At 72.8% G+C, this 55,370-nt stretch carries 53 protein-coding genes and 1 pseudogene (1 of these 54 cut by a window edge); 27 read left to right on the forward strand and 27 right to left on the reverse strand.

Features of this window, described 5'->3' with window-relative positions:
• The 3 genes from hutI to IEY71_RS00385 form a co-directional block, all read right to left on the reverse strand.
• Positions 1-1,195: imidazolonepropionase (gene hutI / locus IEY71_RS00375; protein ID WP_189083343.1), on the reverse strand; the 1,195-nt coding region annotated here is incomplete at its 3' end.
• Between the two features lie 14 nt (positions 1,196-1,209).
• The gene (gene hutU / locus IEY71_RS00380) at positions 1,210-2,916 is read right to left on the reverse strand and encodes a urocanate hydratase (RefSeq protein ID WP_189083344.1); all 1,707 of its coding nucleotides are present in this window, start codon (positions 2,914-2,916) and stop codon (positions 1,210-1,212) included.
• Between the two features lie 195 nt (positions 2,917-3,111).
• Positions 3,112-3,594 carry a cupin domain-containing protein gene (locus IEY71_RS00385; RefSeq protein ID WP_189083345.1) on the reverse strand — a complete coding sequence of 161 codons (483 nt, stop codon included), beginning with the start codon at positions 3,592-3,594 and terminating at the stop codon, positions 3,112-3,114.
• A gap of 289 nt (positions 3,595-3,883) precedes the next feature.
• On the opposite strand from IEY71_RS00385, the gene IEY71_RS00390 reads away from it, so the two are divergent.
• The 4 genes from IEY71_RS00390 to IEY71_RS00405 all read left to right on the forward strand — a co-directional run bounded on the left by IEY71_RS00390 (position 3,884) and on the right by IEY71_RS00405 (position 7,528).
• A complete protein-coding gene (locus IEY71_RS00390) occupies positions 3,884-4,807 on the forward strand; it encodes an amino acid ABC transporter permease (protein ID WP_189083346.1) in 924 nt (307 codons plus the stop codon).
• Positions 4,804-5,670 carry an amino acid ABC transporter ATP-binding protein gene (locus tag IEY71_RS00395; RefSeq protein WP_189083347.1) on the forward strand — a complete coding sequence of 289 codons (867 nt, stop codon included), beginning with the start codon at positions 4,804-4,806 and terminating at the stop codon, positions 5,668-5,670. Before IEY71_RS00390 ends, IEY71_RS00395 begins: the two co-directional genes overlap by 4 nt.
• Positions 5,667-6,521: a helix-turn-helix domain-containing protein gene (locus IEY71_RS00400; protein WP_189083348.1), complete on the forward strand. Its 855-nt coding sequence runs from the start codon at positions 5,667-5,669 to the stop codon at positions 6,519-6,521. Before IEY71_RS00395 ends, IEY71_RS00400 begins: the two co-directional genes overlap by 4 nt.
• A gap of 134 nt (positions 6,522-6,655) precedes the next feature.
• Positions 6,656-7,528, forward strand: a complete 873-nt coding sequence (locus tag IEY71_RS00405; protein WP_189083349.1) for a transporter substrate-binding domain-containing protein — start codon at positions 6,656-6,658, stop codon at positions 7,526-7,528.
• Between the two features lie 63 nt (positions 7,529-7,591).
• Here IEY71_RS00405 and IEY71_RS00410 read toward each other — a convergent pair whose 3' ends face one another.
• Together IEY71_RS00410 and hutH are read right to left on the reverse strand one after the other, a co-directional pair.
• Positions 7,592-9,055, reverse strand: coding sequence for a peptidoglycan DD-metalloendopeptidase family protein (locus IEY71_RS00410; RefSeq protein ID WP_189083350.1), 1,464 nt, complete (start codon positions 9,053-9,055; stop codon positions 7,592-7,594).
• A gap of 233 nt (positions 9,056-9,288) precedes the next feature.
• On the reverse strand, positions 9,289-10,851 hold the full coding sequence (hutH, locus tag IEY71_RS00415) for a histidine ammonia-lyase (RefSeq protein WP_189083351.1): 1,563 nt from the start codon (positions 10,849-10,851) through the stop codon (positions 9,289-9,291).
• A gap of 160 nt (positions 10,852-11,011) precedes the next feature.
• Here hutH and IEY71_RS00420 point away from each other — a divergent pair, with 160 nt between their 5' ends.
• From IEY71_RS00420 to IEY71_RS18245, 3 genes are all read left to right on the forward strand, one after another.
• Entirely contained in the window at positions 11,012-11,794 is a 783-nt protein-coding gene (locus IEY71_RS00420) for an IclR family transcriptional regulator (protein ID WP_189083352.1), read from the forward strand.
• Between the two features lie 91 nt (positions 11,795-11,885).
• Positions 11,886-12,545 carry a DedA family protein gene (locus IEY71_RS00425; protein WP_189083353.1) on the forward strand — a complete coding sequence of 220 codons (660 nt, stop codon included), beginning with the start codon at positions 11,886-11,888 and terminating at the stop codon, positions 12,543-12,545.
• Between the two features lie 295 nt (positions 12,546-12,840).
• Positions 12,841-14,739, forward strand: coding sequence for a hypothetical protein (locus IEY71_RS18245; protein ID WP_229781468.1), 1,899 nt, complete (start codon positions 12,841-12,843; stop codon positions 14,737-14,739).
• Positions 14,740-14,811: 72 nt separating this feature from the next.
• Here the strand turns inward: IEY71_RS18245 and IEY71_RS00435 are convergent, their stop codons facing one another.
• Positions 14,812-15,390: an antibiotic biosynthesis monooxygenase gene (locus tag IEY71_RS00435; protein WP_189083354.1), complete on the reverse strand. Its 579-nt coding sequence runs from the start codon at positions 15,388-15,390 to the stop codon at positions 14,812-14,814.
• A 540-nt stretch (positions 15,391-15,930) separates the two neighbouring features.
• Between IEY71_RS00435 and IEY71_RS00440 the strand changes: the two genes are divergently transcribed.
• From IEY71_RS00440 to IEY71_RS00450, 3 genes are all read left to right on the forward strand, one after another.
• On the forward strand, positions 15,931-17,064 hold the full coding sequence (locus tag IEY71_RS00440; protein ID WP_189083355.1) for a hypothetical protein: 1,134 nt from the start codon (positions 15,931-15,933) through the stop codon (positions 17,062-17,064).
• 100 nt (positions 17,065-17,164) lie between these two features.
• Entirely contained in the window at positions 17,165-18,550 is a 1,386-nt protein-coding gene (locus tag IEY71_RS00445) for a hypothetical protein (protein ID WP_189083356.1), read from the forward strand.
• Between the two features lie 667 nt (positions 18,551-19,217).
• Positions 19,218-19,415, forward strand: coding sequence for a hypothetical protein (locus IEY71_RS00450; RefSeq protein ID WP_189083357.1), 198 nt, complete (start codon positions 19,218-19,220; stop codon positions 19,413-19,415).
• A gap of 20 nt (positions 19,416-19,435) precedes the next feature.
• Here IEY71_RS00450 and IEY71_RS00455 read toward each other — a convergent pair whose 3' ends face one another.
• The 6 genes from IEY71_RS00455 to IEY71_RS00480 are packed head-to-tail and all read right to left on the reverse strand — an operon-like array spanning position 19,436 to position 23,277.
• On the reverse strand, positions 19,436-19,672 hold the full coding sequence (locus IEY71_RS00455) for a helix-turn-helix domain-containing protein (protein WP_189083358.1): 237 nt from the start codon (positions 19,670-19,672) through the stop codon (positions 19,436-19,438).
• Positions 19,672-20,301 carry a hypothetical protein gene (locus tag IEY71_RS00460; protein WP_189083359.1) on the reverse strand — a complete coding sequence of 210 codons (630 nt, stop codon included), beginning with the start codon at positions 20,299-20,301 and terminating at the stop codon, positions 19,672-19,674. The genes IEY71_RS00455 and IEY71_RS00460 overlap by 1 nt, the downstream gene beginning before the upstream one ends.
• 49 nt (positions 20,302-20,350) lie before the next feature.
• Positions 20,351-21,253 carry an arginase family protein gene (locus IEY71_RS00465; protein WP_189083360.1) on the reverse strand — a complete coding sequence of 301 codons (903 nt, stop codon included), beginning with the start codon at positions 21,251-21,253 and terminating at the stop codon, positions 20,351-20,353.
• A gap of 34 nt (positions 21,254-21,287) precedes the next feature.
• Complete coding sequence (locus tag IEY71_RS00470; RefSeq protein WP_189083361.1) at positions 21,288-21,431, reverse strand: hypothetical protein; 144 nt, start codon at positions 21,429-21,431, stop codon at positions 21,288-21,290.
• A gap of 48 nt (positions 21,432-21,479) precedes the next feature.
• On the reverse strand, positions 21,480-22,574 hold the full coding sequence (locus tag IEY71_RS00475; protein ID WP_189083362.1) for a sensor histidine kinase: 1,095 nt from the start codon (positions 22,572-22,574) through the stop codon (positions 21,480-21,482).
• Positions 22,567-23,277 carry a response regulator transcription factor gene (locus IEY71_RS00480; protein WP_189083363.1) on the reverse strand — a complete coding sequence of 237 codons (711 nt, stop codon included), beginning with the start codon at positions 23,275-23,277 and terminating at the stop codon, positions 22,567-22,569. Before IEY71_RS00480 ends, IEY71_RS00475 begins: the two co-directional genes overlap by 8 nt.
• Positions 23,278-23,364: 87 nt before the next feature.
• Between IEY71_RS00480 and IEY71_RS00485 the strand changes: the two genes are divergently transcribed.
• Genes IEY71_RS00485 through IEY71_RS00495 form a run of 3 tightly spaced genes read left to right on the forward strand, consistent with a single transcriptional unit; the run spans position 23,365 to position 24,678 of the window.
• Positions 23,365-23,823, forward strand: a complete 459-nt coding sequence (locus tag IEY71_RS00485) for a VanZ family protein (RefSeq protein ID WP_189083364.1) — start codon at positions 23,365-23,367, stop codon at positions 23,821-23,823.
• Between the two features lie 31 nt (positions 23,824-23,854).
• Entirely contained in the window at positions 23,855-24,205 is a 351-nt protein-coding gene (locus IEY71_RS00490) for a hypothetical protein (RefSeq protein ID WP_189083365.1), read from the forward strand.
• 2 nt (positions 24,206-24,207) lie between these two features.
• Positions 24,208-24,678: a hypothetical protein gene (locus IEY71_RS00495; protein ID WP_189083366.1), complete on the forward strand. Its 471-nt coding sequence runs from the start codon at positions 24,208-24,210 to the stop codon at positions 24,676-24,678.
• A gap of 28 nt (positions 24,679-24,706) precedes the next feature.
• Here the strand turns inward: IEY71_RS00495 and IEY71_RS00500 are convergent, their stop codons facing one another.
• A complete protein-coding gene (locus IEY71_RS00500; RefSeq protein ID WP_189083367.1) occupies positions 24,707-25,300 on the reverse strand; it encodes a TetR/AcrR family transcriptional regulator in 594 nt (197 codons plus the stop codon).
• Positions 25,300-25,794 (reverse strand): hypothetical protein, encoded by a 495-nt coding sequence (locus tag IEY71_RS00505; RefSeq protein ID WP_229781469.1) that lies wholly within the window; start codon positions 25,792-25,794, stop codon positions 25,300-25,302. The genes IEY71_RS00500 and IEY71_RS00505 overlap by 1 nt, the downstream gene beginning before the upstream one ends.
• Positions 25,795-25,901: 107 nt before the next feature.
• On the opposite strand from IEY71_RS00505, the gene IEY71_RS00510 reads away from it, so the two are divergent.
• Entirely contained in the window at positions 25,902-26,339 is a 438-nt protein-coding gene (locus IEY71_RS00510; RefSeq protein WP_189083368.1) for an iron chaperone, read from the forward strand.
• Between the two features lie 174 nt (positions 26,340-26,513).
• Here the strand turns inward: IEY71_RS00510 and IEY71_RS00515 are convergent, their stop codons facing one another.
• Positions 26,514-28,106, reverse strand: a complete 1,593-nt coding sequence (locus tag IEY71_RS00515; RefSeq protein WP_189083369.1) for a purine-cytosine permease family protein — start codon at positions 28,104-28,106, stop codon at positions 26,514-26,516.
• 135 nt (positions 28,107-28,241) lie between these two features.
• Here IEY71_RS00515 and IEY71_RS00520 point away from each other — a divergent pair, with 135 nt between their 5' ends.
• The 4 genes from IEY71_RS00520 to IEY71_RS00535 all read left to right on the forward strand — a co-directional run bounded on the left by IEY71_RS00520 (position 28,242) and on the right by IEY71_RS00535 (position 30,593).
• A complete protein-coding gene (locus IEY71_RS00520) occupies positions 28,242-28,766 on the forward strand; it encodes a RidA family protein (protein ID WP_189083370.1) in 525 nt (174 codons plus the stop codon).
• A gap of 32 nt (positions 28,767-28,798) precedes the next feature.
• Positions 28,799-29,527, forward strand: a complete 729-nt coding sequence (locus tag IEY71_RS00525; RefSeq protein WP_189083371.1) for a FadR/GntR family transcriptional regulator — start codon at positions 28,799-28,801, stop codon at positions 29,525-29,527.
• 93 nt (positions 29,528-29,620) lie between these two features.
• Positions 29,621-30,028 carry a DUF4383 domain-containing protein gene (locus tag IEY71_RS00530; protein WP_189083372.1) on the forward strand — a complete coding sequence of 136 codons (408 nt, stop codon included), beginning with the start codon at positions 29,621-29,623 and terminating at the stop codon, positions 30,026-30,028.
• A 7-nt stretch (positions 30,029-30,035) separates the two neighbouring features.
• Positions 30,036-30,593, forward strand: coding sequence for a hypothetical protein (locus IEY71_RS00535; protein ID WP_189083373.1), 558 nt, complete (start codon positions 30,036-30,038; stop codon positions 30,591-30,593).
• Between the two features lie 15 nt (positions 30,594-30,608).
• Here the strand turns inward: IEY71_RS00535 and IEY71_RS00540 are convergent, their stop codons facing one another.
• Positions 30,609-32,237 (reverse strand): MFS transporter, encoded by a 1,629-nt coding sequence (locus IEY71_RS00540; protein WP_189083374.1) that lies wholly within the window; start codon positions 32,235-32,237, stop codon positions 30,609-30,611.
• Complete coding sequence (gene glsA / locus IEY71_RS00545) at positions 32,234-33,298, reverse strand: glutaminase A (RefSeq protein WP_189083375.1); 1,065 nt, start codon at positions 33,296-33,298, stop codon at positions 32,234-32,236. Before glsA ends, IEY71_RS00540 begins: the two co-directional genes overlap by 4 nt.
• A gap of 141 nt (positions 33,299-33,439) precedes the next feature.
• Between glsA and IEY71_RS00550 the strand changes: the two genes are divergently transcribed.
• The gene (locus IEY71_RS00550; RefSeq protein ID WP_189083376.1) at positions 33,440-34,573 is read left to right on the forward strand and encodes a hypothetical protein; all 1,134 of its coding nucleotides are present in this window, start codon (positions 33,440-33,442) and stop codon (positions 34,571-34,573) included.
• Between the two features lie 345 nt (positions 34,574-34,918).
• Here IEY71_RS00550 and IEY71_RS00555 read toward each other — a convergent pair whose 3' ends face one another.
• Genes IEY71_RS00555 through IEY71_RS00585 form a run of 7 tightly spaced genes read right to left on the reverse strand, consistent with a single transcriptional unit; the run spans position 34,919 to position 42,502 of the window.
• Entirely contained in the window at positions 34,919-35,956 is a 1,038-nt protein-coding gene (locus IEY71_RS00555) for a LacI family DNA-binding transcriptional regulator (RefSeq protein ID WP_189083377.1), read from the reverse strand.
• A gap of 42 nt (positions 35,957-35,998) precedes the next feature.
• Positions 35,999-37,276, reverse strand: a complete 1,278-nt coding sequence (locus IEY71_RS00560) for an amidohydrolase family protein (RefSeq protein WP_189083378.1) — start codon at positions 37,274-37,276, stop codon at positions 35,999-36,001.
• Positions 37,266-38,021 (reverse strand): (S)-ureidoglycine aminohydrolase, encoded by a 756-nt coding sequence (allE, locus tag IEY71_RS00565; RefSeq protein WP_189083379.1) that lies wholly within the window; start codon positions 38,019-38,021, stop codon positions 37,266-37,268. The genes IEY71_RS00560 and allE overlap by 11 nt, the downstream gene beginning before the upstream one ends.
• The gene (locus IEY71_RS00570; protein ID WP_189083380.1) at positions 38,018-39,103 is read right to left on the reverse strand and encodes an aminopeptidase; all 1,086 of its coding nucleotides are present in this window, start codon (positions 39,101-39,103) and stop codon (positions 38,018-38,020) included. Before IEY71_RS00570 ends, allE begins: the two co-directional genes overlap by 4 nt.
• On the reverse strand, positions 39,100-40,491 hold the full coding sequence (locus IEY71_RS00575; RefSeq protein ID WP_189083381.1) for a dihydroorotase: 1,392 nt from the start codon (positions 40,489-40,491) through the stop codon (positions 39,100-39,102). Before IEY71_RS00575 ends, IEY71_RS00570 begins: the two co-directional genes overlap by 4 nt.
• On the reverse strand, positions 40,488-41,816 hold the full coding sequence (locus IEY71_RS00580) for an amidohydrolase family protein (protein ID WP_189083382.1): 1,329 nt from the start codon (positions 41,814-41,816) through the stop codon (positions 40,488-40,490). Before IEY71_RS00580 ends, IEY71_RS00575 begins: the two co-directional genes overlap by 4 nt.
• Positions 41,813-42,502: a pyroglutamyl-peptidase I gene (locus IEY71_RS00585; RefSeq protein WP_189083383.1), complete on the reverse strand. Its 690-nt coding sequence runs from the start codon at positions 42,500-42,502 to the stop codon at positions 41,813-41,815. The genes IEY71_RS00580 and IEY71_RS00585 overlap by 4 nt, the downstream gene beginning before the upstream one ends.
• Before the next feature lie 260 nt (positions 42,503-42,762).
• Here IEY71_RS00585 and IEY71_RS00590 point away from each other — a divergent pair, with 260 nt between their 5' ends.
• Genes IEY71_RS00590 through IEY71_RS00615 form a run of 6 tightly spaced genes read left to right on the forward strand, consistent with a single transcriptional unit; the run spans position 42,763 to position 49,555 of the window.
• Positions 42,763-44,400: an ABC transporter substrate-binding protein gene (locus tag IEY71_RS00590; protein WP_189083384.1), complete on the forward strand. Its 1,638-nt coding sequence runs from the start codon at positions 42,763-42,765 to the stop codon at positions 44,398-44,400.
• Complete coding sequence (locus IEY71_RS00595) at positions 44,397-45,353, forward strand: ABC transporter permease (protein WP_189083385.1); 957 nt, start codon at positions 44,397-44,399, stop codon at positions 45,351-45,353. The genes IEY71_RS00590 and IEY71_RS00595 overlap by 4 nt, the downstream gene beginning before the upstream one ends.
• A complete protein-coding gene (locus IEY71_RS00600) occupies positions 45,350-46,228 on the forward strand; it encodes an ABC transporter permease (RefSeq protein WP_189083386.1) in 879 nt (292 codons plus the stop codon). The genes IEY71_RS00595 and IEY71_RS00600 overlap by 4 nt, the downstream gene beginning before the upstream one ends.
• A complete protein-coding gene (locus IEY71_RS00605; RefSeq protein WP_189083387.1) occupies positions 46,225-47,070 on the forward strand; it encodes an ABC transporter ATP-binding protein in 846 nt (281 codons plus the stop codon). Before IEY71_RS00600 ends, IEY71_RS00605 begins: the two co-directional genes overlap by 4 nt.
• Entirely contained in the window at positions 47,067-47,882 is an 816-nt protein-coding gene (locus IEY71_RS00610; RefSeq protein ID WP_189083388.1) for an ABC transporter ATP-binding protein, read from the forward strand. Before IEY71_RS00605 ends, IEY71_RS00610 begins: the two co-directional genes overlap by 4 nt.
• Before the next feature lie 38 nt (positions 47,883-47,920).
• A complete protein-coding gene (locus IEY71_RS00615) occupies positions 47,921-49,555 on the forward strand; it encodes an ABC transporter substrate-binding protein (protein ID WP_189083389.1) in 1,635 nt (544 codons plus the stop codon).
• A 325-nt stretch (positions 49,556-49,880) separates the two neighbouring features.
• On the opposite strand, the gene IEY71_RS00620 is transcribed toward IEY71_RS00615, so the two are convergent.
• Positions 49,881-50,924 (reverse strand): alpha/beta hydrolase, encoded by a 1,044-nt coding sequence (locus IEY71_RS00620; RefSeq protein WP_189083390.1) that lies wholly within the window; start codon positions 50,922-50,924, stop codon positions 49,881-49,883.
• Positions 50,925-50,937: 13 nt separating this feature from the next.
• A complete protein-coding gene (locus tag IEY71_RS00625) occupies positions 50,938-51,477 on the reverse strand; it encodes a GNAT family N-acetyltransferase (RefSeq protein ID WP_189083391.1) in 540 nt (179 codons plus the stop codon).
• A gap of 279 nt (positions 51,478-51,756) precedes the next feature.
• Between IEY71_RS00625 and IEY71_RS18645 the strand changes: the two are divergent.
• Positions 51,757-53,967, forward strand: a pseudogene (locus tag IEY71_RS18645) (DEAD/DEAH box helicase); the annotation flags it as partial.
• Positions 53,968-54,200: 233 nt separating this feature from the next.
• Entirely contained in the window at positions 54,201-55,307 is a 1,107-nt protein-coding gene (locus IEY71_RS00635) for a hypothetical protein (protein ID WP_189083393.1), read from the forward strand.
• A gap of 57 nt (positions 55,308-55,364) precedes the next feature.
• Here IEY71_RS00635 and IEY71_RS00640 read toward each other — a convergent pair whose 3' ends face one another.
• A protein-coding gene (locus IEY71_RS00640; RefSeq protein ID WP_189083394.1) for a RecQ family ATP-dependent DNA helicase crosses the window boundary here: on the reverse strand, positions 55,365-55,370 show its final stretch. 2,127 nt of this gene lie beyond the right edge of the window; 6 of the gene's 2,133 nt are visible here — the last part of the coding sequence; its start codon lies beyond the right edge, outside the window; it ends in the stop codon at positions 55,365-55,367.

Raw genomic sequence — 55,370 nt, forward strand, 5'->3', positions numbered from 1 at the left:
CGCGGTACACCCGGCGCACGAGCGGCACGCCCGGCCGGTAGGCGAGGTGCACGTGGCTCGGCGCGTCGAGCTCGACGAGGTCGGCCGACATCCCCGGGCGCAGCGCGCCGACGTCCTCGCGGCGCAGCGCCCGAGCACCGCCCGCGGTCGCCGCCCAGACGGCTTCGGCCGGCGTCATCCGCATGTCGCGCACCGCGACGGCGATGCAGAACGGCATCGAGCTCGTGAAGCTCGAGCCCGGGTTGCAGTCGCTCGCGATCGCGACGGTGGCGCCCGCGTCGAGCAGCCGCCGGGCGTCGGGGTACGGCTGGCGGGTCGAGAACTCGACCCCCGGCAGCAGGGTCGCGACCGTGTCCGAGGCGGCGAGCGCCGCGACGTCCTCGTCGCTCAGGTAGGTGCAGTGGTCGACGGATGCCGAGCCGAGCTCCACCGCGAGCCGCACCCCCTCGCCCGGCCCGAGCTGGTTGCCGTGCACGCGCACGCCGAGGCCGGCGGCCCGGCCGGCCTCGAGCACCCGCCGGGACTGCTCCGCCGTGAACGCCCCGCGCTCGCAGAACGCGTCGACCCACTTCGCGTGCGGTGCGCACGCGGCGAGCATCTCGCCCGTGACGAGTTCGACGTACGCGTCGGCGCCGGGGCCGTCGGGCTCGCGGTACTCGAACGGCACGACGTGCGCGCCGAGGAAGGTGACCTCGTCGGTGACCTCGCGCGCGAGGCGCACCAGGCGCTCCTCGGCCTCGACGGAGAGCCCGTAGCCCGACTTGATCTCGAACGTCGTCGTGCCCTGCCGGTGCAGCTCCTCGACGAAGGCGGCGAGGCGGGCGCGCAGCTCCTCGTCGCTCGCCGCGCGGGTCGCCTGCACGGTGGAGCGGATGCCTCCCGCCTCGTACGGCCGACCGGCCATGCGGGCGGCGAACTCCTCGGCCCGGTCGCCGCCGAACACGAGGTGCGAGTGCGAGTCGACGAAGCCCGGGATGACGGCGCGGCCGCCGAGATCGACGTGCTCGTCGGGCTCGAGCGCCGCGGCCGGGGCAGCGGAGGCCACGGCCGCGGCGGGCCCGACCCAGGCGACCCGTCCGTCGACGGTGAGCAGCGCGGCATCGCGGACGATCCCGAGCGGGCCGTCCGCGCGATCGGGCGCCGGGTCGTTCGTGGTCAGCTCGCCGATGTTCGTGAAGAGGGTCGTCCGAGGCATCCGCCGTCCTCCGTTCAGGCCATCGGCACGTCGAGGCCGCGCTCGCGCGCCACCTCGATCGCCCGCTCGTAGCCCGCGTCGACGTGCCGCATGACGCCCGTGCCGGGGTCGTTGACGAGCACGCGGGCGATCTTCTCCGCGGCGAGCTCGGTGCCGTCGGCGACGACGACCTGCCCCGCGTGGATCGAGCGGCCGATGCCGACGCCGCCGCCGTGGTGGATCGACACCCAGCTCGCGCCGGACGCGGTGTTGAGCAGGGCGTTCAGCAGCGGCCAGTCGGCGATCGCGTCGGAGCCGTCGGCCATCGACTCGGTCTCGCGGTAGGGGCTCGCGACGCTGCCCGAGTCGAGGTGGTCGCGGCCGATGACGACGGGCGCGCTGAGCTCGCCGGAGGCGACCATCTCGTTGAACTTCAGTCCGGCGAGGTGGCGCTCCTGGTAGCCGAGCCAGCAGATGCGCGCGGGCAGGCCCTCGAAGTGCACCTTCTCGCCGGCCTGGGTGATCCAGCGGCGGAGGTGCTCGTCGTCTGGGAACAGCTCGAGGATGGCCCGGTCGGTGGCCGCGATGTCGGCCGGGTCGCCCGAGAGCGCCGCCCAGCGGAACGGCCCCTTGCCCTCGGCGAAGAGCGGCCGGATGTACGCGGGCACGAAGCCGGGGAAGTCGAAGGCGTGCGCGTAGCCGCCGAGCTCCGCCTCGCGGCGGATCGAGTTGCCGTAGTCGAACACCTCGGCCCCGCGCGACTGGAAGCCGACCATCGCCTCGACCTGCTTGGCCATCGAGGCGCGGGCGAGCCGGGTGAACTCCTCGGCGTCGCTCGCGGCGAGCTCGTGCCACTCGGCGACGGAGACGCCCTCGGGCAGGTAGGAGAGCGGGTCGTGCGCGCTCGTCTGGTCGGTGACGACGTCGATCGGCGCCTCGCGGTCGAGGAGCTCCGCGAAGATCGTGGCGGCGTTGCCGACGACGCCGACGCTGCGGGCGATGCCGGCGTCCTTGGCCTCGACGGCGCGGGCGAGGGCGGTCTCGAGATCGGGGTGGTACTCGTCGAGGTAGCCGTGCTGGACGCGGCGGGCGAGGCGGGTCTCGTCGACGTCGACGATGAGCACGGCGCCGCCGTTCATGGTGACGGCGAGAGGCTGCGCGCCGCCCATGCCGCCGCAGCCGCCGGTGAGGGTGAGGGTGCCGGCGAGGCTCGCCTGGGCGACCTCCTCGGCGCTGCGGCCGTGGCGCTCGGCGAGCACCCGGGCGACGGCGCCGAAGGTCTCGTAGGTACCCTGCAGGATGCCCTGCGAGCCGATGTAGATCCACGAGCCGGCGGTCATCTGCCCGTACATGGTGAGGCCGAGCGACTCGAGCCGGCGGAACTCGGGCCAGGTCGCCCAGTCGCCGACGAGGTTCGAGTTCGCGATGAGCACGCGGGGCGCCCAGGCGTGCGTGCGGAACACGCCGACCGGCTTGCCCGACTGCACCAGCAGGGTCTCGTCGTCCTCGAGGCGCTCGAGCGTCGCGACGATCGCGTCGAAGGACTCCCAGTTGCGGGCGGCCTTGCCCGTGCCGCCGTAGACGATGAGGTCCTCGGGGCGCTCGGCGACCTCGGGGTCGAGGTTGTTCATGAGCATGCGCAGGGGCGCCTCGGTCTGCCAGCTCTTCGCGCTCAGCTTCGAGCCGCGGGCGGCGCGGACGGTGCGGGCGCCGCGCGCTTCGGTGGAGGGTGCATCGGTCATGTCCCCAGGTTCGCGCAGCGGGGCGGCGCGGACAACGGATGCCGCGGGGCGGGTGTCTGCGATCCCGGACATGCGGCCCGAGGCATCCGCCCGCCCGAAACGCGACCTGCCCGCCCCGAAACGCGACTTGCCCGACTTTCATGAAAGTCGGGCAAGTCGAGATCGAACTCCTCGCGCGCGCGGCGCGGGGCGCGCTCAGGCGGAGGCGTCGCGGGGGACGTCCTCGTCCGAGGAGTAGGCGCCGTCGCCCGAGAGCGAGAGCGCGCTGAAGCGGATCGGCCGGGTCACGCGCTTGAAGTCCAGCGGGCAGTGCCGGAGCCCCGCCGGGATGTACAGCGCGCCCGAAGTCGTCACGCTGTACGTCTCGCCCTCGATGTCGATGAGGATCTCGCCCCCGAGGTCGTGCGGGTTCTCCGGGTCGGAGCCCGTCCAGATGAGCACCTCGTCGTAGTCGTGCTCGTGCTCGTTCACCCAGTGCGAGGGCTCGTCGGTCGGCCCGATCCACGAGTAGGTCATGTGGATCTTCGACTCGGGCACGTCCTCGGCCCGCATCAGCGCGAACGCGTCGCCGATGTGCGCGGGGCGCGGCACGCCCGTCGCCACGGCGCCCTCGTTCACGAGGTCGGCGCTCGAGTCGCCCATGTGTCGCACGAAGAGGTGCTCGTACTTTCCGGCCATCGGCCATCCTCCAGATCGTCGTCGGTCGGCCGACGGTGCGCCGGCCGCTGGCGACGCTACGGATGCCGCGACGGGGCGTCGATGGACGCGCGGCGGGGATGCTGTGACTCCTCTCGGGTGCGGCGGGTGCGCCGCGTGGGCGGCAGGCGGCCGCGCGCATTGACCGGGAACGCCCCCGCCTTGCTCCAGCGCGCACGATCGCTCATCGAAGCGGCCAGGTCTGGGATACCGGATAGCAGAGCCGGCCGAAGCCTTGCCGGCCGCACCCCCGATTCCTGGAATGAACCCCATGACCTCCTCCCAGCTCCTCACCGACCCGCCCGGCACCGCCGCCGGCGGCGGCGACCCGCTCGCCCGGCTCGCGGCCCTCCCGCTGCGCTCCCGATCCCGCATCCTCAGCCGCTGGGTCCCCGCGGTCGTCGTCGGCGCGCTCGCCGCCGCGATCGGCTGGGCCTTCGTCTCCGCCCCGGCCATGAACTGGCCGGTCGTGGCAGAGTACCTGTTCAGCCCGCGCATCCTCGCCGGCGTCGGCACGACGCTGCTGTTCACGGTGCTGACCTTCGCCCTCGGACTGCTGCTCGGCATCGTGCTCGAGGTCATGCGCCAGTCCGGCAACCCCGTGCTGCGCGTGATCGTCGACGGCTACATCTGGCTGTTCCGCGGCACGCCGCTGCTCGTGCAGCTCGTGTTCTGGTTCAACCTCGCCCTGATCTTCCCGGTCATCGGCGTGCGCATCCCGGCGCTCGGGCTCACCATCGGCGGCAGCACCAACGAGCTCGTGACGCCGTTCCTCGCGGCGCTCATCGGGCTCGTGCTGCACACGGCGGCGTACATGGCGGAGGTCGTGCGCGGCGGCTTCCTCGCCGTCCCGCCCGGGCAGACCGACGCGGCGAAGGCGATCGGCATGACGAGCCTCGAGGCGCAGCGGCTCATCGTCATCCCGCAGGCGGTGCGGGTCATCCTGCCGCCCCTCGGCAACCAGTTCATCGACATCCTGAAGGCGACCGCCATCGTCTCCGTCATCGGCGGCGGCGACCTGATGACCATCGCCCAGCAGATCTACGGGCAGAACTACCAGGTGATCGCGATGCTCGTGGTCGCCTCCCTCTGGTACCTCGCGCTCGTCACGCTCGCGACGATCGGGCAGCACTTCCTGGAGCGCGGCCTCGACCGCAGCAGGCGGCGCGTGCTCAAGGCGGAGGCGGGCCGATGAGCGCGCCCGGCGCGACGGATGCCTCGGCCGCGACGGCCGGCGCCCGCGGCTCGCTCGCCCTCCGCGGCGTGCGCAAGTCGTACCACGGCACCGAGATCCTGCGCGGCATCGACCTCGACGTCGCCCCCGGCGAGGTGGTCTGCCTCATCGGCCCCTCGGGCGGCGGCAAGTCGACGCTGCTGCGCTGCATCAACCAGCTCGAGTCGCTCGACGGCGGGGTCGTCGCGGTCGACGGCGAACTCGTCGGCTACACCGCGCACGCCGGGCACCTCACCGAGGCGAGCGACCGCGAGACGAGCCGGGTGCGGCGCAACCTCGGCATGGTGTTCCAGCAGTTCAACCTCTTCGGCCACCTCACCGCGGTGCAGAACGTCGCCACCGGGCCAGTGAAGGTGCTCGGCCGGCGCAAGGCCGAGGCCGAACGCCGGGCCCGCGAGCTGCTCGCCTCGGTCGGCCTCGCCGAGCACGCGGGCAAGTACCCCTCGCAGCTCTCGGGCGGGCAGCAGCAGCGCGTGGCGATCGCCCGCGCGCTCGCGATGGAACCCGCGATCCTGCTCTTCGACGAACCCACGAGCGCGCTCGACCCGGAGCTCGTCGGCGAGGTGCTCGCGGTCATGAAGTCGCTCGCCGCCGGCGGCACCACGATGGTCGTCGTCACCCACGAGATGGGCTTCGCCCGCGAGGTCGCCGACACGGTCGTCTTCATGGAGGGCGGGGTCGTCGTCGAGCAGGGCCCGCCGGCGCAGCTCTTCGGGGCGCCGCGCTCGCCGCGGACGGCGGCGTTCCTGCGGCGCTCCGGCGGCGAGGCGCACAGCGGTGAGGCGCAGGATGCCGACTCGGATGCCGAGGCGGCGATCTCATGAGCGTGCGCCCCGCCGCCCCGCCCACCCACCGCATCAACGTGTCGCCCGCGAGCCTCGATGGCGACTTCCTGATCGGCCCGCTCGAGACCCTGGGGCCGGGGCCGTGGGCGGGCCGCCCGCACCGGCACGACTTCGTCGAGCTCGTGCTCGTCACGGGCGGCGCCGGCTTCCACCACATCGACACCGAGTCGATCGCGATCGCCGCGCCGCAGCTGTTCCTGATCGCCCCCGGGCAGCTGCACCACTGGGAGGAGACGGCACCCGTGACCGGCACGATCGTGCTCTTCGGCGAGGACTTCCTCACCGGAGAGGGCGGCCCCGAGGCCGGCCTGCCCGGCTGGACGAACGCCCGACTGCGGCCGACCGACGCCCAGCGCCGCCGCCTCGAGCGCGTGTTCGCCGAGCTCCGCGCCGAACTCGCCCTGCCCGACGCGCTGCAGGCCCGGGCCATCCGCACCCTGCTGTCGCTGCTGCTCCTGCAGCTGCGCCGCCTCGCCCCCGACCCGACCGCCGGGCCGAGCCGCGGGCTCTCCGCCGCGTTCGAACGGCTCGTGCGGGAGCGCGCCTCGGCGACCCTCACCGTCGCCGAGTGCGCGAAGGCGCTCGGCATCACCCCCGGGCACCTCGCGGAGACGGTCGGGCAGCAGGCCGGCCGGAGCCCGGGCGAGCTCATCCGCGCCGAGGTCGTGCGCGAGGCGCAACGACTGCTCGCCCGCACGGAGCTCAGCTGCGCGCAGATCGCCGCGCGGCTCGGCTTCGACGACGCGTCCTACTTCTCGCGCTTCTTCCGGCGCGAGTGCGGGCTCACGCCGACCGCGTTCCGGCGCGCGCAGCTCGGCATCGCGGCCTGAGGGGGATGCCTCGATCGCGGCATCCGCGGAAAGTGCAACGGATGCCGCGACCGATCCCTGGAGGCCGCCCGACGCCGCTCCTACCGTCGGGGGAGCCGGCGGTGCCGGCAGCCACCGACCGGAAGGATCCCCCGATGACCCGCAACATCCGACGACGCCTGTTGCCGGCCGCCCTCGCCGCCGCCACGGCCCTGGCCCTCGCGGCCTGCACCTTCGACGCGCCCGGCAGCGAGGCCGGTGCGTCCGACGGCGCCGCGGCCGGCCTCGACGGGCTCGTGAAGCCCGGCGTGCTGAGCGTGGGCGTGACCCTGCCCGACGCGCCGTACATGATCCCCGACGCCGACAACGTGCCGCAGTCCGGCATCACGAAGGACCTGCTCGACGCGGTCGCCGCCGAACTCGGCCTCGAGATCGAGTTCATTCCGGTCGCGTGGGAGGGCGGCATCACGGGCGTCGCCGCCGGCCGCTACGACATCTACGGCGGCAGCCTCTACGACACCCTCGAGCGACAGCAGGCGGGCACCTTCGTCGACTTCATGACCGAGCAGGCGACGCTCATCACGACGGCCGGGAACGGCGGCGCCTATGCCACGCGCCTCGACGCCTGCGGGCAGACGATCGCGACGATCCGCGGCACGACCGACGTGAGCTACGCCGAGGCGCTCACCTCCGAGTGCGAGGAGGCGGGCAAGCCGGGCATGCAGGTCACCGAGTACCCGACCCAGCAGGACGCCGAGCTTGCGCTCGAGTCGGGGCGCACGGCGCTCGGCATCCAGAGCGAGGCGGGCGCCGCGTACGCGATCGAGCAGGGGGCGAACCGCGAGATCGTGGCCGAGCCGTTCGACGGCGGCTTCTACGTCGGCAGCATGATGAACACCGCGAAGCCGGAGCTCATCGACGCCGTGCTCGCCGCGATGACCACCCTCTACGAGGACGGCACGACCGAGGAGCTGTTCGCGAAGTACGGCGTGAAGCCCGTCGCACCCGGGATCAACCTGCAGAAGTAGGCGCCCGACGAGCGAGTTGCCCGACGTTCATGAACGTCGGGCAACTCGGTCGTTCGGTGGAGCTCAGCCGAGCTGGATGCCGCGCGCCGCCATGAACGGGATCGCATCCACGGCGACGCCGCCGAGGCGCACCTCGTAGTGCAGGTGGCAGCCCGTCGACGCGCCCGTCGAACCGACCGCGCCGATCAGCCCGCCGGCCTGGACCGCGTCGCCGACGGAGACGAGGATGCCGCCGTCCACGAGGTGGGCGTAGCCGGTGGAGACGCCGTCGCCGTGGTCGATGAGGATCCAGTTGCCGTAGCTGCCGCTGCGGCCGGCCTCGATCACGGTGCCGCCGGTCGCGGCGAACACGGGCGAGCCGCACGACGCCGCGAGGTCGGTGCCGCGGTGGAAGTCGTTCACCCCGGCGACGGGCTTGTTCGGTCGGGGGCCGAAGCCGTCGGTGAGGCGGCCGCTCACCGGCAGCGACCAGCCCTGGTCGCTCAGCTGGCCGGAGTCGGTCGGCAGGTTCTCGATGACGGTGACGCTCGAGGCCGCGAGCTGCGTCTGCGCGGCGGCGAGCGCGGCGCGCGCCTCCGCCACGGCGTCCTCCGCGTCGTCCACCTTCTGCTGGAGCGTTTCCACCGGCACCGCGTCGACCTCCGCCCAGGCGGCCGCGGCGCGAGCCTCGGCGGCGGTGGCGTCGGCATCGAAGCGATCGGCCGTCTCGCGCAGCCCCTGCACGTCGCCGGTCAGCTCGGAGACCCGCTGCATGCTGCCGAGTCCCGCGAGCAGGTCGCCGCCCGGCTTCAGGGCGGCGTCGATCGAACCGAGGGCGTCACCGTCGCCGCGGACGGCGCCGATGTACAGTCGCGCCGCCTCGTCGGCCTTGGCGCGCGCGGTCTCGGCGAGTTCGTCGAGCTCCATCGCGGTCGACCGGGCGGCCTCGCGCGTGTCCCGTGCGGCGGCCAGTTCGTTCTCCGCGGCGCGGAGCGCGGTCGTGGCCTCGGCGAGCACGCGCTGGGCCTGCAGGATCGCCGCCGAGACGCGGGATCCGGTCTCGAGGATGTCGCCGCTGATCCTGAGCGGCCGCGGCCCGGGGGTCGAGGCCCTCGGCGGTGCCGCCGGCGGCGCGACGACGGGCGGGGTCGTCGGCGGCGGGGTCGTCGGCGGCGGGGTCGTGACCGGCGGGGTCGTCGGCGGGGTTCCCGTGCCGGGGTCGGTGCCCGGGTCTGTTCCGGGGTCGGTGCCGGGGTCCGTTCCCGGGTCTGTGCCGGGGTCCGTACCCGGGTCTGTTCCGGGGTCCGTACCCGGGTCGGTGCCCGGATCTGTGCCGGGGTCGGGCGGCTCCGTCGCGCCGGGGTCCGGCGGGGGGTCGCTCGGCGGGGGGTCGCTCGGCGCGGGCTCGCTCAGCGTGCTCGCGTCCGCGTCCGCGGCCGGGGCGGGCGCGGAGACCGCGGCGGGGTCGGTGCCTGGGTCGGCGACCGGGGCGCCATCGTCGGCATAGGCCGAGGTGGTGCCGGTGACGCCGAGCAGTACGGCAGTCACGGCGGTGGCCGCAGCGAGTCCGGCGCGCCGGGGGCTCAGGGCCCGGCGTCCAGGGTGCGGCGCTTCGTCCAGTGTTGGCTTCATCGACATTCCAAGGGTGTCGGTTTCGGGTACCGACGCGCTCAGTCTGGCACCGCATCCCTGCGGGCACAACGTTCATTCAGTGAGCCATTGTCACCTTTTCGGGGCGGTTTTCGCCCCTCCTCCGGCGTGTCGGACGCGCGCCGCCGGCCTCAGCGCAGCGGCGTCTCCGCCGCCGCGGAGGCCCGCGCGAGCACCTCGCCGGAGGCCACGAGCTCGGTCAGGCGCTCGATCTCCGGAGCGAGGAAGCGGTCCTCGCCGGGCACCGACCCCTCGGCCGCGATGAGCTCCACGATCGCGCCCGTGACGGGTCCGGGCTGCAGTGGCGCCCGCAGTTGCAGCCCGCGCCCGGCCGTCATGATCTCGATCGCGAGCACTCGGGTGAGGCCGTCGATCGCGCGCCGCAGCTTGCGCGCCGCGGCCCAGCCCATCGACACGTGGTCCTCCTGCATGGCGGAGGAGGGGATCGAGTCGACCGAGGCCGGCACGGCCAGCCGCTTCAGCTCCGACACGATGCCCGCCGCCGTATACTGCGCGATCATGAGGCCCGAATCGACGCCAACCTCGTGCGCGAGGAACGGCGGCAGCCCCTGGTTGCGAGCCCGATCGAGGAAGCGGTCGGTGCGGCGCTCGCTCATCGAGGCCACGTCCGCCGCGGCGATCGCGAGGAAGTCGAGCACGTACGCGACGGGCGCGCCGTGGAAGTTGCCATTGGACTCGACCCGGCCGTCCGTCGTGAGCACCGGGTTGTCGACGGCGCTCGCGAGCTCGGCGTCGGCGACAGATTCCGCGTGCGCGACGGTGTCGCGGGCGGCGCCGTGCACCTGCGGCGCGCAGCGCAGCGAGTAGGCGTCCTGCACGCGGCCGTCCTCGGGGCCGGCGTGGCTGGCGACGATCGGCGAGCCGGCGAGCGCGGTCCGGAAGTTCGCCGCCGCGAGCGCCTGCCCCCGCTGCGGGCGGAGCGCCTGCAGATCGGCGGCGAACACGGCGTCGGTGCCCATGAGGCCCTCGACGCTCATCGAGGCGGCGAGGTCGGCGGTGGTCAGGAGCAGCCGCAGGTCGGTGATGGCGAGGGCGAGCATGCCGAGCATGCCGTCGGTGCCGTTGATGAGCGCGAGGCCCTCCTTCTCGCCGAGCTGGAGGGGGCTGATGCCCTCCGCGGCGAGGGCGGCCCCGGCATCCACCAGCTCGCCGTCCGCCGTGCGCACCTCGCCCTCGCCCATGGCGACGAGCGCGCAGTGCGCGAGCGGCGCGAGGTCGCCGGAGCAGCCGAGCGAACCGTACTCGCGCACGACAGGGGTGATCCCGGCGTTCAGGATCGCGGCGTAGGTCTCGACGGTCGCGCGGCAGACGCCGGTGCGGCCGGTCATCAGCGTGGAGAGGCGAAGCAGCATGAGCGCGCGCACGACCTCGCGCTCGACCTCGGCGCCCGAGCCGGCGGCGTGCGAGCGGACCAGGCTCGCCTGCAGCTGTGCGCGGCGGTCGGCGGCGATGAACGTCGTCGCGAGGGCGCCGAAGCCCGTGGAGATGCCGTAGTGCGGGTTCGGGTCGGCGGCGAGGCCGTCGACGATGGCTCGGCTGCGCTCGACCTCCTCGAGCGCGACGGGGTCGAGCGCGACGGGGGCGCCGTGGCGGGCGACGGCGACGACCTCCTCGATCGAGAGGCCGGGGATGCCGACGGTGACCGTGCTGGTGGAGGGCGCGCTCGTGCTCATGCTTCGATTCCAGCGGCTCGGGCGCCTCGGCGGGAGCGGCTGGACGAGGCATCCGTCTGCGATCCCAGACGAAGCGCGCTACGCTCGCCTCCGAACCCCGACGTGCCCGACTTTCATGGAAGTCGGGCACGTCGAGATGTGGGCGGCGGAAGGAGAACGGATGGCGAAGGCGAAAGTGCCCGCGGCGGATCAGACGCTCGCGATGCTCAGTCACCTCGCGCACCAGCGCGGCCCGGTGCCGGCCGCGACGATCGCCGCCGCGCTCGAGCTGCCCCGCTCGACGGTCTACCACCTGCTCGCGGTCATGCAGGAGCGCGGCTTCGTCGTGCACCTGCCCGAGGAACGCCGCTACGGGCTCGGCGTCGCCGCCTTCGAGCTCTCCAGCGGGTTCAGCCGGCAGCAGCCGCTCGCGCGCCTCGGCGGCCCGCTCGTCGCCGGCCTCGTCGACCGACTCGGCGAGAGCGGGCACCTCGCGGTGCTGCACGGGCGCGACGTGCTCTACCTCGTCGAGGAGCGCGCCCCGCGCCGACCCTCGCTCGTCACCGACGTGGGCGTGCGGCTGCCCGCCTACCTCACCGCCACCGGGCGGGCGATGCTCGCCGCCCTGCCGCCCGCGCAGCTCCGCGCGCTCTACCCGGACCGCGCCGCCTTCGCCTGGCGCGGCGACCCGGACGCTGCGGGGGAGTGGCGCGCCTCGCGGCTGAAGCAGCTGCTGCACGAGGTGCGCGAGACCGGCTGGGCGGCCGAGGCCGGCGAGGTCACCCCGGGGCTCGCCTCGGTCGGCGTCGCGGTGCTCGATCACGTCGGCTGGCCCGCGGCGGCCATCGCGGTGACCTATCCGGATGACTCGCCACGCACGCTGCCCGCGGCGGAGATCGCGGGCGCGGTGCGCGCGGCCGCCGACGAGCTCGGCCGGCGGATCGGTGCGGCCCGCGGGTGCTGACGCGGCATCCGGACCCCGATCTCAGCTCGCGTTCATGCGCGTCGCGTAGCGTGGCCCAACGCCGGGCACGATCACGACGACGGGAGCCGCCATGACCGCCCTGACGACCACCGACCACGGATTCACCGGACTCACCGGGTTCGCCGCCGATGTGCTGAACGCCCTCGGCGACGTCGGCGTCGGCGTGCTCGTCTTCCTCGAGGTGCTGATCCCGCCGATCCCGAGCGAGGTGATCCTGCCGTTCGCGGGCTACCTGAGCCAGGCCGGCGAGCTGAACCTCGGCTGGCTCATCGTCTGGAGCACGGCGGCCTCGCTCGCCGGTGCGCTCGTGCTGTACGGCCTCGGCGCCGCGATCGGCCTCGAGCGGGCCATCCGCTGGATCGCGTGGACGCGGCTCGTGAGCCTCTCCGACCTGGAGCGCGGCGCCGAGTGGTTCCATCGCTTCGGCAAGTGGTCGGTGCTCGTCGGGCGACTGATCCCCGGCGTACGCAGCCTCATCTCGCTTCCGGCGGGCGCGGACCGCATGCCGCTCGTGGTCTTCTCGCTGTTCACCGTGCTCGGGTCCGGTCTCTGGAACACGCTGCTGATCGGGGTGGGCGCGGCGCTCGGCACGCAGCATCAGCTCCTCGAGCAGTGGCTCGAGTACCTGGACCTCGTGGTGTACACGGCCATCGCGGCGGCGCTCGTCGTGCTCATCGTGCGCCGCATCCGCGAGGCCCGGCGCGTGAAGCGGATCACCACCGACGCCTGACCCCCGTTCGAGGGGCAAACGCCGCATCCGGTCCTCCAAAGGGTGGACATGAAACGGATGAAGCCATCATGCTTGGTCTTCGTGCCCACGGGCACGTTGCGGACCCGAACGCAGTACCCGATCCACCCGAACCTCCCCGGTCCCGTCGCGCCTGACCCGCGCGGCAGGGCCGTGCGAAGCCGTACCCGCGCGCTTCCGAATCGGGTCCGCCTCACGCCGAGGACCCGATGGAGATCCCGACCCGATGAAGAGAACCGGTGCGCGCTCCGCGCTGCCCACATCCCGTCAACGCCCCATGCGCCGCCTCCTCGCGGCGATCGCCGCCTTCGCACTCGGCGCCGGCCTCGCCGTCGTCGGCGCTGCCGCACCCGCCAGCGCGCACACCGGCGACCTGCTCGCGAAGGCCGTGTGCAACACCGCCACCGGCCAGTACGACGTGACGTACACGCTGAAGCTCACGAACGTCGGCAGCACCCTGACCGGCACCACGAAGTGGCGCGTCGGCACCCCCTCCTTCCAGGGCACGCCGAAGAACGCCAACGGCATGGACCGCGGGCCGATCACCTCGCAGGGCAACACGACCCTGACGCTCGGCACCGAGAGCCTGCCCGGCACCACGAAGGGCGGCGGCCCCTGGGTCTACGCCTACACGAGCTGGACCGACGGCTACGGCCAGGGCTCCGACGGCCGCATCGAGGGGCTGAAGGGCGACTGCACGGCCCCCGAGCCCAAGCAGATCCCGGTGCCCGTGCAGCCGTCCATCGTGGACGCCTGCGGCACCTCGGGCGACTACGTCGTCGAGCCTCGTGCCACCGAAGGCGTCACCTGGTCGATCTCGCCGGTCGTCGCGGGCAAGGCGAAGGCCACCGCGACCGCGAAGCCCGGCTACGTGTTCAGCGACGGCAAGATCGTGAAGAGCTGGGACTTCGAATTCACGAACGTGCCCTGCATCGTCGAGATCCCCGTGCCGCCGAAGCCCGCCGCCACCGAGGCCTGCGGCGTCGACGGCGACGCGGTCCTGCTGCCCGAGGACAGCGACACTGTGAGCTGGAAGCTCGAGGGCGACCCGAAGGCCGGCACGGCGACCGCCGTCGCGACGGCGGCGAAGGGCTACGCCTTCCCCGGCGGCGCGACCGAGCACCGCTACGACTACACCTTCACGAACGAGCCCTGCCCCGTGATCGTGCCCGAGCCGGTCAAGCCGGAGATCGTCGACCTCTGCGATGTGGACCGCGACGAGGTGCTGCTGCCCGAGGAGACCGAGCAGCTGGTCTGGCACCTCGAGGGCGAGCCCTCGAGCGGTTCCGTCACCGCCGTCGCCGTGACGAAGGGCACCCACGTCTTCGAGGACGGCACCACCGAGCGCCGCTTCCCGCTCACGTTCACGAATGACCCGTGCCCGATCGAGCTGCCCCTGCCGGTGAAGCCCGCCGCCGTCGACCTCTGCGGCGTCGACGACGACCGGATCGTGCTGCCCGCCGACACCGACACCGTGAGCTGGGCCATCGAGGGCGACGCCGCGACCGGCTCGGCCGTCGCCGTGGCGACCGCCGCCGAGGGACACGTCTTCGAGAGCGGCGAGAGCACCGAGCGATTCGTCTTCGAGTTCGACCAGACGGAGTGCGTGCCGCCGACGCTCGCCGGCTCGACCGCCGCGGCGCTCTGCGTCGCCAACGTGCCGTGGATCGACTTCGACGTCGTGCTCACCGACCCCGACCAGCAGTCGACCGGGCACACCGCGTACCTCGTGCTGAGCGACGGCACGAACACCGAGAAGGTCGAGCTCGGCCCGCTCGGCGAGGACGGCTCGGTCGACGGGCGCGTGCTGTGGCCCGGCGCCGCGATCGACGAGGCCGGCAACCCGACCGCGTGGCCGGGCTGGAAGCAGCTGCCGAACGGCCGCTGGGTCGTCACCGAGGAGAACTTCGGCTGGACGCACTCGCTCACCTCGGCGTACATCGAGGTGAACCCCGAGCTCTCGATCGACCTCGAGTACCCGCCGGCCGTCGTCGGCTGCGGCCCCGCGTCGAAGCCCGCCGGCACGCCGGGCACCCCCGTCGCCGCAGGTGACGGGCAGGGCCTCGCGAGCACCGGCTTCGCCGGCGGCCCGGCGATCGCGATCGCGGGCGGCCTCGTGCTGGCCGGCGCCCTGGCGCTCGCCGTGCAGTTGATCCTGCGTCGCAAGCGCGCGTAGCGGCATCCGCCCGATGAGGGGTCCGGCGCGAGCCGGGCCCCTTTTCGTGCGCGCACCAGCGCGTGCTTCGGATCAGCCCCGGGGCGTGAGCCAGCGGCGCAGCGAACGGGTGACGAAGGGCAGCACCCAGTAGGTCATGATCGGCGTGAGCACGAGCGTCGTCACGAGCACCCGCAGCCAGAGCGGCAGCTCACCCCAGCCGGGCACCGGCGTCATCAGGTACGAGAACACCAGGTTCACGGGGAAGAAGCCGAGCCAGATCGTCACGGCCTGCTTCCAGCGCGGCGGGGCGGGCGGCGCCTCCATCGGTTCCGCGTCGACGGCGGGGATGGATCCGGTGGCGGGCTCGTCGAACCATCCTTCGATCCCGGTGCGGCGCTTCGAGCGTTCGCTGCGCACGAAGCCTTCGCCCATCGAGAGCCACCAGGCCCGCTCGGGCGAGCGTTCCCACGCCTCGAGCGTCTCCTCGCTCGTGAAGCGGTAGAGCATGTGCCAGACCTGGGAGTCCCCGCCGGCGCGGACCCAGCCGGAGCCGAGGAAGCCGGGATGCTTGTTCGCGAGGTTCACGCCGGTCTGCACCCAGGCGGTGGCCTCGGAGATGCGGGCGGGGTCGACCTCGCGGCGGATCGACACGGTGATGGGCTCTGACATGGGACCTCGGGGGTGGTGAGTTCTCGTGGCGCGCGCGAAGAGTGTTCGCGAAACGCAGGGATCTTTGACCGTTTCGTTGGTGACTGGCTGGTCGGGGCCGTAGGTGAGTGTAATCGCGGCAGGTTGCGAGGGTGTTTCCGCGCGTTCGGACGCTGCAGACCCTGGTGTTGGCCGCAGCGACGGTCTCCTGGAAGGTCTCGGGCGCGCCAAATCATTTCGTAGCGGTGAGCTGTGAGTTCGGGCTATCCGGTGCTGCCGACCGTGGCGAGCTCGCTCGCGTTGTCGTCTCTGAGGAGATACGACGAGAGCCGTCCGGTGCGTGGCTTTCGGCGTTCACGTGCCTGGTGCTTGCGTGCGAGATCCTCTTCGAGGCCGGCACCCCGAGCTCGTCATCTCGTCGAGTACCCGAACGCCGCCGGGCACGCCTGGGAGTACAACAGGGCATCGGGTCAGTTCGCCGCGACGTTCGCGATTGGGTGGACGCGGTCATCCGACGGGGTGAGCGGCCGGAACACCACCCGGGTACCCCATGATGGTCGTATGCTGCACGCCTATCACTGGTACGTGCCCCTCGCCGAACCGCTCCCGCTTCCCGGCGGTGCACCGCTTCCAACCCCGGAACGCTCCGGCCCCGCGAAGCTGAAGCTGACCCCCGTGACGGTAACCGGGCCGAACCCGCTCGACGAGGCGATGCATGTCATGACTCTCGTCGCCGGGCACCTCCACGATACCTTCGATGTCCCAGTCGAGCAGGAGCTCCCCACCTCGGCGTCCGGGCAGGTCACAGTAGTCGAACTCACCGCCGTCTACGACGGTGACCCGCCCGATGCTCTCGCGCTCTCCGACGAGTTCGACCGGGGGCTCGAGCTGATCCGGGACGTGCAACGCTCCTACTACCTCGCTACCCAGGACCCCATCACGCTGGTCGCGCGAGAACAGCTGCCCACGATGCTGTTCTTCCTCCAAAACCACGGGCAGGGCCTTGAACCCGGCATCTACCTCACCCATCACGCGTCCTTGCGTCGTTCCGTGCAACCGGCACCGCTCAGCGACGACCGCCGTCAGACGATGGCGGCTGTCCTCCGTATGAACCCCGGCAACCCGTTCTGGCCGTACGCGAACCTGCGACGCGAAGCGTACGTCGCGCTCTGGCTCCGCGGTGACTACGCCGCAGCTGTCATCACCGCGGCAACCGCGGCGGAAGTGATCCTTGACACCCTGCTACGGCACCTGCTGTGGGAAGAAGGCGTCTCCGCCGAGGACGCGGCAGCGCACTTTAGCTCCTCCACGCTGGCGACTCGCGTCAGACGAGACTACGGGCCCCGCCTCGGCGGAAAGTGGGCGCTCGACGGTGCGGATCCCGTCTCGACCTGGCATCGCGACACCGCGAAAGTCCGGAACAGGGTTGCGCACGCCGGCTACGAACCAACCCTCGAGCAGGCGAATGCTGCGCTGCAAGCCGTCATCGAACTCGAGGTGCACCTCATGGACCTCATATGCCACCCGAAACGCCTGCATCGCTACATCAAGACGGCGCTTGCGTTCACCAACGTCCCCGGGATCAAGAAGCGCGGCAGGCTGAGCAAACGCGTGCAAGCACTCATCGATTCCACTCCTCAGTCAGACCTCGACCTCTTCCATCTTTGGCGTGACACGGCGATGCGCGTCGACTGACTCGACCTCATCGGCGCGGCACGTCGATTGGCGTGACCGTGTTCTCGAATCGGTTGGTGACGATCAGCGACACTCGACCCGTCGATGGCATAATCCCCGCATGGGGGCGATGGCGGCCGACGACGTGAAACCGAGCATCGATATCGGGCGTGCCCCACTGGGCGTGCGAGCGGCGTCCGCGTTGGTGGAAGCCGTTGCCGCAAGCGACGACCGGGTCGAACGGCACTACCTCGAGGTGAAGAGCGACCTCGATCTCACCAGGAAGAACGACCTGGCGAAGGTCGCGAAGTTCATCCTCGGGGCCGCGAACCGGCTCCCCGCCGTCGCAGCCGCCGCATTCGGCGGGTACGGCGTGATGATTCTCGGCGTCGCACCCGGACGGATCGGTGGACTCCCCCCGATTGAGGTGCTCGACATCGACAAGGTCGTCGCCCAGTATCTCGGTGCTGCCGGCCCGCACTGGGATGTGGTCCGAGTACCGGTCGCGAGCAGCGACAACGAAGTACTCGTGATCCTCGTCGACCCACCCGAAGACGGGCAAGACCCGTTCCCGTGCCGGCGCGAGGGCGACGGACTCATCGACGGGCGTATCTACATCCGTGCGGACGGAGAGACCCGCGAGGCGAAATCGGGTGAGCTCGACCTCCTCCTCGAGCGTGGGCGCCGGAGCACTGCACCCGTGGTGGACTTCGGCGTCACCATCGAGGGTGCCGCGCACCCGATCCGCATCGACGAGTCCACGACACTGAACTGGTACATCGGGTTGACCAGGGCGCGCCTGCTCAGCCGCCTGCCAAGAATCGATCCGCAAGACCGTGCCAAGTCAGCCGACGGGTTGCGTCGGCTGAGCAGCTACACCGTCGGCAGCTTCGTGTCGGGGAGCAACCCGGAACGTCGAACCGAAGAGGAGTATCGCGCCTCGATCACCGAGTGGGAGGAACGTGTGCACGCGGCATGGGCCGACGCCATCGACGAGCTCGCAGGGCGGGTCCTGGCAGGGGTGCCCATTCGCGTCATCAACCGCACCCGAACCTACTTCCGCGGCGTCCAGCTGAAGATCCACCTCGAAGGAGCAGTCCGCGGCATCAGCTGGCGGAACACCGACCTTGCGGCCACCACCAGTACCCTCAAGCTGCCCGAACCACCGCAGGAGTGGGAGCCCCAGCCGATCTTGTTCACATTCGGCGGCGAGCCGCCCTACTTGACGGAGTTTGCCCGGAGCTCGTATGTCTCCCCCCTCGAGTGGAACAACTCCGAATCCGTTGACCTGACGCTCGACATCGGCGACTTGCGACCCGAGGAGGTGTACGTCTTCGATGACGACGAGCTCGTCCTCGTCATCCCCGAAGCGGAACGCGTACCGGTACATGGAACGTGGGCGATCACCGCAAGCGATCACCACGAGATCTACCGAGGTGACCTGGGCGTCCAACCCGGCGACCTCGTCGACCTCACCTCACACCTGCGAGAGATCCTTGAACGCTAGAGGCATAGTTCGTCAGCGGTACGAGCCTCGCGTAATGAAGTCACCGCTGCGGACTCTGTTTATGAATGGGCAGCCTCATGCATGGCTAGAGACGCAGGCAAGTCGCGTTCCTTGGCAAGCTGACCGCGGACCACGTGTTGCCCACGGCCAACGGGGGAATCGTGGCGTCAACGTCGACTGGCAAAGGTGCGTCCCGCACCCAGCAAGCGCAGCATCGTCATGCTGATCGTATGCACGGCACTGACGTCGTTGTTATGCCCCTCGGTGTGCAAGTCGCCGTCGCCGCGATCGGGCAGCTCGTCCTCGAACTGCTCCCATGGGATGGGATGTGCGAAGGGCTCGCGAAGACCGGCACCCCACCGTTCGCCGCCACCGCGGTGTGGTGAGTTCTCGTGGCGCGCCGCTGGCGGCGCGGGCGACGACGAACCGCTCGTGACGGTCGCGTGGCCGTCAGCGAGTGTAGCCGGGGGAGGTTTCGGGGTCGTTTCGTGCGCGAGCAGGCCCGGCGGGACTACATCCCAGGGACGATGCGGTTCATCCGGGCGGCGGACGACCGGGGCCGCCGTTCGGTGGAGTCTGGAGGGGCGGGACCGGGTCCGCACGTGTCGAGCCGGTCCGCGCGATGCGGGCGCCGCCCGCGTCGACCAGCTGAGAGGCCAGGCAGCACATGAGCGCGACGTCATCCATCCCCCGCATCCAGGTGGGCACGAACCGGTCCACCGGATTCCTCCAGGGCACGCTCCGCGTCTCCGGGGTGGTGGCGCTCGGAAGCGTCGCCGTCCTGCTCACCGGGGCCGTGATCGTCAACATGTCCCTGGTCTGGCTCCTGCCCCTCGCCGCCTGGGGTGCCGACCTCGTCAAGTAGGGGCGGCTCCGATCGACCGCTCACTCCCGCGGCCGCAGCACCAGCAGCTCCCCGATCTCGCAGTCGAGCGCTTGGCAGATCGCCTGCAGCGTCGAGAAGCGGATGGCCCGGGCCCGATCGTTCTTCAGCACGCTGAGGTTCACGACCGTCACGCCGACGATCTCGGCGAGCCTGGTGAGGGTCAGCCCGCGCTCCTCGAGCAGCTCGTCGAGCCGGCAGTGCACGTCCGTGCTGTCCTCGATCTCGGCCGGTGCCATCAGACGAGGCCCTCGGTGTCGCGCTGCAGGCGTTCGCCGATCGAGAAGACGGTGCCGAGGAGGGCCACGGCGAACGCCCACAGCACGAGGGCGAAGGGGTTGACGCTCATGATCACGTTGTCGAAGGTGCGGTCGCTGAGCACGGCGAACCCGCCGTTCGCCGCCATGTTGCCGAAGAAGGGCACGGCGACGAAGCCGCCGAGGCCGACGAACCCCGCGGTGACGACCAGCACGGTGTTGGTGCGGCAGAAGACGACGCCGCGGGCGACGTTCCGAATGAGCCAGACCAGGGCGGCGACGCCGACGATGACCGCGACCATCAGCACGAGCTGCTGGACGACGATGGCCCACTGCGACGCGGCCGGGAGCGCGGGAACCGTGAGCACGGCCTGATCCAGGGCGACGGTCACGGGTGCGCCGTCGGGGCCGATGGGAGCTTCGGCGGGGGTGCCCGCGAAGGTCGCCAGCACGGCGACGTCCCGGTTCGGCAGCACTTCGATGATGCGCCCGACGGCCGACGAGGTGACCCAGGCCGCGATGACCGCCCCGGCCGCCGCGAAGAGCCAGAGACTCACCGCGTCGGCGAGCTTGATGGCGTGGGCCGTGTTGGGGGTGATGTTCGTTCGCATGGCAGCAGCATACCGATATTCGATAATAATCGAACTCGATATGGTGGCGTCAGTGCCGCAGGGCGGAGCCGAGCCCGCCGAACCCCTCGACCACCACGTCGGCCAGGAGTCGCGCGTAGCGCCCGTCGGGGTCGAGCTCGGGGTCGAACACCGTCACGGAGGCGCCGATCGCGGCGGGGGCGAGCTCGGCGAGCAGCGCGGTCAGCGTCGCGACGTCGAGCCCGCCGGGGTCGGGGCTGTCGACCGCCGGCATGACGCTCGGGTCGAGCAGATCGACGTCGAGCTGCAGCCAGTACCCGGCGCCGGCGGTCGCCAGGATGCGCTCGGCGAGCCGCGACACCGGCCGGGCGAGCGCGTCGGCGGCGGACACGACGAGCCCGAGCGTGCGACGGGCCTCGTCAGCGTGCTCGTCGTCGTCGCGGTGGCCGAGGTGCACGGTGCGAGCCGCGTCGAAGTACGGGCCGGCGCCGTCGAGGTCGGCGATCGCGGGCCGGTGCAGTCCGACCGCGGCGGCGAGGTCTTCTCCGGCCACGCTGGCGCACGCCTCGCTGTTTCCGGGATGCCGGAAGTCGGTGTGCCCGTCGAGGTGGACGAGTCCGGTGCCGCCGCGGCGCGCCAGTGCGAGCCCCGCGCCGAGGAGGATGCTGCAGTCGCCGCCGATGACCAGGGGCGCGTCACCCGCGTCGAGCACCTCGTCGAGGCGCTGTGCGAGCCGCCGCGAGTGCTCGATCAGGGCGTGCTCGTTGCGCACGTGACCGGCCGCTCGGATCGCGTCGTCGTCGACGTAGGGCTGCGGGCGGACCTCGCCGGCGTCGCGGCCGCCGGCTGCGACGAGGCGATCGACGAGCCCCGCCTCGCGCAGCGCGGCGGGCGCCCGCCACGCCCCGGGCATCGCCCCCGGCCGCGGCGGACGGAGGCCGAGACTGCTCGGGGCTGCGACGAGGGCGATCATGCGCCCAGCGTGCCATCCGCGTCCGACACGGCGGCTACGGGCGGTACTCCTCGCGCCGCGCGGAGTCGGGGACCTCGGGTCGGGCCGGCGGCAGCCCGCCGAGCCCGTCGAGCGCGGCGGCCAGGCTCGCGAACAGGGCGCGGACGACCCGCCGGAATCCCGAACCCCGCCTCGCCATCGCCCCACCTCCAGGTGGGTCGAACCTAGCGGACGAGGTGCTCGACGTCTACGAACCGGGCGGCGAGCTGACCGCGGCCGGCAGCCGCACGCTCACCCGCAGGCCGCCGCGCGGGCCGGGCTCGACGACGAGCACGCCGTCGTGCGCGCTCACGATGCTCTGCACGATCGCGAGCCCGAGTCCCACCCCGGCGTGATCGCCGCGGATCCGCTCCGCGCCGCGCTGGAAGGGCTCGGTCAGCGTCGCGACGACGTGGGGCGCGAGCGCGGGCCCGGTGTTCTCGACGACGAGCACGGCACGGCCCGGCGCCGCGACCGTCGTGAGCGTGACCTCGCCGCCCTCGGGCAGGTTGTGCACGATCGCGTTGTGCACGAGGTTCGTGGTGAGCTGCAGCAGCAGGGCGGGCGAGCCGAGGGCGGCGACGACCTCGCCGGATGCCTCGACGGCGACCCCCCGCCGCTCGGCCAGCGGCAGCAGCGTCTCGACCGACTCCTCGGCGAGCAGCGAGAGGTCGACCGGCTCGCGGTGGAACGCCCGCCGGTCGGCCCGGCTGAGCAGCAGCAGCGCCTCGGTGAGCTCGATCGCCCGGCCGTTCACGAGCCGGAGCCGTTCGACGAGCGCCTGGTCGGAGCGGGGATCGTCGCGGGCGACCTCGAGCATCGTCTGCGTGATCGCGAGCGGCGTGCGCAGCTCGTGCGAGGCGTTCGCGGCGAAGCGCTGCTGCTCGGCGATGTGCGCCTCGAGCCGGGCCAGCATCGCGTCGAAGCTGTCGGCGAGCTCGCGGAACTCGTCGCTCCGGCCCTCCAACTCGATCCGGTGCGAGAGCGAGCCCTCCGCGGTCTTGCGGGTCGCGTTCGTGATGCGGGTGAGCGGAGCGAGCATCCGGCCGGCGAGGAACCAGCCGCCCAGCAGGCCGAAGCCCAGCAGGAACAGCAGCGCCCAGGCCGCCGCCGGGGTGAAGGCGCGCACGAGGTCGTCGCGACCGGGCGTGAAGCCGTCCATCGTCACCGCGGCCTGCGCGGGAACGTAGCGCAGCAGGAACAGCCAGACGACGGCGAGCAGCAGCAGCATCGCGAGCAGCAGGAAGCCGGCGTAGCTGAGGGTCAGCTTCCAGCGGACGGAGAGGCCCGGCCGCCTAGCCACCCGCGCCCCCGGCATCCGCTCGCTCGCGGTCCGCGCCGCCCTCGCCGGTGTCGATGCGGTAGCCGACGCCAGGCACCGTGGCGATCACCCAGGGGGTTCCGAGGCGCTTGCGCAGTGCGGACACCGTGATGCGCACCGCGTTGGTGAACGGGTCGGCGTTCTCGTCCCACGCGCGTTCGAGCAGTTCCTCGGCGCTGATCACGCCGCCCTCGGCGGCGACGAGCACCTCGAGCACCGCGAACTGCTTGCGGGTGAGCGCCACGTAGCGGCCGTCCCGGTAGACCTCCCGGCGGAACGGGTCGAGCCGGAGCCCCGCGAGCTCCCGCACGGGCGGGCGCACCTGGCTGCGCCGCCGGTCGAGGGCCCGCAAACGCAGCACCAGCTCGCGCAGCTCGAACGGCTTCGTCAGGTAGTCGTCGGCGCCGAGCTCGAACCCCGAGGCCTTGTCGTCGATGCGATCGGCGGCGGTGAGCATGAGGATCGGCATGCCGACGCCCGAGGCGACGATGCTCGCCGCGACCTCGTCGCCGCTCGGGCCGGGGATGTCGCGGTCGAGCACGGCGATGTCGTAGCTGTTGATCGACAGCAGCTCGAGGGCGGTGTCGCCGTCGCCGGCCACGTCGGCGGCGATCGCCTCCCGGCGGAGCCCCGTGCGGATGGCCTCGGCCATCAGGGGTTCGTCCTCGACGATCAGCACGCGCATGACACCGATGGTACGAGGCGGGCCGTATCGCCGGCGTATGCGGAACGGCATACGCCGGCGCAACACGCCCGCGCGTGGAGTGGGAGCATGACCACCACGACGACGCCCACGGCCCGACGAGGAGGGGCCGCCCCGGTGCTCGGCGTGCTCTTCGGGGTGTACCTCGTGCTCCTCGTCTGGCTCGTGCTGTGGAAGCTGCAGCTGCCCTGGGAGGCGTTCCAGGTGCAGCGGAGCCTGAAGCTCGTGCCCTTCGTCGCCGCCGAGGGCTACGGCGCGAGCGCGGTGCGCGAGGTCGCGGGCAACGTCGTCGTCTTCGTGCCGTTCGGGCTCGGATTCGCGCTGCTGCGGCCGGGGTGGGCCTGGTGGCGCATCGCGTCGCTGGCGGCGGCGGTGAGCGCGAGCCTGGAGCTCGCGCAGTTCGCGCTCGCGGTCGGCAGCACGGACGCCACGGACGTGATCACGAACACCGCCGGCGCCGCCGCCGGGGTCCTGCTGGCTCGGTCGTTCGGCCGCAACCCCCTTGCTGAGGCCTCCCGGAGCACGTAGACAGAAGGTGACCGGGGAGGAGGACCCATTCATGACGATCCGGTTGAACGAGACGGCCCTGCGCCACGCCCGCTCGCTCGTGCGCGACGGTCAGGTGGTGCGCGACGAACGCGACGCCTGGAGCGAGGACGCGCCGAGCGCCGACGAGGAGAACGCCTTCGTCGAGCGCGAGGGATGGACGGAGTACCGGCACTGGCACCTCGGCGTGGACGACGACGAGAACGACGAGACGAAGGGGGCGTACTCCTTCCCCTACGGCGACTTCCGCCGGGTGCACCGCTGCGCGGTCATCTCGCTCGAGAGCCGCGCGGGGCAGTACGACCACGACGACATCCGCGACGCCGCCCGGGCGCTGCTCGAGCTGATCGACGCGGAGGGCTGAGGATGGCGACGGTCACCGAGCGCCGCGACCGGCGGCGCGCGAAGGCGGCGCTCGCGCACGCGAAGTCCGCCGAGAAGGAGGCGAAGCGCCTGGCCGACGGACTGCCGCCGGGGCGGGCGAAGCAGCGTCTGGAGGCGATCGTGGCGCAGTCCCGGGCGACGCGACGCGCGGCGAAGGCGGACCGCACGCGCGCCCCGCGTCGGGCGGCGCGGACTGCGGCGCGGGCGACGGCCGGACTGGATGCCTGGTCGCGCCGGGTCGTGCCCTCGACGGCGCGCCGGGGCGCGGCGGCCGAGCCGGGGGCCGCGATCACGGATGCCGCCGCCGCGGCGAAGCGCCGGGCCGCCCTGCTGAAGCAGCGGCGTAAGCAGGCCGACCGGGTGCGCAAGTGGGCGAAGAGCGCCGCCGCGCACACGGTCGTGCAGGCCGTCACGACGCCGGAGGAGCCTGCGCCGCGGAAGCGTCGGAGGTAGTCGGCCGCGGATCGGCGGCGGAAGCCGTTCAGCCGATCGCGCCGGGTGAACCGGGAGAGCCGGGCGAACCCCAGAGCCGGGCGAGCAGCGCGGGCATGTGCTCGGCGGCGACGCGAGCCCGGCCGGGTTCGGCGAGCGCGTAGCGGTCGAGGGCGTCGAGCAGCCCCTGCGTCGCGGCGAGCAGCAGTTGCGGTTCGTCCGGGACGGTCACGAGTTCGAGCCGTCGGGCGTCCGCGACGACCTCGGCGGTCCAGGGGTCGGGCTCCGACCCTCCGCTCGCGGAGGAGAGCAGGGAGCGGTCGTCGGGATGCGCGGCCAGATGGCCGAGGAGGCGTTCATTCGCCGCAGCGAGCTCGCGCCAGAACGCGCCTGCCTCGGGCTGCGGGAGCCACGGCCCGAGTGCTGCGGCGATGCGGGCCGAGGCATCCGCGACGACCGCGTCGTAGAGGTCCGCCTTGCCATCGAAGTAGTGGTAGGCGGACGCCTTCGAGATGCCGGCATCGGCGATGATGCGGTTGTACGAGGCGCCGTCGTGCCCGTCGCGCGCGAAGTGGGCGCGGGCCACGCCGAGGATGCGGGCCTGATCGGCCGGGGCGAGTCGCTGGAATCTCGGCAGCGGCATCAGCGCAGCCGCCGGGAGATCGAGAGCGTGAGCACCCACTGAGCCAACCACAGCAGGATGGCGAGCGCACCCCCGGCCTGTCCTGCCTCGCCGGGCAGCAGCGAGACGATCTGGAGCGCGCACCAGCCGTAGCCGAGCAGGCGCCACCAGCGCAGCGCCGCGGTGCCGGTGCGTGGGGCGACGGCGGCGGCCACCCGATGGATGATGAAGAAGTCCTCGACGAAGTTCGCCGGGATCGCGAACATCCACCAGACGGATGCCCCGGAGCCGGCGCCCGCCCGGCGGACGAGCCGCTGCAGCGTGAGGCAGTAGAGCGCGACGAGCGCGAGGAAGCCCCCGATGATCGCCGCGTTCCCGGGGAAGGGGACGACGGCGATCTCGCCGATCAGGCCGGGCCCCCAGCCGGGCACCCAGAGCGGCGCGCTGAGCAGCACCACGACGAGGGCGGTGCCGAGGACGCGGATGATGAGGTGCAGGAGCGCCGTGCGGGTCATGGGCCAAAGTGTACTAACAGTATGTACCGGTAGTACACCATCGCTCGGGATCTGCCAGGAGTAGCCTCGGACGCGCGGGCGGGGGCCCGCGGGGAGGAGTGCCGCTGATGGCGAAGGACGAGGCATCCGGACTGAGCGCCGAGGAGCGCGCGGCGGTCAAGCAGCGTGCGAAGGAGCTGCGCGAGCAGGAGAAGGCGGGCAAGAGCCGCGCCGCCGGCGAGGCGGCGGTGCGCGAGGCGATCGCCGCGCTCGAGCCCGAGGACCGGGAGCTGGCCGAGGGGCTCGACCGTGTCGTGCACGAGGTCGCGCCGGAGCTCGTGCCGAAGACGTACTACGGCATGCCCGGCTACGCGAACGGCGAGGGCAAGATCGTCGTCTTCCTGCAGCCGGCGAAGAAGTTCAAGACCCGCTACGCGACGATCGGCTTCGAGGATCGGGCGAAGCTCGACGACGGCGACGTCTGGCCCGTCGGCTTCGCGGTCCGCGCGTGGACGGACGCCGTCGAGCGCGAGGTCACCGAGCTCGTCCGCCGCGCCGTCGGCTGACCGGCCGTCCGGGTACGGCCCGGGGCTGACCTCGCGAGCTCGCGCAGTCGGCCGGCTCGCGGCCGCGGCATCCGTCGTTCGCGCGACTCCGCCTGGTGGAGTCGCACGAATCGCGCGAACAGCCCCCGGGGAGGGACCGTTCGCGCGACGTCGTGACGGCGGATGCTCGGGCGTCTAGCCCGCGGCCGTGAGCGCGGCGTGCTCGCGCCGGCTCGCCTGCAGGTACGCCGTGCTCAGCACACCGCACGCGGCGCAGATCGGCGGCTGCCCCTCGGCGCTGGGGTCGCGGTCCATCTCGACGGCGACGTAGCTGTGGTCGCAGACGTGGCAGCGCACGCGCGCCTCCCAGGGGTCGTCGACCTCGCTGCGGGGGTCGTGCGCCCGGCGAAGCAGCGCGCCGCGACCGGTGCGGTCGACGACGGCGGCGAGCACGACCGCGAGCACGAGCGTGATGGGCGTCGACCACGCGGCGCCGAAGGCCCCGCCGAACTGGTACAGCAGGATGCCGAGCAGCGAGGTCGCGACCCAGACGGCGCCGTTCCAGGTGAAGCGGCGGACGCGCCCGGCGCGGAACTCCTCGATGTCGCGCGTGTTCCAGGTGCGCACGAGGTGCACGAGCGCCACGCCGACCCACGAGGCGATGAAGGCGCCCTGCCAAGCGAGGGCGACGAGCAGGTAGCTGACGACGTCGGTGAGCATGAACACGTAGGTGATCGCGCCGCAGAACAGCACCGCGACGACGCGCGGCACGCGCACCCGGAACAGCCGGAAGACGAGCGCCTCCATGTTCGTCGAGGCGACGTAGAAGTTCGCCGTGTTGATGCGCGCCTGGGTCACCCAGACGAGGAAGAGCCCCCAGCCGCCGAGCAGGCTCACCATGGTGTTGCCGACGAGCTCGGAGGAGACGGCGCCGTCGAGGCCCGCGCTGTAGGCGATGAAGATGCCGATGAGGCCGTTCGCCAGGTACACGAAGGCGTAGAAGACCGGGCCGAACACGGCGATGCCGTTCGAGCGCGCCTGCTCGGGCTTGCCGAAGCGGGCGAAGTCGACGGTGAACATCATGAGCACGAGCACGCCGAGGTAGACGAAGAAGGCGTACAGCCAGCCCGGGGCGGCGAAGTCCGCGCCCTCCTGCGGCGGGTGCGCGAGCCAGCCCGAGGAGTCGTTGCGCATGGCGAGCATGACGACGACGACCATGAGGCCGATCCAGTAGACGGGCAGCAGGATGGCGTTGTACTTGTCCATCCAGCGGCGGATGCCGCCCATCACGAGCGGCAGGTTGATCGCGACCGCGATGGCGCTCCAGAGCGCGAGCGAGAGCTGCGGGAACGCGACGTGGAAGGCGTTCGCGATCATCGAGGACTCGAACACCGCGTAGTAGATGGCCGTGGCGGCGAGCACGAGGGCGCCGAGCAGCGAGCCGGAGGTGCCGAAGATGCGCTGCGACATGAGGGCGACGGTGAGGCCCGTGCGCGCGGCGTAGCGGCTGAACGCGTAGCCGAGTGCGCCGAAGGCGGCGCAGGCCAGCACGATGCCGATGAGCGCATCGGTCGTGCCGACCGTCGCCGCGAGCGTGGCGGCGGTCACGAGGTAGAACATGCCGCTCACGAGGGCGTAGAAGGACATCGCGAGGGATGGCCGGGGCATCCGCCAGGAGAGCGGCACGACGTGGGTCGTGTAGTCCTCGGTGGCAGCCTCCTTGACGACCTTGGGGTCGTCGTGGTGCTGCACGTCGAGCGGGGCGAGAGCAGGGAGTTGAGTCGTCATCGAGCTCCTCCGGACGTCGGGGTCTGATGGTCAGACCAGTTGGGGGATCGGAACTAGTATGGTCTGATGGTCGGACCAGTGCAATACTGATCCGCGCAGCGCCGGGAATCCGGCGAAACCGGACAAGGAGGTCACATGACGGACACGCAGGACCAGGCCGCCGCCGCAGCCGAGACCCCGGAGCAGCGCGTCGCGCGGCTCGGGCTCGAGATCCCCGACTTCGCCAAGGAGGGGTACTACGGCGCCGACGTCTACGGCTCGATGAAGCCGCACCACATCTCGGGGAACATCCTCTTCCTGAGCGGTCACACCCCCGACCAGCCCGACGGCACGGTGCGCTACCCGGGCCGCCTCGGCGACACCCTCACCGTCGAGGAGGGCTACGAGGCCGCACGGCTCACCGCGCTCAACTGCCTCGGCGGCATCCGCCTCGCCCTCGGCTCCCTCGACCGCGTCGAGGCCGTCGTCCGCTCGCTCTGCTTCGTCGTGTCGACGCCCGAGTTCACCGAGGTGCACCGCGTCTCCTCGGGCTACAGCGACCTCTTCGCCGAGGTGTTCGGCCCCGTCGCCGGCCTCGGCGGCCGGGCGACGATCGGCGTGACGAGCCTCGCCGGCGGATCCTCCTTCGAGAACTGGGTCACCGTGGAGATAAAGTCGTAGCACTCGGGAGGGGCGCGCGACGGGAGGCCGAGGTGGATCTCAAGGTCTCGCGCGACGCCGGCGCGCCGGAGAAGCTCGCCAACCGGCTGCTCGAACTCATCGAGTCCGGTGAGCTGAAGCCGGGCGACAAGCTGCCGAGCGAGCGCGAGCTCGCCGAGCTCGGCGGCGTCGCCCGCAGCACCGTGCGCGAGGCGCTCTCGGCGCTCGAGATGCGCGGGCTCGTGAGTCGCCGACCCGGGCGGGGCAGCGTCGTCGAGGCCGTCGCCCGGCCCAAGCTCGCCGACTCGCTGCGCGGCGTGCTGCCGCCCAGCGAGCGGCTGCTCGCCGAGGTGATGGACCTCCGCGGGGTGGTCGAGCCGCCGCTCGCCGAGCGGGCGGCGCTCCGGGCGGATGCCTCGGGCCTCGCCGCGCTCGACCGGGTGCTCGCCGCCGCGGAGGAGGAGCTCGGCCGGCCCGAGCCCTCCGCCGCCCGCCTCGTCGCCCTCGACCTGGAGTTCCACACCACGGTCGCGACGCTCGCGCAGAACGCGATGCTCGTCGAGCTCATCGACGTCGTGAACGAGTGGACCGCGCCCTCGCGCGACGAGACGCTGCAGAGCCTCGAACGGATGCTGCGCTCGCACCGGGCGCACGGCCGCATCGCCGACGCCATCCGGGCGGGCGACCCCGCCGCCGCCCACGAGGCGATGGCCGCGCACCTCGGGCAGATCGCCGAGGTCATCGCGGCGCCGCAGCCGGGCGCCGAGGCGCTGCCGGCCTGAGCGCCGAGGCATCCGAATCTCCTCCAATCCGGTGCCGCGACGGTTCCGAATCCCCCATGACGGCCCGCACGGGCCCGTGATCAAGGAGGAACCATGCGAAACTCACCGAACCGCATCGTCGCCACGGTGTTCGGCGCGGTCTATCTGCTCGTCGGACTGCTCGGCTTCGCGGTCACGGGCGGCGTCTCGTTCGTCGCGACCGAGGGCGGGCTGCTGCTCGGCATCTTCGCGGTCAACCCGCTGCACAACATCGCGCACCTCCTGATCGGCGCGGCGCTGCTCGTCGCCGGCCTCATGAGCGCGCGGGCCGCGAAGACGGTGAACACGATCGTGGGCGCCGCCTACCTGCTGCTCGGCATCGTCGGATTCTTCCTCGCGGGCACCGCGGCGAACATCCTCGCGCTGAACACGCCCGACCACTTCCTGCACCTCGCGAGCGCGCTCGTGCTGCTCGGCGTCGGCCTCGGGGCCGAGCGCGGCGGCCGGCTGGCGACGGCCTGAGGCCGCCGTGCTCCCCGCCGCGCTCCGCAGCTGGCCGGCGCTCGCCGCGCTCGGCGCCGGGCTCGTCCTCGCGGCGCTCGCCGCGGGGGCGACCGGCCCGCTTGCCGTCGGCGTGCTCGCCGCGGCGGGACTTGCGGCGCTCGCCTGGGCGTTCGCTGCGCTCCGGGCGGGCGGCCCGGTGCTGCCGCGCACGACGCTCGCCGTCGGCCTGACGGTCGTCGTCGGGCTCGCGCTCGTCGTGGGGGCGGGCGCGGCGCCGCAGCTCGGTCTCGCCGGGCTGCCGACGATCGCGGCGGCGGGCTTCGCGCTCGTCGTCGCGGTCGGGGCGGCGGCGCGGCTGCGCGGGGCACACGCTCCGGGCCAGGGGCCCGATGAGACCCGGGATGCCGCGCCGGCATCCGCATCCCCGGCCGCACCAGCGGCCACCCGGACGCGGCATCCCGTGGCAGCCACCCTCGGACTCGTCGCGGGCGCCGCGCTCGTCGCCGCCCTCGCGACCCCGGCCCTCGCCGGCACCGAGCCGGGCGAGCTCGCCGTCCCGCACGGGGAGCTGCACCAGCACTGACGGCGCGGTTCCCGGCTACTCGCTCGCGGGCGAGGGGTCGGGGATCTCCTCCGGCTTGTACCGCGGCAGCCGCGAGGCCGGCAGCGCCGCCGCCAGGCTGAGCCCCGCGAGCACGAGGAAGCCCATCCGCAGCGTGCGCAGCCGCTCCTCCTCGTTGATCGCGACGGCCGCATCGATCTGCTCGGGGCTCGCGTCGGTCTCGGCGAACTTCTCGCGCAGCTCGTCGTTGCTGATGAAGTTCACCTGATCGAGGTCGACCTGGGCGACGAGCTCGTCCGGCAGCTCCGGATGCTCCGTCACGGCCTGCGTGAAGTTCAGGCTCAGCATCGTGACGAGCAGCGCGCCCATCACGGCCGTGCCGACCGCGGAGGCCAGGTTCTGCGTCGTACCGCGGATCGAGCCGACGTCGCCCGCGAGCTCCTTCGGCGCGGCCGTCACGAGCACGTTGAACACGAGCGTGACGAGCGCCCCCTGCCCGATGCCGAACACGACGAGGCCGAGGATCGTCGGCAGCGTCTCCCAGTTGTTCGTCACGACGAAGGCGAGCCAGACGAGCGCGACCGTCGTCAGGCCGAAGGAGAACAGGCCGATCACGCGCGGACTGTAGCGGCGGTAGAACCGCACGATGAGCGTCGCCGTGACGAACACCGTCAGATTGAACGGCATCATCGCGAGCGAGGTGTCGAAGGGCGTGCGCCCCTGCACCACCTGGATGTACGTCGGCACCGTGAAGTTCACCGCCGCCTCCATCGCGACGATGATGAACATCGCGTACACGGCGGCGCGCTCGCGGGCGCTGCCGAGCACCGAGAGGTCGACGAGCGGCACTCGGCCGAGCCGCATCCGGCGCCTCGTCCACAGGAAGAACGCCTGCCCGAGCACGAGACCCAGCACCACGAAGACCGGGGCGGGCGAGAGGCCGAGCACGTCGAACGGCGCGCCGGGCTCGGCGAGCACGATGCCCCAGGCGTTCAGGTTGTTGAAGCCGAGCGTGAGCAGCACGATCGCCCCGCCGATGAGGGCGGACGCGACGAGGTCGATGCGGACCGAGGCATCCCCCTTGTCCGAGCGCAGCCCGAAGCTCAGCGCGAAGACCGCGACCGCGAGGCCGAAGGTGATCATGAACACCGGCCGCCAGCCGACGAGGGTGCCGAGCGTGCCGCCGATGAGGAACGCGCTGATGCCCGAGAAGGCGCGCGCCGAGCCGAGCGAGCCGACTGCCGTCGCCTGCTGGGCGCCGCGGTAGTTCTCGGCGATGAGGGCGACGAGGGACGGCACGATGATGGCGGCGGATGCCCCGGCCAGCACCTGGCCCGTGATCGCCCAGCCGATCGTCGGCGACAGGATCATCAGCACCGAGGACACGCCGAACACGACGACGACGCAGCGGAAGATGAGCACCCAGCCGACCCGCTGGCCGAGCTTCGCGCCGGTCATCACGAGGGCCGCCACGGCGAGCCCGTAGACGACGATCGTCGAGCTCGCGACGGTGGGCGGCACGCCGAAGTCCTCGACCATGCCGCCCAGCGAGATCGGCAGCGCGGCGACGTTGAACGACATCAGCACCTGGGCGAGGAACAGCCCGACCATGGGCGCCCAGGAGCGGCGCTCCTCGGTGCGGGGTGCGGCGGTCTGCGCGGTCATGCGCGGCTCCCTTCGGTGGGCGGTGCGGATGCCTCGGGCGTCGCGGATGCCTCGGGCGGTGCGGATGCCGCGGCGGGCGCGGGCGTCGAGGCGAAGAGGTTCAGGCCGAGCGCGCGGGAGAGGTAGGCGCAGGCGCGCTGCCCGCGCACGCTGTTGCCGGCCGGGTCCAGGCGGGGCGAGTAGGCGCCCACGGCGCCCTTGCCCGGGGCGACGGCGACGATGCCGCCCGCCACGCCCGACTTCGCCGGCAGTCCGATCTCGAACAGCCACTCGCCCGAGCGCTCGTACATGCCGCACGAGGCGAGCAGCGCGAGCGTGTCGCGACACACCTCCGCGGAGACGACGCGCTCGCCCGTCACCGGGTTCACGCCGCCGTCGGCGAGGGTCGCCCCCATCACGGCGAGATCCTCGGCCGTCACCGAGAGGGCGCACTGCTTCGTGTACACGTCGACGACGGCGAGCGGGTCGGCATCCAGCCGTCCGTAGCTCTGCAGCAGCCGTCCGATCGCCTGGTTGCGCTGGTTCGTCAGGACCTCTGAGCGGTACACCTCGCCGTCGAGCGCGAGCTCGCGGCCCGCGAAACGGGACAGCCCGGTGCGCACGAGCTCCCACTGCTCGGCGGGCGTCGCCGCGGGCACGAGGGCGGTTGTCGCAATCGCCCCCGCGTTCACCATCGGGTTCATCGGGCTGCCGCCGTTCAGCTCGATCGCCATGACCGAGTTGAACGGCAGCCCCGTGTTGTTCACGCCCACGATCTCGTGCACGGCCTCGTGCCCGATCGCCTCGCAGACGAGCGCGAACACGAACGCCTTCGAGATCGACTGGATCGAGAACGCCACCCCGGCGTCGCCCGCCCGGTGCACCGCGCCGTCGACCTGCGCGACGACGAGACCGAAGTGCGCCGGATCCGCCTCGGCGAGGATCGGGATGTAGTCGGCGACGACCCCCTCGTCGAGCCCGGCGTAGCGGCGGTGCGCGGCCGCCACCGTCTCGCCGAGCCGGGCCGGGAGCCCACCGGTCGATGCGTGCTGGGCGACGTCCGCCACATCGGCTTCGAACATGCACCCTCCCCCCAGAGATGTCGCTCGGAGTCTAGACCCGTGCGACGCTCCACGGGAGGGGCGCCCCCGCGGAGCCGGGCGGCTCGCTACGCTGCATCCAGGCGCGATCGTGGGGGATGGCGGAACGAGGCGGGGAGACGCGTGAACGACGGCATCAAGTGGGGCCTCCCGGTGCTCGGGGCCGCGGCCCTCGGCACGATCGGGCTCGTGCTCGGCACGACCGCGCTCGCCGACGCCGTCAGCGCGCAGACCGTGGTCGCCGGGGCGGCCGCCGAGTCCCGCGCCGAGGCGGCGCTCGGCGATCTGCGCGGCGCGACGACGCTCGCGGAAGGGCAGGCGCTGGAGGGCGAGGCGCTCGCCGGCGCGCTCGTGGACGGCCTCGGCGATCCGGCGCTCGCCGAGGCGCTGACGGCGGACGTCGCATCCGCCCGCGAGCTCATCGACGCCGCCGAACTCGAGCTGCCCGAGCAGCCCGCCTACGACCGGGGACCGCTCACGCCGATCTGGACGAGCCTCGCCGAGGCCGTCGCGACGCAGGAGCGCACCGGGCGGCTCGTCGAACTGCAGCGGGAGGCCGAGTCGGGTCTCGGCGGGCTCGAGGACGTCGAGGCGCAGCTCGCCGAGGCACGCGCCGCACTCTACGCCGACGCGGCCGCCGATGCGCAGGCCGTGCTCGACGCGAGCCCCGTCGCGAGCTACGAGTCGCGCGTTCCGGCGATGCACGCTATCGCGCAGGACGGCGACTCCTGGTACGTCGAGCAGGACGACAGCGCCGAGGGGTACCAGCAGCTCGCCGCGGCCGTGGCGGCCGTGCAGGCGTCGCAGACGGCGGAGGCCGCGCGGCGGGCGGCACCCGAGTACGCGAGCCGCGGGCCGATCGAGGAATTCGCCCGCTCCATCGCGCACGGCGTGCACCTCGACTTCGCGTGGGACCACGTCGTCAACGGGCTCTCGAGCGACGAGTGGTACTCGGGCACGGCGCAGTACTGGTACGCCGACGGAGGCTGGGCGAAGATCAACCTCAGCTACTCGATCGACTGGAGCTACGCCGACGACGTGAACGCCAAGGCGGTCGTCGTGCACGAGGTCGGGCACACGCAGGTCGTGCGGCCCGAGTGCACGCCGATCTTCGAGAGCGAGGTGTTCCGCGGCGACGACGAGATGTGGGCGACCGCGTGGGCGATCGCCGCGGGCTACGACGTGCCCGGCTCCGGCATCGAGGCGTACGGGCGGCCGAGCGACCAGCAGATCGCCGAGGCCGGCCGCTGCGTGTAGCGGTGGTTCGCTGAGCTTGTCGAAGCGGTGGTTCGCTGAGCTCGGTTGGTTCGCTGAGCTTGTCGAAGCGAGTCGAGTTCGCTGAGTTCGGTTGGTTCGCTGAGCTTGTCGAAGCGGGTCGAGTTCGCTTCGACAGGCTCAGCGAACCAACGTGGAGGTCGCTTCGACAGGCTCAGCGAACCAACGTGGTGTTCGCTTCGACGGGCTCAGCGAACCAACGTGGTGTTCGCTTCGACGGGCTCAGCGAGCCAAGGTGGAGTTCGCTTCGACGGGCTCAGCGAGCCAAGGTGGAGTTCGCTTCGACAGGCTCAGCGAACCAGCTCGGGCTCAGCGAACCAACCGAGCTCAGCGAACCGGGCGCACCGTACTGCCGCGCACGCGGAGCACCGCGTCGGAGAGCAGCGGGCCGTCGACCGGCTCGCCCTCGATGCGGCGCAGCAGCATGCCGACGGCGAGCTCCGCCTGCCGGTCGGGCTGCAGGTCGATCGCGGTCAGCGGCGGGTCGTGCCGCTCTGAGCCCGGGCTGTCGATGCCGACGGCGACGAGCACGTCCTCGGGGATGCGCACCTCGGCGTCCCGGGCCGCCCGCAGCACGCCCTCGCGGTACTGCTCCGCGGTCGCGATGACGGCGTCGGGGCGGTCGGCGCCGCGAAGCAGGGCGAGCGTCGACTCGTAGGGGTCGTTGTGGGCGTGGTCGAGGGGGATCAGCCGCACGAGCTCCGGCATCTCGTGCTCGGCCGCCCAGTCGCGGTACGCCGCCGCGCTCTCCTCCGCCCACGACCAGCTCGCGTCGGCGCTGATCAGCGCGATCCGCCGGGCGCCCTGCTCGTGCAGGTGGTCGAGCAGCGTCCGCATGTTCTCGCCGTGGTCGCTCGTGACCGCGTAGGGCCACTCGGGGCGCGCGGCATCCCGCTCGACCGTGACGACCGGCGTGCCGAGCCGTTCGAGCGCGGCGAGCCGCTCGTCGTTGCGCACGGGGTCGCAGAGCACGACCCCGTCGGCGCCGATGAGACGCCAGCCGTCCTCGCTCGTCACCGTCGGCGGTGTGAGCGTGAGCGCGTACCCGGCCTCGAAGGCCTTCGTCGCCGCCGCGCGCGCCGCGGTCATGTAGAAGTCGAGGTCGAGCATCGGCACCGCGCCCTCGTCGACCGAGGGCAGGGCGAACGCGATCGTGCCGGTGCGGCCGAGGCGGAAGGCGAGCGCCGCGCGGCTCGGCCGGTAGCCGAGCTCGTCCGCGGTGCGCTGCACCCGGTCCCTGGTCGACTGGCGGAGCTTGCCGCTGCCGTTGAGCGCGGCCGAGACCGTGCTCGTGGACAGGCCGAGCTCGCGGGCGACGTCGTGGATGGTGACGCGTTTCGTCGCCGGCTGATCACGCTCCGTCATGGACCTCGACCTCTCCGTCGGCACCAGGCGCGGGGAACGCCATCAACTGTAGACGAGCTCGGTGCTGACGCGGCGCGACGCGACGAGCGCGCCGCGGCGCACCGTCCAGCGCGATCCCGCCTCGTTGCGCAGCGCGTGCAGGCGGTCGCCCGCGGCGAGCACGACGAAGGAGGCCTCCGCGCCCGCCTCGAGCCGCGGCGCCGGTCGGCCGACGGCGGTGCGGGCGGAGCTCGTCACCATCCGCCAGGCGTCGTCCATGCCCTCGCCCGCGCGGTCGGCGAGGGGCAGCGCGTGCCAGGCGAAGCGGGCGCGTTCGAGCGGGTCGAGGGTGCCGAGCGACTCCCAGTTGTCCTCGTGGTTGCCGGTGCCGATCGTCACGGTGACCCCGGCGTCGAGCAGCTCGTTCGGCCGCGAGACGCCGCGGTACGGGTACGAGCTCTGCAGGTTCGAGGGGCAGACGGTGATGGCGATGCCGGCTGCGGCGACCTTCTCGATCACGCGGGCCGCGTCGTCGTCGGGGTAGGTCTCGAGGGCGCCGACGTGGTTCGCGTTGACGAGCCCCTGCATGCCGTACGCGACGGTGAGCTCGGCGAGCGGTTCGAGCAGGCGCTCGCTCGGATCGGTGAAGTAGTCGACGTTGATGTCGATCGGGCGGCCGAACCGCTCGGCGAGCTCGAAGACGAGCCGCAGGTGCGTGAGCCGCGCCTCGTCGTCGGCCTCGTTGTTGGGCCAGCCGCCGACGCGGTCCGCGCCCATCGCGAGGGCCTCGGCGACGAGCCCGTAGGCGCGCGCGTCGCCGACCATCCCCTCCTGCGGGAACGCCGTGACGACGGTCTCGATGACGCCGTCGCACTCGGCCCTGGCGCGCAGCACCCCCTCGACCGAGGCGAGCCCGGTCACCGAGTCGATGTCGGCCTGCCCGGCGAGGAGCCCGACGCCCTCGAGCGCCGAGGCGCGCAGGAAGCGGCCGGCGCGTTCGGCGACGTCGTCGACGGTGAACGCCGCCTTGAGGTCGCGCTGGCGCTGCATGAGCACGGGGCGCGGGCCGTGGGCGACGAGGCCGAGCTCGGCGATCCGCTGCCGGCTGTAGACCTTGTCGGGGTGGCTGTGCGGCTCGACGAACGGGGTGGTCACGAGGCCTCCGCCGGCGTCGATCACCTCGTCGGCGGTCGTGCCGGCCGCGGCATCCGGTCCGATGGCGGCGATCGCGCCGTCGCGGACGACGACGTCCACGAGCGCGCCGGCCGGCGCGCCGGCGCCCGCGGCGTCCCGGTCGAGCCGGGCGCCGCGCACGATGAGCTGGGCGGTCTCAGAAGCCATCGCGGTTCACGTCCTTGTAGAGCAGGTAGGCGGATGCCTCGGGGCCGGTCGCCGTGAAGGCCTGCGTGCAGTACGGCGCCATGTAGATGAAGTCGCCCTGCTGCACGTCGACGTGCTCGCCGTCGAGGTGGTACACGCCGCCGCCCTCGAGGAGGTAGAGGCCGTGCTCCTGATGGTGGATCTCGACCATGCGGAATCGGGCGCCGCCCTGGAAGCGCATCACGTTCATCGCGAGGTCGAAGCGCTCGTCGTCGGGCAGCAGCTGCCCGTAGCTGCCGTCGATGCCGTCGTCGTCGATCCCGACGACGTCGCCGAGCCGGCCGGCCACGACGGGCGGCGCCTCGACGCCCTCGACGGCGAGGTACCGCTTCTTCACCCACAGGACGCGGGAGGCCGTGGCGGCCTCGAGCTCGAAGCTGCGTCCCTCGGGGAGGAAGAGGTAGCCGCCGTCCTCGAGCAGCCACTCCTCGCCGGCGGACCGCACGCGGAGCGCGCCGTCGAGCGCGATGAGGAAGTTCTCGAAGCCCGCGCCCTGCGGCAGCGTGCTCGCGGCGCCGGCCTCGAGCTGCAGCAGGTACTGGCCGAAGCGGGCGGGGCTGCCCTGCGGGGCGGCGAGCACGGTCGCGGCGTACGGCGGCAGGCCGGGCAGCGTGTTCTCGACCATCGTGTCGGGCGTCATCAGGTAGTAGCGGTCGCCGACGCGGCCGCGGCTCGCGCTCAGGTAGTCGTTGCGGTAGCTCGTCATTCGGGGCTCCAATCGGCCGGAAGGGGGTCGGGGTAGCGGCCGTCGACGAGGAGCGGCGCGCCGTCGACGGTGATGGTGGGGCGTTCGACGACGAGGTCGACGTGCACCTCGGAGTGCCAGTGCGCGCCGGTGTAGTCGCCGAAGGGATGGCCGAGGGCGATGTGGCAGCCGGGCACGTTCTCGTCGAAGAGGAGGGTGCCGCTGAGCGCCGTGCAGGCGCGGTTGGTGCCGACGGCGAACTCGCCGATGCGGCCGGCGTGCTCGTCGCGGTCGAACCAGGCGCGCAGGCGTGCGGCGAGCTCGGCGTCGGGGTGCTCGAGCCCGACGAGCCGGCCGCCCCGCACCTCGAAGCGCACGGGCTCGGCGAGCAGGCCGGTCGAGGCGTTGAAAGGGTAGCCGAGCACGCTCGCCGCGATGACGCCGTCGGCGCCGATCGGCGAGCAGAACACCTCGCCCTGTGGCAGTCGGCCGCCCTCGCTCGGCGCGTGGTAGAGCCCGGTGAACGCGGTCCAGGGCCGGGCCGGGTCGAGGGTGAAGCGGATCTCGGTGCCGAGGGCGTTGCGCACCTCGGCCGTCGTCGCCCCGGCGAGCCGATCGCGGACGAGCTCGCTGAAGCGGGCGACCTCGCGGTAGTCGGCGGCGAGGCCGATGCCGAGGCTCGGCCGGTCGAGCGCGGTGAGCTGGGCGTGCCGGGCACCCACACCGTCGAGCAGCGCCCAGAAGCGCTCGTCCCAGGCCAGGCGGTCGTCGCCGTCGCGTGCGGCGAACGCCGTCACGGTGGGCCGGTGCCCGGCGATCGCCCGCTCGATCTCGGCGAAGGCGGCGGGGTAGTCGTCGTCGAGCCCGGGCACGAGGTGCAGCCTGGCGTCGTCGGCGACGCGGGCCGCCGCGGTGACGATGCGCTCGGCGAGCCCGCGGGTCGCCTCGTCGGCGAGGACGAGCACCCGGTCGCTCGCGCCGACGGCGAGGCAGGTGTCGATGAGCTCGCGCGCCCCGCGGTCGAGGTCCGCGTCGCTGACGGGCGGCAACGCGCTCGGGCGCCGGAGCCCGGTCGCGGCGCTGCTCGCGGCCGGCCCGCTCACGCGGAGCTCTTCGCGGGCGCGGGCGCGGGGATGGCGAGCGGCACGAAGGCGCCGGGGCCGTGGTCGGTGACGAGCCCGCCGTCGAGCACGACGAACTCGCCGCGGGCGACGGTCGCACGCACCCGGACGGTGCTCGGCCGGCCCTCGTAGGGCGACCAGCGGTGGGGTCCGAACTGGCCGGACGCCTGTACCGGCCGGGGCTCGCCGAGCTGCAGCACCGCGAGGTCGGCGTCCGCGCCGGGCGCGATGCGGCCCTTCGCGGGCGCCGCGCCGCAGCGCTCGGCCGGGCGGCTGGTCACGAGGGCGAGCGCTTCGGGCAGTGCCCAGCCGCGCCGCAGCGCCTCGTCGAGGAAGAGCGGGGCGAACTCGCGGGCGCTCTGGATGCCGAACGGGCCGCCGAGCGCGTCGTGCTCGGCCACGGCCTTGTCCGCGACGGAGTAGACGCAGTGATCCGAGACGACGGCGTCGATCGCCCCGTCGCGGAGCCGCTGCCACATCCCCTCGACCTCGGGCCGGGCGCGCAGCGGCGGTGCGCAGAGCGCGGTCCAGCCGAGCCGCAGGAAGTCCTCGGCGTCGAGCAGCAGGTGGTGGGCGGTGACCTCGCAGCTCGCGGCGACGCCGCGCTCCCGTGCCGCGGTGACGAGGTCGACCGCTGCGGGCAGCGAGAGGTGCACGAAGTGCACGGCCCCGCCGGTCTTCTCGGCGATCTCGAGCACGCGGCGCACGGCCTCGAGCTCGAGCTCCGGGCTGCGGGCCGCGAGCGCGGCGCCGTAGTCAGTACGGCCGGCGGCGCGCTCGGCGGCGATCGCGGCGCTCAGCCCCTCGCGGTCCTCGGCGTGCACGAGCACGAGCCCGCCGTGGCGGGCGGTCTCGGCGAGCCCCTGGCGGAGGTCGTCGTCGCTCGCCGAGGGGTAGTCCATGTCGTTCTCGGGCAGGAAGGCCTTGAAGCCGGGGGCGCCGAGCTCGCGCTGCCCGCCGAGCTCGCCGAGGCCGGGTCCGGTGAGCGCGCCCCACAGGCCGAAGTCGACGATGGCCCCGTGTGCGCCGAGCTCGGACTTCGCCGCGTAGCGCGCGGCCGTGGTCGTCGGCGGGGTCGTGAAGGGGTGCTCGATGACGAAGGTGCAGCCGCCGAGCGCGGCGTTCGCCGTGCCGATGCGGTAGTCGGCGGCGAGGTCGTCGCCGGGGTTGTCGAAGTGCACGTGCAGGTCGACGAAGCCGGGGGAGACGACGTCGTCGCCGGCGTCGAAGACGCGCTCGGCGTCGACCTCGCGGTCGGCCCCGCGGCGCACGGCCGCGATCCGGCCGGCCTCGACGAACACCGTGGCGGGCACGAGCTCGTCGCCGAGGAGCACCCGCTCGCCGACGACCGCGAGCTCGGCGCGGCTCATGCGCCGGCTCCCGCCGCGATCGGCGCGTCGGCCTCGGCGCCGGCCACGGCCTCGTCGACGCTCCGCCGGGCGACGACCCGCCCGGCCTTGATCGTCGTGAGCGGGCCGCCGGGGCGGCGGAGCGCCTCGAGCCGGTCGCGGGCGCCCAGCAGCACGAGGTCGGCGGGCATGCCCGTCGTCACGTCCGGGGTGCGCCAGGCCTCGGCATCCGCCCGGCCGCGATCGTCGAGCGCGTGCGCCGCGCCCGCGGCGACCATGTGCCAGACGAGGTCGACGTCGTCGTCTCCGTAGCCGCCGCCGACGAGGGTCATGTAGGCGCGGTCGAGCGGGCTCAGCGTGCCGAGCGGGTACCAGCCGTCGTTGAGGTTGTCGCTGCCGACGACGAGCTCGGCGCCGGCGCGGCGCAGCTCGTGCGGGCGGGAGAGCCCCCGGGGGCCGCCGTCGACGAGGTTCAGCGGGATGATCGCGACGCGCACGTCGGCCTCGGCGACCCGGGCGGCGACGCGGCGGGCGTCCTCCTCCGAGTAGCGCTCGATGCCGCAGCAGTGGCTCGCGAGCACGCGGCCCTGGTAGCCGCGGGCGATGGTCTCGTCGGCGACGACCTCGAGCATCCGCTCGCGCTCGTCGAGCCAGCAGTCGGCGTGGATGTCGACGTCGACGTCGAACTCCTCGGCGAGCTCGAACACGGTGCGCACGTGGGCGCGCTGCTCGGCCTCCCCCTCCTCGACGTTGGGCCAGCCGCCGATGAGGTCCGCCCCCGAACGGAGCGCCTCGCGGAGCAGCGGGAGCGCGCCGGGGTCGCGGCCGAGCCCCTCCTGCGGGAACGCCACGAGGTCGACGTCGAGGATGCCGCGCACCTCTTCGCGCGCCTGCAGCACGCCCTCGAAGCCGCGGAGCCCGGCGATGGAGTCGATGTCGATGTTCGCCCGGAGCCGGGTGACGCCGTTCGCGACGGCGAGCTCGAACGCCCGGCGGGCCCGGCGGGCGACCCGCTCCGGCGTGAAGCCGGCCTTGATGCGGCTGGAGCGGGCGAAGTGGTCGAGCCCGGATGCCTCGGCGGGGTCGAGCTCGGAGAGGCTGAAGGACTTGTCGGGGTGCAGGTGCGGTTCGACGAAGGCGCGGGCGAGCAGGCCGCCGCGGGCGTCGAGCCGCTCGGCGCCGGCGCGGTCGGCCCACTCGGCGAGGGCGTCGGCGCCGATGGAACCGCTCGGCTCGATCGCGGCGACCGCGCCGTCGCGGAGCAGCACGTCGTGGGGGCCGGGCCGACCGTGCAGGGCGGCACCGGTGACGAGGAGGGCTGGGGCGTTCGTCGGCATGCCGCTCACCACTCCCACTCGTTCGCCGGGACGTCGAGGTCGGCGCCGGGGTTCGCGACCGCGGCCGCGGCGGCGATGCGCACGGCCTCGGCCTGGAGGCGGAGGTCCATGCTCGGCCCGTTGCTGCCGAGGCTGGCGACGTGGCCGGGGGTGTCGGGCAGATGGATGAATCCGGCGCGGCTGCCGAGGCCGCGCTCGGCCACGAGGTGCAGGGCGGTGTACATGACGGCGTTGCAGCCGTGCGTGGACGCCGAGTTGGAGAGCAGCGCGGGGATGCCGCGCTCGCGGATCGCGTGCGTGATGGCCTTGATCGGCACCGTCGCGAGGTAGGCCGTGGGGCCGTCGGCGTAGACGGGGTCGCCGGCGGGGCGGTAGCCGTCGTCGTCCGCGAATTGGAAGTCCTGCACGTTCGCGGCGAGGCGCTCGATCGAGACGGTGCTGCGGCCGGAGAAGACCCCGGTGGACAAGATGACGGCGGGCGGCGTGGCGGCCTCGTCGAGGATCGGGGCGAGGGCCTCGGCGGGGTGGCGGTGCCAGGCGAGGCTCCGGCCGACCAGCAGGTGCCCCGCCACGGTCTCCCCGTCGAGCTCGGCGGCGAGCTCGGAACTCGGGTTGACCGGGTAGCGCAGGTCGGCTCGTTCGGCGGTGTCGCCGAACCCGCCGTTGCCGGTGATCAGGATCCACGGTTGGCTCACGTCTCGCTCCTTCGCATCACGGATTCGACGTGCCGGAAGCCACCGGACCACGTCGTCGCCGGACCTCACGGTAGCCGATGCCGAGGCGAAAAGGAACGTTACATTCAAAAAAAAGAACGTTCCATTCGCTTGACAGCGATCCAGGCCGCCGTGTTTACTCATCGGCAGACGGCCCCCATCGGCCACCGCAGGCGGAACCCCCCCGACCGCAACCGCAACGCCGTCGATCGCACGTACCCACGACGAAGTGAGGAGCAGTGATGAGGCGCACAGCCAAGGCCGCACGACGGGCCATGATCGCGGGAGGCGCCGCGGCCGTCGTGGTGCTCGCCGGGTGCGCGTCGCCCGCGGCACCCGAACGCGGCGACGCGGCCGTCGAGGTCGTCGAGCTCACCCCGGCCCCCGCCGGCGAGCTCGACCGCATCACCTGGGCCGTGTCGAGCGAGCCCGCCTCGCTCGACTGGATCTACAACGCCGACAACACGACCGGCTCGATCCTCGCGAACGTCTGCGAGGGCCTGCTCCGGCTCGCCCCCGACCTCTCGCTCGAGCCCGCGCTCGCCGAGTCCTTCGCGCACCCCGACCCGACCACCTGGGTCTACACGCTCCGCGACGGGGCGACGTTCCACGACGGCTCGCCGCTCACCGCCGAGGACGTCGTGTTCAGCCTGCGGCGCCACCTCGACCCCGCCGCCGGCTCGTTCTGGTCGGGCGCGTTCGCGAACGTCGACTCGATCACCGCGAGCGGGCCGCTCGAGGTCACCGTCACGCTGAGCGCCCCCGACGAGCTGTTCAACGCCTACCTGTCGAGCCCGGCCGGCATCGTCGAGCGTGCCGCGACCGTGCAGGAGCTCGGCGAGCGCTACGGCACCCCGCAGGGCGGCGTGAACTGCATCGGCCCGTACGAGTTCGACAGTTGGGACTCCGGGCAGACGATCACCCTCGTCCGCGACGACGACTACTTCGACCCCGAGCTGCGGGCGAAGACCGAGACCGTCGAGTTCGCCATCGTGCGCGACCCCGCCGCGGTCGTGAACGGCCTGCTCTCCGGCTCGCTCGACGGCACCTGGGAGGTCGCGCCCTCCGCGATCACCCGGCTCTCGGGCAGCGGCGTCGGCACCGTCTACTACGGGCCGAGCACGCAGGGCTACAACGCCATCGTGATGGACCCGACCGGCCCGCTCGCCGACCCCGTCGTGCGCGAAGCGCTCTCCATGGTCATCGACCGGCAGGCCATCATCGACGTCGCCATCGCCGGGGCCGGCCAGGAGCAGCGCGCCCCCGCCGTGCCCGGCACCTGGGGCTACGAGCGCGACGCCTTCCAGGCCGCCTGGGACGACATCGACTCCGCGACCCTCGACCTGGATGCCGCGAAGGAACTCCTGGCCACCACCACGGCGCCCACCGAGCCCATCGTGCTCGCCACGACGAGCGCCGAGGCGCAGACGCCCGTGATCGGCGCCGAGATCCAGTCCGCCGCGGCGAAGATCGGCCTCGACGTCGAGATCAGCTCGGTCCCCGTCGACCAGTACTACGCCGTCTACACCGACGCCGAAGCGCGCAAGGGCATCGACCTCTACCTCACCGCCTGGGGCACCGACTTCGCCGACCCGCTGCAGATGTACCGCTACTTCGAGACGGGCAACTTCTACAACTTCTTCGGCTTCTCGAACCCCGGCTACGACGCGCTCATCGCGCAGGCGGGCACCCAGTCCGACCCCGCCGAGCGCGCGGCATCCATCATCGAGGCGCAGCGGATCGTCGTCGACGAGTCGCTCTGGATCCCGCTCTACGCGCCCTACAACACGATGTTCCTGAACGCCCGCGCCACCGGGGCCCCGGCCTCGTACGTGCAGCTGCACTCGCCGTGGGCGGCGATGATCGGGGCCGCCGGATGAGCGCCTGGCTGCTCCCGCTCGCGCGGCGCGTCGGCTCCCTCGCCCTCGTGCTCCTCGCGACCTCCTTCATCGTCTTCGGCGCCATGTACCTCGCGCCCGGCTCGCCCGAGTCCTTCCTCGTGCGCGGCAACTCGGTGACGCAGGAGACGCTGCAGGCCATCCGCGACCAGTACCACCTCGACGAGCCGTTCCTCTCGCAGTACGTGCTGTGGCTCGGCGGCGTCGTGCAGGGCGACTTCGGCCTCTCCATCCAGTTCCGCCAGCCGGTCTCCGAGCTCATCGCGAGCCGGGTGCCGACGACGGCCCTGCTCGTCGGCTACGCCGCGGTGCTGATCCTCGTGGTCGGCGTGCTCGTCGGCGTCCTCGCCGCGGTCAAGCGCGGCGGCGTCGACGGCACGGCGATCGTGGTCAGCACGGTCGCGATGGCCACTCCGTCGTTCGTCGTCGCGATGGCGCTCACCTCGCTGTTCGCGGTGACCCTCGGCTGGTTCCCGGCGTTCGGGGCGGGGGAGGGCTTCGGCGACCGGCTCTGGCACCTGACCCTGCCGGCGGTCGCGCTCGCGCTCTCCTCCGCCGCGCTCGTGCTGAGAACCACGCGCACCTCGATGATCGGCGCCCTCGGCAAGGAGTACGTCGAGACCGCCAGGGTGCGCGGCTTCTCCTCCTCGCGCGTGGTGTGGGGGCAGGCGTTCCGCGGCGGCATCGTGCCCGTCGTGACCCTCGCCGGCCTCGTCATCTCGGGCCTGCTCGTGACGACCACGATCGTCGAGACGGTGTTCGGCCTGAACGGCATCGGCTCGCTGCTCGTGCAGGCCGTCAACGTGAAGGACTTCCCCGTCGTGCAGGCCGTCATCCTCATCATCGTCGCCGTGTTCGTGCTCTCGAACCTCGTCGTCGACCTGCTCTACCCGGTGCTCGAACCCCGCGCCCGGGCGAAGGGAGGCGCGCGATGACGCTCCCCACCACCGAGACGCGCTCGACGCACCTGCTCACGCGGCGCTCCTGGCTCGCCATCCGCCACCGTGGCAACGCGCTCACGCTCGCCGCCGTCATCGCGCTCGGCGTGCTCGTGCTCGTCGCGATCCTCGCGCCCGTCATCGCGCCGTACGACCCCAACCAGGTCTCCCTCATCGACGCGCTGCAGCCGCCCTCGGCGGCACACCTGCTCGGCACCGACGAGGCCGGCCGCGACGTGCTCTCCCGGGTCATCTGGGGCGCGCGGATCTCCCTGCTCGGCCCGCTCGGCGTCGTGCTCGGCTCGACCCTCATCGGCGTCACCGTCGGCGTGCTGTCGGCGTGGCGCGGCGGCTGGGTCGACGCGACCGCCTCGCGCTTCGTCGAGATCCTCTTCGCCTTCCCCGGCGTGCTGCTCGCCATCCTGATCGTCGCCGTCTTCGGCCCGGGGCTCGCCTCGACCGTCGTCGCCCTCGCCGTCGCGTACATCCCGTACATGGCGCGCACGACCCGCAGCGTCGCGCTCGCCGAGCGGCAGACGCCCTACATCCGGGCGCTCGAGCTGCAGGGCATGTCGGCCTGGCGGATCACCTCGCTGCACCTCGTGCCGAACATCGCCCCGTTCGTGCTCGCCCAGGCGACGCTGTGCTTCGGCTACGCCATGATCGACCTCGCCGGCCTCTCCTTCCTCGGCTTCGGCGTGCAGCCGCCCGAGGCGGACTGGGGCGCCATGGTCGCGGCCGGCCAGGCCGCCCTGATCCAGGGTTCGCCCGCCCCGGCGCTCGCGCCCGGCGCGGTCATCGTCATCGCCGTCGTCAGCTTCAGCCTGCTGGGCGAGGGCATCGCGGAGCGCGTGAGGAGGACGAGCGCATGAGCGGTTCGACGCAGATGGTGGATGGCCCGGTGCTCGCGATCGAGCAGCTGCGCCTCGACGTCGGCACGGGCGAGACCGCCGTGCGGATCCTCGACGGCGTCGGCCTCAGCTGCGCCGCCGGCGAGATCGTCGGCCTCGTCGGCGAATCCGGCTCGGGAAAGTCGATGACCCTCCGCACCGCCGTCGGCCTCGCGCCCAAGGGGGCCCGGCTCACCGGCTCGGTGCGGGTCGCCGGGCGGGAGCTCGTCGGGGCGGGCCGGCGCGAGGTGCTGCGCGTGCGGCGCGAGGTCGCCGCGATGATCTTCCAGGACCCCCGCGCCCACGTGAACCCGTACCAGCGCATCGGGGCGTTCGTCGCCGACGGCCTGCGCCGCACCCGCGGCTGGGGCCGCGCCCGCGCCGCGCAGCAGGTCGTGTCGCTCCTCGACGAGGTCGGCCTGCCCGACCCGGAGACGCTCGCCGATCGCTACCCGCACGAGCTCTCGGGCGGCATGCTGCAGCGCGTGATGATCGCCTCGGCGCTCTCCACCGAGCCCCGGCTGCTCCTCGCCGACGAGGCGACCACCGCGCTCGACGTCACCACGCAGGCCGAGATCATGGGCCTGCTGCGCCGCCTCCGGGAGGAGCGCGGCCTCGCGATCGTCTTCGTCACCCACGACCTCGACCTCGCCGCGGCGAGCTGCGACCGCATCCACGTCATGCAGTCCGGCGTCGTCGTCGAGCAGGGCCCCGCCCTCGACGTCTTCGAGCGGCCCGAGCACCCCTACACCCGCAAGCTCCTCGACGCGATGCCCTCCCGGCTCGACGCCGAGGCGCCGACGCCGATCGGAGGCGCCGCATGAGCATCCTCACCGTCGACGGGCTGAGCAAGAGCTACGACCACGGCCGCGTGCAGGCCGTCACCGACGTCTCCTTCGAGCTCGCCCAGGGCGGCACCCTCGGCGTCGTCGGCGAATCAGGCTCCGGCAAGACGACGCTCTCCCGGCTCATCACGGGCATCGAGCAGCCCGACTCCGGCCGCATCGTCGTCGCCGGCACCGAGCTCGAGGCCCGCACCTCACGGCGGGCCCGGCACGAGCGCGCCGGCATCATGCAGATGGTCTTCCAGGATCCGTACCAGAGCCTCGACCCGCGGCAGACCCCCGAGGAGGCGATCGACGAGATCATCACGCTGCACGGCGGACTCCGCGGCGCCGCCCGCACCGCCCGCCGCCGCGAGGTGCTCGACCAGGTCGACCTGCCCGAGCGGGCCCGCCGCGCCCTGCCCCGCGACCTCTCCGGCGGGCAGCGGCAGCGCGTCGCGATCGCCCGGGCGCTCGCGGCATCCCCGCGCCTCCTGCTCCTCGACGAGGCGACGAGCGCGCTCGACGTCTCGGTGCAGGCGCAGATCCTCCGGCTGCTCGCGCGCATCCGCGCCGACACCGGCGTCGCCATCGTCTTCGTCAGCCACGACCTCGAGGTCGTCCGCTCGATCACCGAGGAGCTCATCGTGATGTTCCGCGGCGAGGTGGTCGAATCGGGCGAGACGAGCCGGGTGCTGCGCGACCCGCAGCACCCGTACACGCGCCTGCTCCTCAGCAGCGTGCCCCGCCCCGGATGGGACCCCGATCAGGTCTCCCGGGATCGCCGCACCTTCCTCCGTCAGCTCGCGTGACGGCCCGTCCGTCCCGCATCCCCCGCAAGGAGAGATCAATGTCGATGTCCCGCCGCACGCCGCGACTGGCCGGGGGCGCCGCCGCCCTCGCCGCCGCCGTGCTCCTCGCCGGCTGCACCGCCGCCGGCCCGTCCCCCGCCAAGGGCACCGCCCCCGAGCTCACCGAGTCGCTGCCCGCCCCGAGCACCGAGGTCGAGCGCCTCGACTGGGCGCTCTACGCCGAACCGTCCTCGCTCGACCCCATCTACCCGAACGACTTCCCGCCGATGGAGGTGCTCTCGAACGTCTGCGAGAGCCTCATGCGCATCGCGCCGGACTTCACGATCGAGCCCGCGCTCGCCGAGTCGTTCGAGCAGCCCGACCCGCTGACGCTCGTCTACACGCTCCGCGACGGGGTGACGTTCCACAGCGGGGCGCCGCTCACCGCGGACGACGTCGTCTACAGCCTGAACCGCTCGCGCAGCGACGAGCTCGGCTCGTTCCACACCGCCGTGTACGCGAACGTCGCCGACATCGTCGCGACCGCCCCGAACCAGGTGACGATCACGCTCACGGCACCCGACCAGACGCTGTCGCAGGCGCTCGCGACCGGCGCCGGCCGCATCGTGAACCGGGCGTCGACCGAGGCGCAGGGCACCGACTTCGGCACCCCCGGCTCCGACATCGACTGCACCGGCCCGTACACGCTCGCCTCCTGGCGGGCCGGCGAGGCGATCACCCTCGAGCGCTTCGACGACTACTGGGACGACTCGCTGCCCTCGCTCGTGGCCGAGGTCGACTTCTCCTTCGTGCGCGACCCCGCCGCGCGGGTGAACGCGCTGCTGTCCGGCGAGGTCGACGGCACCTGGGGCGTCCCCGCCTCGGGCTTCGCCCGGCTGCAGGGCGGCGGGCAGGGTACGCTCGCCTTCGGCCGCACCTCCGGCAGCTACGTCGCGATGGTGACCTCGCTCGACGGCGCGCTCGCCGATCCGCGGATCAGGCAGGCGCTCGCGATGAGCATCGACCGGGAGGGGATCATCGCCGCCGCCGTCGCCGGCGCGGCCGACCCGCTCGACGCGCCCGCCTCGCCCGGTACCTGGGGCTTCGCCCGCGAGGAGTTCGAGCAGGCCTACCAGGAGATCGCGGACGCGAGCGGCGGCCTCGAGGAGGCGAAGGCGCTCGTCGCCGAGGCCGGCGTGCCGAGCGAGACGCTCACCATCGCGGTGACGAACTCGCAGGCGGAGATGCCGATCATCGGCGCCGAGGTGCAGCGCGCCGCGCAGGCGATCGGGCTCGAGGCGGAACTCACCTCGCTGCCCGCCGACGGCTACAACGCGCTGTACAGCGACCCGGCCGCCCGCGACGGCATCGACCTGATCTTCTCGCTCTGGCAGACCGACTTCCCGGACCCGACGCAGATCTACCAGTACCTCGAGAGCGACAACTTCTTCAACCTCTCGGGATGGTCGGACGCGGAGTTCGACCAGGCGATCGACGCCTCGCGGGCGAGCTCGGACGACGCCGAGCGGGCCGCCTCGCTCATCGCGGCCCAGTCGATCGAGATCGACGACCCGACGTGGCTGCCGATCTACACCCCGTACAACGCGGTGTTCCTCGGGAAGGGCCTGACCGGGGCGCCGACCGCCGCCGTGCAGCTCAACTACCCCTGGGCGGCGATGATCGGCGGCGAGTAGGGCTCTGGTTCGCTGAGCGTCCTGGTTCGCTGAGCTCGTCGAAGCGAGGAGCCGCTTGGCTCGCTGAGCTCGTCGAAGCGAGGAGTCCGCTTGGTTCGCTGAGCTTGTCGAAGCGAGGAGTCCGCTTCGACGGGCTCAGCGGACCAGTCCATCTGCCGCCGCTTCGACGGGCTCAGCGGACCAGCCCGCGCCGCTTCGACGGGCTCAGCGGACTAGCCCGCGCCGCTTCGACAGGCTCAGCGGTCCAGTCCGCCCGCGCCGCTTCGACGGGCTCAGCGAACCAGCCCGCCCGCGCCGCTTCGACAGGCTCAGCGGTCCACCGGGCTCAGCGAGCCGCCGGCCCCAGCGCCGCGTGCAGGAACGCCGCCACCCGCGCGCGCATCGACGCGTCGAGGATGCCGATCGAGTGCGCCGACCCCGGCACCACGAGCGATTCGACGGGAACCCCGGCCGCCTGCAACGCGGCGACGAACGAGGTCTGCTGCCCGAGCGGGATGACCTCCGCATCCGACTGGGCGAGGAACACGGGCGGATCGCTCGCATCCACATGCGTCGCCGCGGATGCCTCGACCGCCGCCCCGCACGAGGCGTCGCCGGGATCGCAGCCGAGGTAGTCGCTCACGACGGAGCGCAGCCACGGGGACGCGCCGTCGGCGTCGAGCGCGCGCCCGGTGAGTCCGAGCGGGCCGGACAGCTCGGCGACGGCCGCCACTCGCGAGCCGGTGTCGAGCGGCCCGTCGCCGCGGGTGCCGAGCAGGGCGGCCAGGCTGCCGCCGGCCGAACCGCCGAAGGCGCCGATGCGGCCTGGGTCGATGCCGTACTCCGCGAGCTGCTCGGGCTCGCGCAGCCACTCCACCGCGAGCGCCACGTCATCGAGCTGCGCGGGGAACACCGCGTCGGGCACGAGCCGGTAGTTCACCGAGACGGCCACGAAGCCCTCGCTCGCGAGCCAGAGGCAGACGTTGCGCCAGTCCGCGTTCGCCTTGTCGCCGCGCGCCCAGCTGCCGCCGTGGATCGAGACGACCGCGGGCAGCGCGCCCGCCGCGCCATCCGTTCCGTCGTCAGTCGTCGCGGCCGTGCTCGCGGGGCGGCACACGTCGAGCGTGAGCAGCGTGCCGTCCTCGCGCGCGCCGTACGGGAGGTCCTCGTCGACGACGAGATCGCTCGGCGCCTCGAAGGTGCGGATGCCGATCGGCACGACGCTCGCGAGCTCGCTGCGGGACTCCGCGGCGTCGGGGTCGATGGGCTGCAGCGGCAGGTGGAAGCCGGAGAGCACGCCCGTCACGGCGATGCAGGCGAGGGCGGCAGCGGCGACCAGCACCAGGCGCGTGCGCCCGCCGCGACCGCCGGAGGAACGAGTGCGGGTCACGGGGGCTCCGGGTTCAGGGGTGCAGCGATGCTACCTCTGCGTGGGCCGAACGCGAAGTCAGCGCCTTCGCCATGCAGACGCTGTACTCCTCGCCGATGTAGGGACCGAACAGCGGCACGGGCCGGTAGCCGTGCTTCGCGTACAGCGCCTGCGCGGGCAGGTGCCGGGTGCCGGTCTCGAGCACGATCTCCCGCACGCCTCGGCTCGCGGCATCCGCCTCGACCGCCTCGAGCAGGCGACCGGCGACGCCGAGCCCCCTGGCGCGCTCGTCGACGAACATACGCTTGAGCTCGCCCCGCCCGGCGAAGTCGGCCGCGTGCTCGTCGTCCGCGTGACCGCCAACGACGAGCGCGGCGATGCCGAGCGCGGCACCCGACTCGTCGCGGGCGACGAAGAGCCGGATGCCCGGCTGCTCGAGCTGCCCCACGTCGAGCAGGAAGCACGCCTCGGGCGGGTAGCCGAGCGAGAAGGAGTACTCGCTGCTGCCGGCGAGGAGGCGCTCGACCTCAGGCTGGCGGGGCGGTTCGATGCGGACGGTCACGGCGCTGGTCACGCGGCGAGGCTACGCGGCGCGTGTTTCCGCGGGATTTCGGCGCCCGGTGCGGATGCCCGGCGCTTTCCCAGCGGCGATCGGGTATCGTTGGCGGGTCGGTTCTGGACACCGCGCTGTGCGCGGATGGGTTTGTGAGTCCTGAGGGCCGGTTCCGCAGCATCAGGCTGCGGATAGTCACCGTATGTGAACGGCCCCGGTCGACGATGCTCCCGGGTTCTCGGTGCGCCGCGCCTCGCGGCGGCACCGCCATGTACTCGAATACAACCCAGGAAGCACCATATGCCGAAGAACAAGAAGCCCGCGGGCGGACGAGCCCACGACTTCGACCCCTCGTACGCGAAGAGCAGCCGCGCCGGTCGCCCGGCCGGCAGCGGCAAGCCCGGCTCGCGCAGCCCCGGCCACCGCGGCTACCGCCCCGAGGAGACCTCCGAGCGCAAGCCGCGCTGGTCGCGCGACGAGCGCACCGCGAGCGGCCGCGCCCCGCACCGCTCCGTGCGGGACGGCCGCGACGATCGTCCGGCTCGTTCCTACGATCGGGATGAGCGTGCGCCGCGTCGCTTCGACCGTGACGACCGTCCGCGTCGGGATGACCGGCCGGCTCGCTCGTTCGATCGGGATGATCGTGCGCCGCGTCGTTCGTTCGATCGGGATGACCGTCCGGCTCGGTCGTACGATCGGGATGATCGTGCTCCTCGTCGCTTCGATCGTGACGACCGCGCGCCTCGTCGTTCGTTCGATCGGGATGACCGGGCGCCGCGTCGCGACTTCGATCGGGATGACCGGGCGCCGCGTCGCTTCGAGCGTGATGGCGCTTCGACGGGCTCAGCGAACCAGCGTGGCCCGCGTCGCGACTTCGATCGGGATGACCGGGCGCCGCGTCGCTTCGAGCGTGACGACCGTGCCCCCCGTCGTTCGTTCGATCGGGACGAGCGTCCGCGTCGTTCGTTCGATCGGGACGACCGTCCGGCTCGCTCGTTCGACCGTGATGACCGTGCCCCCCGTCGTTCGTTCGATCGGGACGGCGCTTCGACGGGCTCAGCGAACCAGCGCGGACCGCGTCGTTTCGAGCGTGATGGCGCTTCGACGGGCTCAGCGAACCAGCGCGGCCCAGGTCGTTCCTTCGACCGTGACGAGCGCGGTTCGCGCCGCGACTTCGACCGTCCCGGCTTCCGCGACTCGGAGCGCCGCCCTTCGGCGTTCTACCCGGCGAAGGACGAGCGCAGCCGCTTCACCCCCGAGGACGACGTCGTGCTCGAGCGTCTCGAGGCCCAGGCCATCCAGGCCGACGCGGTCGACGGCATCGGCTTCGGGGAGCTCGGCCTCGGCGGCAACATCGTCCGCGCCCTGAAGGAGCTCGGCGCCGAGTCGCCGTTCCCGATCCAGGCGGCGACGATCCCCGTCGTGCTCGAGGGGCGCGACGTGCTCGGCCGAGGCCGCACCGGCTCCGGCAAGACGATCGCCTTCGGCGCGCCGACGGTCGAGCGGCTCATGCAGCTCTGGGCCGAGCAGCAGCGCGACGTCGAGAACGGCCCCGACGGCCGCCGCAAGCGCCAGATGGGTCGCGCGCCCCGCGCCCTGATCCTCGCGCCGACTCGTGAGCTCGCGCTCCAGATCGACCGCACCGTGCAGCCGATCGCCCAGTCGGTCGGGCTCTTCACCACGCAGGTCTACGGCGGCGTGCCGCAGGCCCGCCAGGTGGGCGCGCTCCGCCGGGGCGTCGACATCGTCATCGGCACCCCCGGCCGCATCGAGGACCTGCTCGCGCAGGGGCACCTCGACCTCTCGGACATCCGCATCACGGTGCTCGACGAGGCCGACCACATGTGCGACCTCGGCTTCCTCGAGCCGGTGCAGCGCATCCTCCGCGAGACCCGCGACGGCGGTCAGAAGCTGCTCTTCTCGGCGACCCTCGACACCGGGGTGGCCGCGCTCGTCGAGGAGTTCCTCGTCGACCCGGCCGTGCACGAGGTCGCGGGCGAGGACCAGGCCTCCGGCACCATCGAGCACCGCGTCTTCGTGATCGACAACCGCGACAAGCGCGACATCGTCGCCCAGCTCGCCGACCGCGACGGCAAGACCCTCGTGTTCTCGCGCACCCGTGCGTTCGCCGAGGACCTCACCGAGCACCTCGAGGATGCCGGCGTGCGCGCCGTCGCCCTGCACGGCGACCTGAACCAGTCGCGCCGCACCCGCAACCTGCAGCAGCTCACGAGCGGCCGCGTCGACGTGCTCGTTGCGACGGACGTCGCGGCCCGAGGCATCCACGTCGACGACATCGACCTGGTCATCCAGGCCGACGCGCCCGACGAGTACAAGACCTATCTGCACCGCTCGGGCCGCACCGGCCGCGCCGGTCGCACCGGCCGGGTCGTGACCCTCATCCCGCGCAACCGCCAGCGTCGCATGAACGAGCTGCTCGACCGCGCCGAGATCGAGGTCGACTTCGAGGACGTGCGCCTCGGCGACGAGCTGCTCTTCGACCTCGGGCCCGTCGAGGTCGCGGCGCCGGTCGAGGCTGCTGCTGCGGAGGCATCCGACGCGGACGCCGAGCAGTCCGCCGACGCCGAGCCGGTGGCGAGCGCCGCCGAGTAGTCGCGACGGTCGCGCCCGCGACCCCGCATCGAGAGAATCCGTCCGTCGCCCACCGGGGCGCCGGGCGGATTCTTCCGTTTCCGGGGACGCCCCTGACCCGCTCCGGGCGCGCGGGCCGCTACCGTGGCGACATGCGCTCAGTTGTCGTGCTCCCGGCCGTCGCGGCCGTCGCCCTCCTCCTCGCCGGATGCGCGGCGCCCGCGCCGACGCCGACCACCTCGGCCCCGAGCGAAACGCCCGAGCCGACGACCATCGCGGGCCCCCTCGACTGCGATGCGCTCGTGCCCGCCGATGTCGTCGCTGCGGCGATGAGCCCGGCGGGCGACGGGACGCCGCAGCCCGAGGCGGCGATCCAGGGCAATGCCGCACTCGGTGCCATCGAGTTGGCGGCGGCCGGCGGACTCGGCTGCTCCTGGCGCATTGGCCCCGCCCCGAGTGACATTTTCGGCGGCAGCGGCGAGGTCGCGTACTTGAGCGTCGAGGTGCTGCCCGGCGCTGCCGGGCAGTGGCAGCCCGCCTGGTTCGGGGATTCGCCCTCGACCGACACCGTCGAGGTCGCGGGCGTCACCGCCTCGCGGGGCGCGGGGGAGACCGGGTGGGAGCTGACCGCGCCGGTGGGTGACACCTGGACGACGATCCGGCTCACCGCGCCGGGGCTGGTGACGGGCGGGTCCGTCTACGGCGAGTACGACGCCGAGCAGATGAACGGGCGGCTCGTCTCCGTGGGTGAGGCGGCGTTCCCCGTGCTCGCCGGGGCGAGCGCCGAGCAGCTCGACTGGCCGCGCGCCGCCGGACAGCGGCAGAGCGATGCGGTCTGCACCGGCGGTCTCGATCCCCAGGGCATCGGGATGGCCCTCGGGGCGGGCTCGATCGAGGCGAGCGCCGTCGATCCGACCTCGTCGGCGCCGACCAGCTTCCGCGACGCGGTCGCGGCGGCCTCTCGGGCGTACCGCTGCGAGTACACCGTCGACGGCATCCCCGGTCCGACGATCGACGCGGTCATCGGTGCAGGCGAGCAGTTCGAGCTCATGTCGGAGGCCGACCTCTCCGGCGTGTACGAGCCGCTCGATCTGAGCGGCTCGCCGAGCTTCGCGGACGGGGATGCGGCCTACGTGGTGCGAGTCACCGACGGCCCGGCATCGACGGTGCTGCTCAAGGTCGGCGATTCGGTGTACCGGGTGCAGAGCCACGACGGCGCCGCCGCCGTCGCGGAAGCGGTGCTCGAGCAGATCCGCTGAGCCGGCGCCCGAAGAGCCTCGCTGACGCGCCGCCACCCGGGCGTGCGCAGTCGGGACTCAGCC

The organism is Agromyces mediolanus (assembly GCF_014648575.1).
GTDB classification, from domain to species: Bacteria; Actinomycetota; Actinomycetes; order Actinomycetales; family Microbacteriaceae; genus Agromyces; species Agromyces mediolanus.

What these genes read in the sequence shown, in the direction of transcription:
- hutU (WP_189083344.1), bottom strand. Translation starts at nt 2,916, where the DNA reads ATGACCGATGCACCCTCCACCGAAGCGCGCGGCGCCCGCACCGTCCGC.
- IEY71_RS00385 (WP_189083345.1), bottom strand. Translation starts at nt 3,594, where the DNA reads ATGGCCGGAAAGTACGAGCACCTCTTCGTGCGACACATGGGCGACTCG.
- IEY71_RS00390 (WP_189083346.1), top strand. Translation starts at nt 3,884, where the DNA reads ATGACCTCCTCCCAGCTCCTCACCGACCCGCCCGGCACCGCCGCCGGC.
- IEY71_RS00395 (WP_189083347.1), top strand. Translation starts at nt 4,804, where the DNA reads ATGAGCGCGCCCGGCGCGACGGATGCCTCGGCCGCGACGGCCGGCGCC.
- IEY71_RS00400 (WP_189083348.1), top strand. Translation starts at nt 5,667, where the DNA reads ATGAGCGTGCGCCCCGCCGCCCCGCCCACCCACCGCATCAACGTGTCG.
- IEY71_RS00405 (WP_189083349.1), top strand. Translation starts at nt 6,656, where the DNA reads ATGACCCGCAACATCCGACGACGCCTGTTGCCGGCCGCCCTCGCCGCC.
- hutH (WP_189083351.1), bottom strand. Translation starts at nt 10,851, where the DNA reads ATGAGCACGAGCGCGCCCTCCACCAGCACGGTCACCGTCGGCATCCCC.
- IEY71_RS00420 (WP_189083352.1), top strand. Translation starts at nt 11,012, where the DNA reads ATGGCGAAGGCGAAAGTGCCCGCGGCGGATCAGACGCTCGCGATGCTC.
- IEY71_RS00425 (WP_189083353.1), top strand. Translation starts at nt 11,886, where the DNA reads ATGACCGCCCTGACGACCACCGACCACGGATTCACCGGACTCACCGGG.
- IEY71_RS18245 (WP_229781468.1), top strand. Translation starts at nt 12,841, where the DNA reads ATGCGCCGCCTCCTCGCGGCGATCGCCGCCTTCGCACTCGGCGCCGGC.
- IEY71_RS00435 (WP_189083354.1), bottom strand. Translation starts at nt 15,390, where the DNA reads ATGTCAGAGCCCATCACCGTGTCGATCCGCCGCGAGGTCGACCCCGCC.
- IEY71_RS00440 (WP_189083355.1), top strand. Translation starts at nt 15,931, where the DNA reads ATGCTGCACGCCTATCACTGGTACGTGCCCCTCGCCGAACCGCTCCCG.
- IEY71_RS00445 (WP_189083356.1), top strand. Translation starts at nt 17,165, where the DNA reads ATGGGGGCGATGGCGGCCGACGACGTGAAACCGAGCATCGATATCGGG.
- IEY71_RS00450 (WP_189083357.1), top strand. Translation starts at nt 19,218, where the DNA reads ATGAGCGCGACGTCATCCATCCCCCGCATCCAGGTGGGCACGAACCGG.
- IEY71_RS00455 (WP_189083358.1), bottom strand. Translation starts at nt 19,672, where the DNA reads ATGGCACCGGCCGAGATCGAGGACAGCACGGACGTGCACTGCCGGCTC.
- IEY71_RS00460 (WP_189083359.1), bottom strand. Translation starts at nt 20,301, where the DNA reads ATGCGAACGAACATCACCCCCAACACGGCCCACGCCATCAAGCTCGCC.
- IEY71_RS00465 (WP_189083360.1), bottom strand. Translation starts at nt 21,253, where the DNA reads ATGATCGCCCTCGTCGCAGCCCCGAGCAGTCTCGGCCTCCGTCCGCCG.
- IEY71_RS00470 (WP_189083361.1), bottom strand. Translation starts at nt 21,431, where the DNA reads ATGGCGAGGCGGGGTTCGGGATTCCGGCGGGTCGTCCGCGCCCTGTTC.
- IEY71_RS00480 (WP_189083363.1), bottom strand. Translation starts at nt 23,277, where the DNA reads ATGCGCGTGCTGATCGTCGAGGACGAACCCCTGATGGCCGAGGCCATC.
- IEY71_RS00485 (WP_189083364.1), top strand. Translation starts at nt 23,365, where the DNA reads ATGACCACCACGACGACGCCCACGGCCCGACGAGGAGGGGCCGCCCCG.
- IEY71_RS00490 (WP_189083365.1), top strand. Translation starts at nt 23,855, where the DNA reads ATGACGATCCGGTTGAACGAGACGGCCCTGCGCCACGCCCGCTCGCTC.
- IEY71_RS00495 (WP_189083366.1), top strand. Translation starts at nt 24,208, where the DNA reads ATGGCGACGGTCACCGAGCGCCGCGACCGGCGGCGCGCGAAGGCGGCG.
- IEY71_RS00500 (WP_189083367.1), bottom strand. Translation starts at nt 25,300, where the DNA reads ATGCCGCTGCCGAGATTCCAGCGACTCGCCCCGGCCGATCAGGCCCGC.
- IEY71_RS00505 (WP_229781469.1), bottom strand. Translation starts at nt 25,794, where the DNA reads ATGACCCGCACGGCGCTCCTGCACCTCATCATCCGCGTCCTCGGCACC.
- IEY71_RS00510 (WP_189083368.1), top strand. Translation starts at nt 25,902, where the DNA reads ATGGCGAAGGACGAGGCATCCGGACTGAGCGCCGAGGAGCGCGCGGCG.
- IEY71_RS00515 (WP_189083369.1), bottom strand. Translation starts at nt 28,106, where the DNA reads ATGACGACTCAACTCCCTGCTCTCGCCCCGCTCGACGTGCAGCACCAC.
- IEY71_RS00520 (WP_189083370.1), top strand. Translation starts at nt 28,242, where the DNA reads ATGACGGACACGCAGGACCAGGCCGCCGCCGCAGCCGAGACCCCGGAG.
- IEY71_RS00530 (WP_189083372.1), top strand. Translation starts at nt 29,621, where the DNA reads ATGCGAAACTCACCGAACCGCATCGTCGCCACGGTGTTCGGCGCGGTC.
- IEY71_RS00540 (WP_189083374.1), bottom strand. Translation starts at nt 32,237, where the DNA reads ATGACCGCGCAGACCGCCGCACCCCGCACCGAGGAGCGCCGCTCCTGG.
- glsA (WP_189083375.1), bottom strand. Translation starts at nt 33,298, where the DNA reads ATGTTCGAAGCCGATGTGGCGGACGTCGCCCAGCACGCATCGACCGGT.
- IEY71_RS00555 (WP_189083377.1), bottom strand. Translation starts at nt 35,956, where the DNA reads ATGACGGAGCGTGATCAGCCGGCGACGAAACGCGTCACCATCCACGAC.
- IEY71_RS00560 (WP_189083378.1), bottom strand. Translation starts at nt 37,276, where the DNA reads ATGGCTTCTGAGACCGCCCAGCTCATCGTGCGCGGCGCCCGGCTCGAC.
- allE (WP_189083379.1), bottom strand. Translation starts at nt 38,021, where the DNA reads ATGACGAGCTACCGCAACGACTACCTGAGCGCGAGCCGCGGCCGCGTC.
- IEY71_RS00575 (WP_189083381.1), bottom strand. Translation starts at nt 40,491, where the DNA reads ATGAGCCGCGCCGAGCTCGCGGTCGTCGGCGAGCGGGTGCTCCTCGGC.
- IEY71_RS00590 (WP_189083384.1), top strand. Translation starts at nt 42,763, where the DNA reads ATGAGGCGCACAGCCAAGGCCGCACGACGGGCCATGATCGCGGGAGGC.
- IEY71_RS00595 (WP_189083385.1), top strand. Translation starts at nt 44,397, where the DNA reads ATGAGCGCCTGGCTGCTCCCGCTCGCGCGGCGCGTCGGCTCCCTCGCC.
- IEY71_RS00600 (WP_189083386.1), top strand. Translation starts at nt 45,350, where the DNA reads ATGACGCTCCCCACCACCGAGACGCGCTCGACGCACCTGCTCACGCGG.
- IEY71_RS00605 (WP_189083387.1), top strand. Translation starts at nt 46,225, where the DNA reads ATGAGCGGTTCGACGCAGATGGTGGATGGCCCGGTGCTCGCGATCGAG.
- IEY71_RS00610 (WP_189083388.1), top strand. Translation starts at nt 47,067, where the DNA reads ATGAGCATCCTCACCGTCGACGGGCTGAGCAAGAGCTACGACCACGGC.
- IEY71_RS00615 (WP_189083389.1), top strand. Translation starts at nt 47,921, where the DNA reads ATGTCGATGTCCCGCCGCACGCCGCGACTGGCCGGGGGCGCCGCCGCC.
- IEY71_RS00635 (WP_189083393.1), top strand. Translation starts at nt 54,201, where the DNA reads ATGCGCTCAGTTGTCGTGCTCCCGGCCGTCGCGGCCGTCGCCCTCCTC.